We start from the raw sequence: 54,487 nt of genomic DNA, 5'->3' as shown, positions 1-54,487 counted from the left end.
ACTCGGGGCGGTGGGAACCCTCTACCCCGTCGGCTACGTGCTGCTGGCGGTCGCGTTGCTGGCCGCGAACGCCCGATACGGGTGCGACTACGGTCGGCGTGGTCGCACCGTCGCCACCGTATTCTTGGTCTCGCTGTCGAGCTATGCGGCCTCGATTATCATCGTGCTCGCGAGTCGCGTCGTCTTCGGGTCGCCGTTCGTTCCGGTCGGGGTCCTCATCGGAATCGCGTACGTTGCGACGCGCCTGTTCGGAAGCCTCTATGGGGTCGTGCTGTGGCGGCGGACGGCCGTGAACGGACTGACGGCGGCGTTGTTCGTCAGTATCGTGCCCGCTATTTTCCTCCTCGGTCCGCTCGCCGCCGTCGGCTATCCGGGCGTGTGGGTCGAATCGCCGCTCTATCTGGCGAGTATTGCCCTCGGATACGAACTCCTGACGGCAGAAAGGGAAACGGTGGAAGACGGGGGACAGGCAGGGACTCATGTCCGATAGCGATCCGGTTTCCCGACGAACGCGGTGGTCGCGCCGCGGGTATGTCGGCCTGATGGCGCTCTTTACCGCCTGCGTCCTCGTCCAGATATACGTCGCGGGAATGGCGGTCTTCATCGACCCGACGAACTGGAGGCTCCACACGGGATTCGTCCACGTCTTCGAGTTCATCCCCGTTCCGTTGCTCGTCGTCGCGTATTTGGGAGGACTACCACGGCCACTCAAATGGACGCCGGTCGTCCTCTATCTACTCGTCGGGATTCAGTACGCGACGGCCCATCAGTTCGGTACGTACGTTGCCGCGATTCATCCGGTGAACGCGGTGGTGATATTCGGCGTGGCGGCGAGTGCGACGAAACGAGCGTGGTCGTGGACGGAGTCCTAAAAACGATACCGTGACCGATGGGGTTCGAACGCCGTCCAAAATCAGTCGATGGCGATGTACGTTTTCGTGTCTACGACGCCGTCGAGGCCTTGAATGGCGGAGGAAGAGGTCTGGAGGACTTCGTACACCTCGTCCGTGTCCACCTCGACGACGATGTCGTAGTCCCCGGCGACGATGTGCGCTTCCCCCACGTTCTCCAGGCCACGCACCGATTCGAGCAACCCTTGGGACTTTCCGGCGGCCGTGTTCACCATGATAAACGCGTGTACCATTGTACCGTGTGATACTCTATCATGCGAGAAAAACCTTTGCCCGGGGCGAAATTCACGCCCCCTTGAGGCGACGACCACTCATCGTTCGGTCGCCATCTCGTGTTCCCGATTCGTCTCCCAATCACCGCGTCGAGCGTCCGCGTTCGTCCGATCCACTCCGAGTATCTCCTCGCTCGCACAGTCGAGACAGTAGTGGTTGTAGCCCTCGGTCACGGTGGTCACCGGGAGACCGGCGACGACGAACTCCTCGCGGAACCGTCGTTCGACGCCCGCGTTCACTCGCGAGTCACAGGCGACACACCGCTCCCGGCAATCCTCGTCGGAATGAATCACCCTGTCGTCCACCGACGAAACGCGACCGAACCGAGAGAGACCGTGACGACGGGCGATTTTTCGCCGAAGGGTCGGATTCACCGCCACACCGAACGTGAGAAAGAGGAATGCAACGATGGTCAGGACGACCGCAGGGGCCACATCCCCAAACTTCACGATGGAAGAGAGGGCACCGATTGCGGAGAGCGAACCGAATCCGACCATCAACCACCCCGCGATTTCGTATAGCATCTCGGAAATCGTATCCGCGACTGCCGCTGCATTGGAGGATCGCTTGGGCATTTCAATTCAACGTTTCCCGGTCGAACGTAAACGTTTTCCTGTCGTGTGGGACGGCTCCCTTCCTACCGGTTTGCCGTCGTTCGTCCCCGATGCGTGACCGAAATCAACCGGAACTCGCGTCGGAGAAAGCTTATTCAACCCCTCTATCGTACGGGGTGACATGCGATTTGTTATCATAGGTGCCGGGAGGGTCGGCCTACGAACCGCTCGCGTCCTTCGGGAGGAGGGTCACGAGGTCGTTCTGGTGGAAAACGACGCGAACAAAGCGAAGCGTGCACGCACCGACGGCTTCGAGGTGGTCGAGGGGGATGGGTCGCGCGAGTCGGTCCTCGAACAGACGGACCTCGACAGGGCGGACGCCCTCGGCGGGTTGACGGGGGATTTGAACGTCAACTTCGCGGCCTGCATGGTCGGCAAACATCACGGCTGTCGGACCATCCTCCGAATCGACAACGACTACCGGGAGGACATCTACCGCAAGTTCGCGAGCGACGTGGACGAGGTGGTCTACCCCGAGCGACTGGGCGCGATCGGTGCGAAGAACGCCCTCCTCGGCGGGAACATCCGCGCCATCGCCGACATCGCACAGAACCTGCAGGTGGTCGAACTCACCATCACCGAGGAGTCACCCATGCGCGGGTACTCCATCAGCGAACTGGAACTGCCGGCCGACGCGCGGATTCTCGCGTTCGGGAAGCGCGGCGACAGAATCGGCATCCCGCTGCCCGACGACTCGCTCGAAGTCGGGGACAGGGTGGCCGTTCTCGCCGATTTCGCGGTGTTGGACGATGTTCGGAGAATCCTCGTCGGCGACGGCAGTCGAGCAACCGCGGGTGCGGGGGGTGTCTGAGATGGTCGCCGCATACATCATGGTCAAGGCGAACACGGGCGAAGCGGATCGATTGAAGAACACGATTCTCGACATCGACGGCGTCGAGGATGCTCACATCGTCGCGGGAGACGTGGACATCATCGTGAAGGTGAACGTCGAGAACCCCGCGGAAGTGAAGACCGTCGCCGCCGATGGGATCCAGGGAGTTCAGGGCGTCGAGGACACCCAAACGTACATCTCGATGGACTGATTTCCGACGCAAGAGGATCGCATACGACGCACCTTGTGTCTGGCACCGTTTTTCACAAGTCGATGTCGCGGGATCGATTTACCGCGCGCCGATAACTAGTCGTACGACTGGTGTGCTCGGTCCAGCATCCCGGCGGCGGGTTCGTCGTAGTCGTATCCCGGAATGAGTCCCTGCATCCACGTTCCCTCGGCGAAATCGACGATGGCCTTCGCGTCCTCCGCCGCCTTGTCGGGGTAGCCCGAAAAGGCGACTTCGAGGACGACGACGTCGTCCGACAGTTCTATCGTCGGTGGCGTCGCCTCGTCCGCCGAGACGACCGTGTGGGCGTCCTCCAACCGGAGTTCCAGCGTTTCGAACCAGCCGGATTCCACCACGTCGGCGACCGAATCGTCGGAGACGACGGCCGAAAGCGTCGGCATCCGGACGGTCACTTCGACGGGGTCCGTGAGGGACGCGCGACCGTCGAACGACGACGTGGTCACGACGAAGCCGTCATCGTTCCGCTCGAAACCGTCGTGCAGGCGAAACGCGCGTTCGACTGCGTTGGTTTGTGTCATTGATTGCCCGTAGGGCCGGCGGACGGAAGAGCGTTACGAGAAATCGCGTTTGACATCGATCTCCGGCGTCCAGTACAGGTCGTCGTCGTAGACGACTGCCGTCTCTTCGAAGCCCAGATACCGTTGTAGTTCCTCGCCGGAGACGGTGAACGTCGGCAACCGGCCGCCGAGGAGGTAGGCCATCCGTTCGTTCTCGATGTAGGGAACGGCGAACGAACCGACGGAATGGCGGTTCGTCGAGTACGTTCGGACTCCGAGTTCGTACTCGTCGTCCCCGAGCGATTCGACCATGAAAACCAGCGGCGCGCTCTCCGACTGGACGACTTGGACGCTGCCGTCGCCGACGGCGACGTACTGGTTTCCGACGAGTCGCCGTTGTTTCGCAATCGAGAGGGCCGAACGGAGTGGAAACCCTGCGTTGAGCAGTCTGGCTATGGTTCGGCCGATGACCGTCGCACCGGCGTTTCCGATTTCGCTGTAGGTGACGATGCCCCCGATACTGCCCGCTTCGACGAGGCGCTTTCCGGGTACGTAGGAGCGGCACGCGTTCAGCAGGAACATATCGACGTTGACGTTCGTCGCGTCGTCGGGGTGGAGGAGGCCGTCGTGGCAGACGAACGCCTCGCTCTCGACGTGGCCGATGTAGTGGAAGAAGTCCGTCGGCTTGCGCAGATGGTCCCGGAGTTCCGCGGTCGAACAGTCCTGATCGACCGTCACGTCGAACGGCAGGTCGTCGTGACCGTACAGCGTATCCCGATACTCCGCTCGCATCTTCGGGTCGTTGCAGACGACGGTGATTTGCGGGTCGGCCGCCGACCCGTCGCGGTCGACGCGGTGTTCGAATCCGGACTGGAGAAGCTTGTTACCGCTGACCGGTGCACCCGTGCCGAGCCACGCGTGTTCGAGGGTTTCCGTCTTCGGTGGAACGACGTACTCCTCGTTGGGAACGGGGTCCGACGGATATCGACGGTCCACCCCCGTCGACCGGGTGAACGCCGCGATATCCGTCGCTGACATAACCGTCGTACTCCGCTCGCGATCCGTCGTCGCCACGTCGATTATCGGGAGGTCCCGGATGACGTACGGAAGTTCGGCCACGTTCTCCGGCTCTGCGGTCGTTTGCACCGAGAGTCGCCATGTGGGGAGCGCCCCCTCGAAAATCGAAAAGGGAACGTCGAGATACGCGTTCAAGCGGTCGGAAATCGACGCATCGTAGAGGGTTTCGAAGTCGAGGTCGACGAGCGATTCGACCGCCTGTCGCTCGTGTAACGCCATGCGATACAGGCCTTCGGTTCGGGTGACGCAGTCGAAAAACAGCGCCTGTTTGAGCACGCGTGCCACTTCCCCCTCGAAACCGCGCTCCGGGTGAGAAAGGGAGTGAGTCCCCTGATTCGTGACGATTCGGGGTGTGTCTCCGGGGACGACCGTCGCACCGAGGTAGTACGCGAGCGAGGCGACGGGAAAGATGGATTCGAACGCGGGCGGGACTTCGATGGTCACGCCCGTTTCGGGGGGCGACAGTTCGTCCGGGACGTGCAGTTCGTCGCCGAACTCGACCGTCGGGGGATGGCCGCGAAGGGTGGGAAACGACCGTTCAGGGCTGGTCGTCTTCAACGCCGAGCCGAACGAGGAGATCGCCGCCATCACGTCCTCCGGATCGGTCGTCGTCGTTACCGTCCCCGCCGGGCGGGTGTGAGCCGAGCGAGCGCCGATTTCGACGGCCGTTTCGTCGCCGAACGAGAGCGTGAGTTCGTCCTCCCCGACGTCGAAATCGAGCGAGGAATCCACGCGAAGGTACGTCTTGACAGTCGTCGTCAGTTCGATGTAGTACTCGCCGGGCGGAATCGTGGCTTCCGTCTCGTGGTCGATGGTGACGATAAGTTCGCCCGACGTGTCGCGGACGAAGGCCGACACCATGGACGGGAACTCGATTCTGTCGGTTCGAACGCGCGCCACGGCACCGACGGGTGCGTCGAACCCATCGACGGAAACCGGACGGGGGTCCACGTTTCGGGACGTTCCGATGACGTACAGGCTCCGGTCGAGCGGGTCGATGATGGTCAGTCCCGGCCGATCCTCTCGGGGGCGAAAAAGCGGTTCCACGCTTCGGCCGACGGTGTCGGGAACGGGTACGTCACTCATGGTTTGTGAGTTTCAGAGGTCGAACCACTCGGTCGTGTGGTTCGTCTCGCGGAGATGCCAGCGTTGCTCCGGGCCGTTATCGCCCGCCCGGAGTTCGATTATCGCGTCGAATCGGTGTGCGATGGCGCGAACGTATGATGAGTCCCGGTCGATGGGAAGGACGTAATGACCCATGCCGGAAACCTCCTTGATGTGGTGGCAAAGGGTTTCGAGAAACGCGTCGACCTCGGCTTCGTCGTAGTTTTCCACCAACGGGCGGAGCGTGTCGAAGCAGAACCGAAGCTCCGCAGGTTCGAACCTGCCGCGCCCCGAATCGAGCCGCTCGATGGCGGCGGCGATTTCGTCGCGGAACGACTCGATGTCCCCGTCCACGTAGTGAACGGTCGGGTCGTTCCGCATCGCGGTGCCGTCGGCGGCGGAACGAGCGCCGGAGTGAAAGTCGACGATGTGGGCGTCCGACCCGGCCGAACCCGCCGAGGAGAGACGGTCGCGAACGGTGGAAATACTGCGGTCGTGGAGCGCAAAGAGCCGGGTCCGGTTACGGGTCGAATCGCCGAGAAGCGGGACGCTGGCGGCGTCCACGACGGAGTCGGGGACGGACCCGACGAGGAGGAGATTGCCGCCGAGTTGCTTGATCCGCGCGAGGCCGGGTTGGACGGTTATCATCCCGTCACCGCGGACGGTCACGTGGTGGCCGTAGAGCGAAAACGAGAGTCGACCCCCGCGCCGTGGAGTGCCGTCGTCGCGCGAGTTGAACAGTTTATCGAGGGCCTCGGGGTCGATGACGTCGTAGAGTTGTTCGGGGATGTCCGCCGGTTCGACACCCGCCACGTCCGCAACAGCCACCGTCACCGTCGTACTGAGTGACTGCGGGCTGGAGAGGTCGTGTTGCACGCGGTGAACGTCGCGCGTGTCAGGGGAACCATCCTCATTCATATACTTTTTAAGTTTCTGTGAGCGAGAGTGAAAAACCCATCGTCATTTATCTGACATCGGGTTCGAGCGTGCGGTATTTAGTTGGCTCCCGCGCTCGATTAGCGAACCACGAAATCGCCATCGGTATTCATTCTGTCCATTCATATGCGCGGGAGAACATCCACGGAACGCTGATGAGCAGACACCCGACACAAACCACGAGGAGAGCCAAAATCTCTCCGACGGACCAGCCCACGGACCCACCACCGCCGCTCGGTGGAGCGAGGTTTCCGGCGCTCTCCGACGTGTTCGAACTCGCCGTCGAACCGTTCGGGGCGGAGACCACGTTCGTCGTCCCGTTCTCGGTCGTCGTCTCCGTCGGCGTCGTTTCGCGTGCGGTGTCGGTCGTCACGGTGGTCGTTTCCGTCAGTGACTCCGACGCCGTGGAGGAATCCGTCTCGGTCGATACGCGGGTCGTCTCCGTCGTGGTGCTCGCTGGCGTCGTGGTGGTCGTCGATGCACGGGTCGTTCGCGTTGCTGTCGTGGACTGCGTGGTAGATGGTTGCGTTGTGGTGGGCGGCGTTGTCGTGGTAGATGGCGGTGGCGTGGTAGACGTCGAGGTCGCGGTCGTCGTGGATGTAGAAGTCGTCGTGGAAGTCGGAGGAACGGTCGTTGTCGGCGGCGGGGTTGTCGTGGTCGTCGTCGGCTGAGTCGTCGTGATCGTCGTGGTTGGCGTAGTAGTCGTCGTTGCGGTCGTTGTGGTTGACGTAATGGTCGTGGTTGGCGTAGTGGTAGTAGTTGTAATGGTCGTGGTTGTCGTCGTCGGCTGCGTCGTCGTTGTGGTCGTTCCAGTCGTCGTGGTCTCGGTGGTCGTCCCAGTCGTCGTAGTCCCGGCGGTCGTTGTCGTAGTTGTTCCCGCCGTAGTCGTTCCAGTTGTGGTCGTCCCGGTCGTCGTGGTCGAGAGCGTCGTGTCGGTAACGGTCGTGTTGGTCGTGTTCGTACTGGTCGCAGTCGAGTTCGTCGTCGGCGCGAGTGCGAGCGCCGAATCGCCGCCGCTCCCGGTTAGGGGTGTAGCGTTCCCGACGACGAGGAGCCCTGCGATGAGTAAAAGGGTGAGTACACGGGGCACCGACGTTCGCGTCTGAACCGAAACCATGGGTCGATATTCATCGATTTTCAGTACCGGGTGATTATTGTTACGATTATTCGGAATAAAGGTAAATATCGTTCAATAATTTTGTCTGATTGGTCTTATTTGTGTGGAATTTATGAGTGGACCTTGGAATGGTCAGCAACTATAGATGAGGACAGGTCTACGTATCCGACAGACGTGATAGCATTTCGCATTCCGGTATCGTCCATCTTCGTTTTATGCAACAAGTTAAGAATCCGATCGTTTTGGAGGGTCCGGGGGATGGGATTCGAACAACGCCCGAAAACCTGCGCGAAGCGCAGAACCTCGGTCTAATTCGAACCCATCCGGTCGATTCGCACGGCGCGACGGACTGTCGCGCCGACTCATGCGAGGGATGGGATTCGAACCCATGGACGTCTACACGAGCGGGTCTTAAGCCCGCCGCCGTTGGCCTAGCTTGGCAACCCTCGCGCGTCAGTCGATTGCCGCTTCCCCTGCAAGTGGGTTTCGGTTGGGGGTGGCCTCCTCGCTTATACGGCTTCGAACCGAATCCACGACCATGCTCGCCCTCTCGCGCGAGGCGTACGATACGCTCATCAGTCGCGCGCGCCGAGGTCGCCCCGACGAAATCTGCGGCATCCTCGCCGGAACTCGCGGCGACCACACGGCCGTCGAGGAGGTGTTTCACGCGGAGAACGTCGCGGCGGACACGCGAACGAACTACGAAATCGACCCGGAGGAGCAACTCGCGGTCATGGACCGAATCGAGGAAGACGGCCGTGAAGTCGTCGGCTTCTATCACTCCCATCCGATCGGGCCGGACGAACCCAGCGAAACCGACGCCGCGGACGCGACGTGGGACCGATACTCGTACGTCATCGTCTCGCTGAACGGGTCACACCCGTTCGTCGGGTCGTGGCGGTGGACCGGAGAGCGATTCGAATCGGAAGTGGTGCGGCTGGAGTAGACGAGTATTCGACAGGGACCGAACGACAATCCGGGACCGACCGAGTTCGACCCGAACGGTAGCCAACTAGGGTGTGGATTTTTCACGTCGCTTCGAACACAGGGGACATGGACGAGACGGAACCCATCGGCGGGACCGAACCAGCGGACCCGACCCATCGCGCGAAACTGGCGCTACAGCGCTGTGAAACGAGACACGCACCCGATTCACGGGTGATCGTCTTCGACGTGACTCCCGAGTCGAACGGCGACGGGATCGAACTCCGCGGGACGGTTCTCACGCCGCGTCTCGAACGGAAAGCGCGCGAGGAGGTTGCCCGCGCGACGGGACAAACGACGAGCGGTGAACTCACCGTTCTCGAACCGCTTCGAACGGAGGGGACCGTCACGCGGTCCGTCGTCCCGGTTCTGGGGGACGCGGACGACGACGCGGAGCAGGTGACACAGGTTTTGTACGGCGCGCGAGTCGCCGTCTTCGACCACGACGGCGACTGGGCGCGGGTGTCGACGCCCGACGGCTATCTCGGTTGGGTCGATGGGAGCGCCCTCGGCGAAGTGCAAGTCCAAGACATGAACGCCGTCGTCGCCCGCGATACGACGACGACCGGCGGAGAGACTGTGTACGCTGGAACTCCCTGCCGAATCGACGGCGAAAGCGAATCGACTGCCGTCTTCCGAACCGGAGAAGAGGTCTCACCGAACGAGGTGGTTCAGCGGACACCCAGGAACCCAACCGGGGAAGACGTCGTCGAAGTCGCACGGACGTTCCTCGGCACGGAGTACGACTGGGGCGGCATGACGAGGGAGGGAATCGACTGCTCGGGATTGGCGTGGATTTCCTACCGGGTCAACGGCTTCGTCCTTCCGCGCGACGCGGACCAACAGCGGGTCATGGGCGAATCGGTCGAACGCGACGAACTCCGTCCGGGCGACTTGCTCTTTTTCCCCGGACACGTCGCCATTAGCTTCGGCGGTGACGAGTACGTCCACGCCTACGGCAGTGCTGAAGCCGTCGTCATCAACAGTCTCGACCCGGAAAGCGACGCCTACATCGCCGATTTGGACGAGACGTTCGAACTCGCACGACGCCTCATCTGAGCCACGAGAACACCGCGTCGCCGATTTCGGCGACGGCGTCCGCCGCGTCGGCACCCGTGTCGGGGGTCGCTCGCCTTTCTTCGGACTCAGTGTCGCCAACCTCGTCGACGAAGATGGAGAAGACGAGCGGTCGGTTCCGACTCGGAACCGACAGGAATCCGGCATCGAGCGCCGCGGTCGGAAGCCGCCCGGTTTTGTGCGCGACGTCGGTTTCGTAGGGGAGATAGCGCGGCACCATCGACGTGTCCTTCTGTTCGGCGAGCGGAACGGTCATCCGTTCGTAGGCGGCGGGAGAGAGCGTCCTTTCGCACACGAGGTCCGCGAAGAACCGCGCACAATCGAGGGGAGTCGTCGCGTTCGTCGGTTCGTCCGTGGGGACGTGCACGTCGGATTCCTCGCACTCCGTCTCTTCGAGCGTCGTCATCATCTTTCGTGCGAGGCGGGTTCGGTCCATGCCGAGACGGGCCGCGGCGTCGTTTATCGTCGCCATTTCGAGACGGTCAATGAGCTGGTTCGTCGCGGCGTTGTCGCTCACCGAGATCATCGCTCTCGCGAGGTCCTCGACCGTCGGCGTGGCGTCGAGGAGGTGCAACAACCCGCTTCCGCCGACGCGATTTTCGGGTGAGAGCGGACAGGGCCGGTCGAGTTCCGCGAGTCGATCCTCGGTATCGTACTGCTCGTAGAGGGCGTAGAGGACGGGGAGTTTGACGGTACTCGCGCTCTGGAAGACGCGCGTTTCGTCGCGGGAACAGACGATATCGAACTCGTCCGGGCCGGACGGAAATCCGAGAAAGACGCCGAGGCGACCGTCGACGGTTTCGCCGTACTCCGCGATGACGGCCGACAGTTCGTCGCGCGTGTCGATCGCCGGCGTCTCAGGACGCATCGGTCATCGGCTCCGGTTTCGTGGCCATAGCGACACACTGGTTTCTCGTTCCTACAAATAGTTTCGTGTCGGGGAGATTTCGGAGAAATCGAGTCAGAATTCGACCTAGCATGGGAGGGTCAACCGTTATCGGCCCTTTGCGGGAAGTTCGGACATGGAACTCAGGGACCGGAAAGAGCGATTGCGCAGACACGCCGACGACCTCGTGTCGTCGTTCGGGTCGCCGCTGTACGTCTTTTTCGAGGAGGACCTGCGCACGAACTACGGGACGCTGCGGAGCGTGTTGGACGAACACTACCCCGACTCCGAGGTTCACTTCGCCGTGAAGGCGAACTACAACCTCGGCATCCTCTCGGTGCTTCGGGACGCGGGGTGCAAGGCGGAAGCCTACGCTCGCTGCGAACTGACCGCCACGCAACGCGCCGGGTTCGAGGCCGAGGACGTGCTTCTCACCGGGATGAACCGAGCGCCAGAGGACATTGAGCGGGCGCTCGACTGGGGCGTTTCCCACCTCCTCGTGGACAACGCGACGGAGCTGGAGAAGATAATCGTGGCCGCGGAGGCGACCGAAACCGTTCCCGACGTGTTGATTCGCGGCAACCCCGCGATGGAAGTGCCGACTCACCCGGAGGTAGCGACGGCGACCCGCGAGAGCAAGTTCGGCCTCGAGATCGAGAGCGGACGAGCGATGGCGGTCGCGCGGCAGGCCGTCGAATCCGACGCCGTCTCGCTCGCCGGCGTCCAGTTACACGTCGGCAGTCAGATTCGCGGCGTCGAACCCTACGGCGTCGCGGCCCGCGAGATGCTCGGCTTCGCGGCGGACGTGCGGGACGAACTCGACGTCGAAATCGAGATCCTCGACCTCGGCGGCGGGTTCCCCGTCCCCTACGACGAGGCGGTCCCGGACACGGAAACCATCGTGGCGCACATGGCCGAGACGGTTCGGGAAACGTGTGCGGAATACGACCTCGCCGAACCGCGTCTGTTCGTCGAACCGGGACGGCGTCTCGTCGGTAACGCCGGGACCTTTCTGGGAACGGTCGGCGTCGTCAAGGAGACGCCCTACGCCGATTTCGCCGTGCTCGATGGGGGCACGAACGCGGTGTCGTCGTACTGGCCGTATCCCGTCTACGCGGTGAAGGACCGCGAACCGACGCGGACGTACCACGTCGCGGGGCCGCTCTGTTACACCGGCGACGTGGTGAGCGAGGACGTTCCGCTTCCCGAACTCGGACCCGGCGACGTGGTCGCGGTGGACCGCATCGGCGCGTACTCGCTCGGAAGTGCGAGTCACACGAACGCCGAACCCAAACCCCCGGTCGTGCTGGTTCGGAGCGACGGCGCGTACGACCTCATCAGGGCTCGTGAGTCGTGCGACGACGTGCTCGGGAAGGACATCGTTCCCGAATCGTTGAACGAACCGACGCGCCCGTGAGATGTGCTGGGAGAAAGACATTTCGAACGGCGAACGCCGTGAGAAAGACCTTTGCGTGGCGGGGACCGTGACGAAGCCATGAAACCGTCAGGGACGCTGTCGCCCGACCCGGCGGGCGGCATCGAGGAGTCGGGAGGGTTCCTCGCCGGGGTGATCCCGAATCGGATCGCGCTCCGGTGTCTCTCCGTCGAACTCCGTGCACCACGAGAAATCGTCGTCGGCGAACCGAGCAGGTTCCTGTTCAGGATAGAGAACCGCTTTCCGGTGCCGTTGAGCGTTCGAGTACCGGGAGCGAAACTCTGGGGCTGGTCGGTGGACGGAATCCCGGAGGCCGACGAACGGGGGTTTGAACCGCCGGAGACGCCGCGGACGGTCCCGTTTCGACGCCGCGGTGTCAGACTGTTCGAAGGGACGTGGGACGGACAGGTCCGTCGCTCCGGAACCGACGGCGACGTGTGGAAACCGAAACCCGGAACACACACGCTCACGGCGTTTCTTGCGACGGATTACGAATATCAAAATGTGCGCGATAGCGTGCAGGTAACTGTCGTCTCCCGTTGACCCTAGTATGAGAGGGCGGCGTTATATGCCACGTCCATCTTTGCTATTAGGTATCACGAACCGGGGCTTTTGTCCCGACGACCGATACTATGACAGACAAATACGAACCCTCGTTGAACAGACGTCGATTTTTGACGGTCAGCGCGCTCGGCGGTGCGACGACACTCGCCGGCTGCGGTGGGAAAAGTACGACCGGTGACAACCCCGGTGGAGCAGGAACGACCGACTCCGACAACACGGACACCGGTGGAGACGATGGTGGCAACGACAATGCGAAGAAGGGCGGAACGTTCGTCAACACCGCTCCCGAGGACGCGACGACCCTCGACCCGCGGATGAACGAACTCGCGTGGGCGAACGGGATGTTGAATTACCTCTTCGACGCGCTCTTGGCTGTCAAACCCGACGGGAGCGAAGTCGTCCCGCATCTCGCAAAGGAGAAGCCGAAAAAGCAGGACGAGACGACCTACACCGTCCCGATTCGCCAGGGCGTCAAGTTCCACAACGGAAACGAACTCACGGCGGACGACGTGGAGTACTCGTTTAGCTGGGTACTCAACCCGGACAACAAGTCCACGAATCAGGAGAACCTCGCGTTTATCGAGAGCGTCGAGAAGTCCGGGGAGTACGAGGTGACGTTCAACCTCAAACACCCCTACGCGCTGTTCGAGTTGACGCTGGCGGGCATGAACGCCGCCATCGTCCCGAAGAAGGCCGCCGAGAAGATGGGCCAAAAGAAGTTCGCCCAGAAACCCGTCGGGAGCGGACCGTTCAAACTCAAGGACTGGCAGTCGGGGTCCGATCTCACCCTCGAACGGCACGATGAGTACTTCCTCGAAGCGCCGAACCTGAAAGGGCTCAAATACCGCATCATCCCCAAGGCGTCGGTGCAGTTCGTCGAGTTGGCGACGGGCAACGTCCACCAGGCGGGAGTCCCGAAGGATCTGCTCGGCAAGGCACAGAACCAGAACAACATCCAGATGAAGCGCATCTCGCAGTTCGATTACAACGGCCTCATCTTCAACGCGAAACACGAGCCGTTCGGGAACCGGAAGGTGCGGGAGGCGATGCAATACCTCGTCGATTACGACGAGATGCTGAAAGTGACCAAGGGCGAACTCGGCAAGCGCGTCTACGGCTTCATGCCGAAGGAGGTCAACGAGGCGTGGGACTTCCCGTGGAAGGAATGGAAGGAGAAGTACTACCCGGCGAAGGACCACGACAAGGCGAAACAGCTCCTAAATGAGGCGGGCTACGGCGGCGGCTTCGACGTGAAGATGTCCACGCACACCTCTGGGAAGTTCAAGAACATGGCCATCATGCTCCAGAACGAGATGGACAAGGTGGGTATCAACGCCGAGGTGCAGGAAGTGTCCATCGGCGAGTGGCTCGACCAACTCGACACGGGCGAGTACGACGTCACATTCTACGGTTGGTCGGGAGGGCAGGACCCGGACGGGTTCTACTACTACCTGTTCCGCAACCCGCGCAACGACGACAGCCCGGTCCCGGACGACTACGTCGGCAACGCGTCCGCCGGAATGCTGTACGAAGCGTATCCGAACAGCGAGAAGCTCCAGAAAGCCGACGAGAAGATCCGCAAAGCGCGGGAACTCCAGAGCCGCGACGAGCGCCGACAGCTGTACATCGACGCCGCGGAGACGTTCATGTCCGAGTACCCGCACATCCCGGTCTATTCGGAGCAGTCCGCCACCGCGTGGAGCAAGAAGGTGAACGACTACGAGCCGACCGCGTTCGTCTCACAGCCGCTGTGTAACGAGTGGTCGAATGCCTCGCTGAGCAAGTAACTCCCCACCCCTTTCCGTACACGAAATCATGAGCATGTATCGATACACCGCCCGGCGGCTCCTTCAAATGATACCGGTCCTGCTGGGGGTTTTCACGCTGACGTTCATCATGATGCACAACCTTCCGAGCAATCCGGTTCGCATCTATCTCGGGCTGAACCCGAGCAAGGAGCTCGCGGATCAACTCATCCACCAGTATGGCTTCGACCGACCGCTGTGGCAACAGTACCTCGATTACCTCGGGCGAATCCTGCACGGCAACCTCGGCACGTCGTTCATGCGAAAACGACCCGTCACCGACCTGATGATGGAGCGCATCGCCCCCACGCTGACGCTGATGGGCCTGTCCTACGTCATCGCGTTGCCGATTTCGCTCCTGCTCGGCATCTACGCCGCCTCGCGGCACAACGAACTCGGCGACCACGTCTCGCGCTTCTTGGGATTGGCCGGACTCTCGACGCCGAACTTCTGGCTTGGGCTGATGCTTATCTTCCTCCTCGCCTACGAACTGCAGTGGCTCCCGGCGTCCGGATACGTCCCGTTCGCCCAAGACCCGGTCGAGTCCGTGAAGCGACTCATCATGCCCGTCATCACGCTCGCGACGGCACAGACGGCGACGCTGATGCGGATGACGCGTTCGAGCATGGTCGAGGAGCTATCACAGGATTACGTCCAAACGGCACGCGCCTACGGACTTCCCGAGCGGCGAATCCTGCTCAAACACGCCTTCAGGAACGCCCTGTTGCCGCTCGTGACCATCATCGGACTGCAGTTGTCGTTCCTGTTGGACGGGAGCGTCATCGCCGAGAAAATCTTCGCCATTCCGGGCATCGGCCGGTTGTTCTTCAACGGCATGACGCACAACGATTACGGCGTCATCATGGGCCTCACCCTGATATTCGCGTTCCTGTTCCTGATGGGTGTCCTGTTGACGGATTTGGCCTACGCATACATCGACCCGCGAATCAGATACGACTGATATGAGTACGAATCAACCAATTACGGAAGCCGAAATCGACACGGAGAGTCGCCTACGAGGGACGATTCGAGAGCTACGACACAGTCCGACAGCCGTCGCCGGAGGAATCATGGTCGGCATCCTCGTCGTGCTGGCCGTCTTTTCGACCATCGACCTCGTAGTGTTCGACAAACAGCTCATCACCGCCATCCACGCGGACCCACACCAGATGGACACGATGAACGCCTACTCGGCACCGTCGCTTTCTCACCCCATGGGGACCGACAATTTCGGGCGTGACGTGCTGTCGCGGGTTATCTACGGGAGCAGAATCGCGCTCGCCATCGGCGTCATCGCCGTCGGAATCAGCTTCCTCGGCGGCGTCGCCTGCGGCGCGACGGCGGCCTACTTCGGGGGCAGAGTCGACGACGTCATCATGCGAACGCTGGAGGTGTTGTACTCGATTCCCGGCCTCATCCTCGCAATGACGCTAATGGCCATCATGGGACCGAGCGTGTACAACCTCTTTCTCGCCTACGGGGTCATCGGCATTCCGGCGTACGCCCGCGTGATGCGTTCGGAAGTCCTCTCCCTTCGGGAGGCGGAGTACGTCGAAGCGGCGCGCGCCGCCGGACTCCCGACCCGGACCATCCTGTTCCGCGAAATCGTTCCGAACGGACTGACCGCAGTTATCGTTCAGGCGACGCTCTCGATGGGCGGCGTCATTATCGGCGCGGCGGCGCTGTCGTTCCTCGGGTTCGGCGTCCAGCCGCCCACGGCCTCGTGGGGACGAATGTTGAACGATGCACAGCAATCCATGATCATCGCGCCGTGGGCCGCCGTGTTCCCCGGCCTGATGATATTCCTCACCGTGATGGGGTTCAACATGCTCGGCGACGGCCTCCGCGACGCGATGGACCCGCGGACAACGCTGTGGAAACCCGACTGGGACGAACTCGGCGACGACTTCCTGCCCGGCGACGATCGACAGAGAGAGGAACCCGACGCGGTGACTGACGGCGCGGCGACGGACGGCGGAACGACCGCGCATAAACGACCCGACGAAGACGGAGGAAAGCGATGAGCCTCCTCGAAGTCGAGAACCTACGGACGTACTTCTACACCGAGAGCGGCATCGTGCAGGCGGTTGACGGCGTGAGCTTCGAGGTCGATAGGGGCGAGACGCTCGGTCTGGTCGGCGAGAGCGGGGCCGGAAAGAGCGTCACGGTGAAGAGCCTGCTCGGCCTCGTCAACTCGCCCGGAAAAGTGGTCGACGGCTCGGTTCGGTTCGACGGGCGCGACTTGACCGAGTGTTCCGAGCGAGAACTCCGGCGGGAGGTCCGCGGGAGCGAAATCTCGTTCGTCTTTCAGGACCCGATGACGGCGCTGAACCCCGTCTTCACCGTCGGGAACCAGATCGCCGAAATCGTCGAGTACCACACCGACGCCACCGAAAAGGAAGCCTACCGGCGAGCCATCGAGCTGCTGGACGACGTGGGAATCCCGGACCCGGAACAGCGGGTGGACCAGTACCCGCACGAGTTCTCGGGGGGGATGCGCCAGCGCGTCCTCATCGCCATGGCGCTGTCGTGTAACCCGAAGCTCATCATCGCGGACGAACCGACGACGGCGCTCGACGTGACGATTCAGGCCCAAATCCTCGACCTCTTCGACGAGATTCAGGAGAAGTACGACACCGCAGTCGTCTACGTCACCCACGACCTCGGGGTCGTCCGCGAGACGTGCGACCGGGTGGCCGTGATGTACCTCGGGAAAGTGGTCGAGCAGGCACCCTACGAGGAACTGTATCGCGACCCGAAACACCCGTACACGCAGTCGCTGCTGCGGTCGGTCGTCCGACCGGACGAACGCGTGGAGAACCTCGACCCCATCGAGGGGACGATGCCGAGCGCCATCGACCCGCCGTCGGGGTGTCGATTCCGCACGCGGTGTCCCGTGGCGGTCGAGGACTGTTCGAGAATCGAACCGCCGCGACTCGACGTGGGACCGAACCACGATGCGGCGTGCATCCTCTACGAGGAGGAGTACGGCGGTGAGGTACCGCGACTGCACGAACGAGCGAAACGAGGAAAACCATGAGTCAACAGGCGACGCGGCCTCCGGAAGAGCAGACCGAACCGCTCCTCAGGGTGGAGAACCTGACGAAACACTTCCCGGTGAACACCGGGTTCATCAGTTCGCTCCGGTGGAACGCCGACGGCGGCTTTCCGCTGACGCTGGACGACAAGCAGGTCAGAGCGGTCGACGGCGTGAGCTTCGACCTGCAACCCGGCGAAACGCTCGGCGTCGTCGGCGAGTCGGGGTGTGGTAAATCGACGCTCGCCCGAACCCTCCTCGGGTTGACGGAACCGACCGGCGGAGCGGTGGAGTTCCACGGGGTTCGGACGACGACGTTCGATTCGGACGCGGAACGGACGTTCCGCCGGAACGCCCAGATGGTGTTTCAGGACCCGCAATCGAGCCTCAATCCGCGCCGTAAGGTGGGAACCATCATCGCGGACCCGCTCGAAGCGGCCGGATGGGACGAAGAGCGGCGACAGGAGCGCGTCGTCGAACTGCTCGGACAGGTCGGGTTGAAGGAGGAACACTACGGACGCTATCCGCACGAGTTCTCGGGCGGGCAACGCCAGCGCATCAATCTGGCACGGGCGCTCTCGATCAACCCGGACCTCGTTGTCGCCGACGAACCCGTGAGCGGGTTGGACATGAGCGTGCAGGCACAGATTCTCTCGCTCATGCAGGACATACAGGACGAGTACGACCTGACGTACCTGTTCATCACACACGACTTGAGCGTCGTCAGAAACGTCGCCGACCGCGTGGCGGTCATGTACCTCGGCGACTTCGTGGAGACGGGTCCGGCCGAGCGCATCTTCACCGAACCGCACCATCCCTACACCCGTGCGCTCCTCGATGCCGTCCCGAACCCCGACCCCGACACCCGCGGCGTGGAATCGAAACTCGTCGGCGACGTACCGAGTCCCAGCGACCCGCCGTCGGGCTGCAAGTTCCATACCCGGTGTCCGAACGTCATCGTCCCCGACCCGTTCACACGCGAGGCGTACCGCGAATATATGGACCTCAAGGAGGACGTCCGAGCGGCGTCCCTCAAAACGGACGCCGAACCCGCCGCCGTTCGGTCGGGCTACTTCACCGACAGCCTCCCGGTTGCGGTCGACGAGACGGTCGAAAAAGCCGTCGCGGCCGCTTCGAGCGGAGATTGGAACGGCGCACGGGAAGCGCTCGAAGCGTACCAATCCCCGTGTGAAACCGACGTGCCGGAACTCGAATCGGTCGCCGACGGACAGCGCTCGGCTTGCCACCTCGACGCCGACGAACGGGAACCGTTCACGTGGTAAGCGGAATGGACTCCGACGTTTCCATCCTCGACTCGGATTCGTTCGCCACGAGCGTACTGGCCCGCGAGCTCGGCGGGTCCGTCATCGCGGCACAGAACCCGGACGTGCCGCTCCCGCCCGCGTCGAACACGAAACTGCTCACCGCCGCCCTCGCGCTCCACCATCTCGGCCCGGACTATCGCCTCGAGACGCGCGTCTCGCGGGCGGGAGATTCGCTCGTGCTGTCGGGACGAGGGAACCCGTCACTGTCGACGACGGACCTGTCGCAACTCGCCGAATCCGTTCGGGACGCCGGAATCGACGGTGTGAGCGACATCATCGCGGAGACGGGGTGGTTCGACGGCCAGATGCGCGGACCGGGCTGGACGTGGGAGGACGGACGGCACGGCTACGGTGCGGAGAGCACCGCGCTGGCACTCGTGGGAAACACGGTTTCGGTAACGGTGTCCGGCACCGACGTCGAGGTTACGCCGGACACCGACGTTATCGAACTCCGCACGGAATTCGACGAAACCGCAGAAGAGTTGCAGGTGTTCCGCGACTGTCCCGAGAATACGATTCGAGTGGAAGGAAAGCCCCCCGAAGAACCCCACACCGAAATCGCCCCGGTCGGCGACCCCGTTCGTCACTGTCTGCTCGCGTTCCGTGACGCGCTCGAAGCGAAGGGCGTGAACCACACCGGCGGCGTTCGCGTCACGGACGAGAGCGAACCGGGCGAGACGGTCACGACGGTGAAATCCCCGCCCGTCGCCGAACTGGTCCGCGAGATGAACGTCCCCTCGGACAACTTCCTCGCGGAGCAACTGGCCCGAACCGTCGCCCGCGAGGTCCGCGGCGATGGCTCGTGGGACGCGTGGGAACGCGTCGTCGGTGACTTCCTCAACGCCCGCGATGCGGGACCCGTCCGAATCAGGGACGGGTCCGGCCTCTCACGCTACAACCTGATTTCGGCGCGGGGGCTGGTGCGGACGCTCGAATGGGTCGGAGAACGGCCGTGGTCCGAGACGTTTTTCGGCTCGCTTCCCGCGTCCGGCGAGGGAACGCTGGCGGAACGGTTCGCCAACGTTCCGGGTGTTCGGGCGAAGACCGGGACGCTCACCGGCAGCAGGACGCTCTCGGGAATCGTCCACAGGGAGGACGGAACCGACGTCGTGTTCTCCGTCCTCCTCGGCGGACTGGTCGGCGACGACGAGGAGCGGGCGCGGGAGCGAATCGACGCGTTCGTGTCGGAACTGGCCGACTGAGCGCAAAGGTTTTTCAACGAAAACGGGAGCAGTTCGCTCCATGGACCGATCCCTCGAATCCATCGGAGAGAGAGCCGTCGAGCGGTTGGTTCGAGTGCTATTCCGTTGCTCGATGTTGTTCTCGTCGCGCCCGTGGAGGTGTCACGGGGAGGAGCAAACGGTCACGAGTCACGCGCTCGCGGACCCACACGATCGGCACGGGAGAGAAGCGTCGACCATCGTCGATGCGGGACCGCCTACCCGTAGAACTCGTTTCTCCCCGCGCCGCCGCCGTGCAACATCGCCACGGACGCCTCGAACGCCGCGACGTACGAGTCCGCTTCGATGCGGGTCGTCCGACCAGCGACGCGTTCGACCGACGGAATCTCCGCCGCGCGGGCGGCCTGATTCGTCGCCGCCCAGTCGGCCTCGATGATCACCGGTTCGTCCGGCGTCGGTTGCGCGAAGTCGGACGCTCGACGGACCGCCTGCTCCGCGCCCTCTCGAATCCGGTTTCGGGCTTGCTCGGGGGGAAGACAGTTCGCCGTGAACCGGTCGATTCCCTCCTTGACGACGGCAGTTTCGACGTCCTCCAGATGGTCGAGCGCCTCCGTTTGGGTCGCGTCGTCGCCCGTGACGAGACCGACCGGAACGCCGAGCGAGGCCGCGAGTCCAGCGTTCCAGCCGAGTTCGCCGACCTCCGTTCCGTTCACGCGGAGCGAGAGGAGGACCTGCCCGTAGTAGGTGTGGTTCAACACGGCCTCCGGCGTTCCGGCCTTGGCGTGGTAGCCCACGAAGAGGGCGACGTCGTGGTCCTCGCTCAGTCCCTGCATCATCGACCACGGTTTCGTGCCACCGCGAATCAGGTGGGCCGATTCGTGCAGCGGCTCGCGGGGCAGGTTCGTCATCGAGGAGTGCGAATCGTTGACCAGTACCTCCTCGGCACCGCCGGCAAGCGCGCCCTCGACGGCCGCGTTCACGTCGGCGACCATCGCGTCCCGTCCGGCGGGATAGTCGGCCTCGCCCTTCACCACGTCGCTCGGGTCGGCGATTCCCGTGATTCCCTCCATGTCGGCGGAGATGAAGACGTTCATCGTTCGTCCTCCAACACCCGTTCGACCTTCCTGAAGGTTCGCCTCCACGTCGCCCGCTTCGAGAAGACGTGGTTCTCGCCGGGATAGTGGTCGGCGTCGAACTCCTTTTCGAGGTCGGTGAGCGCTTCGACCACCACGTCGAGTTGCTCGAAGTTGACGTACCGATCACCCGTCCCGTGGAAGTTGTAGAGCGGAACCTCGTAGTTCGCCATGTGCGTCGCCGGGGAGGCCTCGTCCCATCGTTCCGGGACCTCCCACGGTTCGCCGCCCATCCGCAACGCTTCGGCGGAGACGGCCGCCGGGTATTTCGTCTCCTCGGCCCACCCGCGGTACAGTTCCATGTCCGCCAGTCCGGCGAGGTTGATGCCGACCGAGAAGACGTCGGGATGCGTCCCGAGGACCTGCAACGTCGCGTAACCGCCGTAGGAGAGCCCCCACACGGCGACCGAATCGGCGTCCACGTAGTCCAACGATTTCAGGTACTCGCCCGCCCGCGCCACGTCCTCGATTTCGTCCTTCCCGCGTGACCCCGCGATGGCCTGTCTAAACTCCCGCCCGTAGCCGATGCCGCCGCGATAGTTGACGAAGAGGCAGGCGTACCCCTTTGCGGCGAGGTACTGGTGATAGGTGTAGAACAGGCCATACGCGCGCGACGGGTGCCAGCCGTCGCGCATTTGGCGCATCGGCCCGCCGTGGACGCAGACGACGGCGGGGAGGTCCGTCGCATCGTCCACGGCGTCGGACTGCCGCGGGTCGAGCAGATAGCCGTCGATACACCGTCCCGCGCTCTCGAACTCGACCCGTTCGGGTTCGACCGGTGGCGTCGGCCACTCCTCCACGGACGAGCGCGTGAGTCTCCTCGTCCTCGGTTCGCCGTCAGCCACACTCGAAACGCGGAGTTCCGGCGAGCGCGTTCGGTCGGCGTGGACATACGCGAGGGTTTCGCCGTCCGGCGCTGGCCGGGGGTGGACGTTCGTTCCGGGCGTCTCCACGAGCGGCGTCGTTTCGCAGTCGATGGAAACGGAGAACAGGTGTCGCTGGCCGGGGTCGTTCCGGTTGGAAGCGAAGACGAGCGTTTCGTCGTCGAGCCATCGCGGCGTCGCGTCGGCGACGCCCTTGTCCTCGAACAACCCCTCGGTGAGTTGCGTTCGCTCCTCGGTTTCCGCGTCGACGACGTGGACGTGGTCCCACCCGTCCATCGGGAGCGAGAGAGCGATTTTCGTCCCGTCGGGGGACACCGTCGGGGCACCGCTCGAAACGATACCGCGTTCGCGGTCGATTTCCCTGACGAGAACGCTTTCCTCGCCCGTTTCGGTGTCAGCGGCGATCGTTCTCCTGACCCGTCCGCCCTCGCCGCGCCGGTCGAAAACGACGCGACCGTCGGCCAGCCACGCGGGACAGGAACTCGCCATCTCGCCGCGCGTCCGCCAGACGAGTTCGTCGGTGTCACCGCTGGCGGAGTTCACATCGATGACGCCCACGTGCGTCGTGTCGTCCTCGACGAACCGATACGCGAGGAGCGCGTCGTCCGACCACGCGAACATCCGTTCCTCGTCGAGAAACGGCCCGCGTTCGGGAACGTCGAAACTTCGCTCCGCGCCGGTCGTCGCGTCGCGGACGACGGGACGGCCGTCGCGGTAGAACGAAAAGCGCGTCCCGTCGTTCGACCACGTGTACGACGCCGTAGCCTCCGGACCGGAGCGAATCAGGTCGGTCGTTCGTTCGTCCGGGTCGGCGAGGAACAACTCGCCCGCGTCGGTCGCGACGAGGAGTTCGGGGGTCGTCGTCGACCACGCGAACTCGGTGACGTGGCCCTCTTCGGGGACAAATTTCCACGGGGAGTCGCCGGCCGGGTCGGTCACGAACAGGGAGTTTCCGTCGTCTTCGTAGGTCGTCGCCGCGAGGAAGTCGCCGTCCGCGGACCACGCCGGGGGACCGGGATACTTCACGTCAAGTACGTCGGAAATCGTGGGGGAAAGTGGCATAAAAATCGATTCGGGTCAACCCTCAAAGCGGTTCCTGATGCGGCTATCGTGACAACGCGCTCAGTAGTTTCGCTTGGCGAGTTTCGAGAGGAAGGCGTTGAGGACCTTCTGTTCGCCCTTTCGGAGGTGTTCGAGGAACGTCGGCCCGCTGATGCCGAAGTCGGCGGCGATGTCGTTCGCCGTCACGTCCCGCGGCCAGTTGTAGTACCCCGCTTCGTGCGCCGAGAAGAGACACTCCGTCTGGCGGGCCGAAAGCGAGTCGTAGATCCGGTCACTGGTGTTGGCGAACTCCACGTTGTCGTTCGGGTCCACCTCGTGAATCGACTCCAACTGCACGTCGTACTCGTCTTCGAGTCTGGTGAACACAGATTCGAGTTGGTCCGAGCGGACGAGGACGGTCCAGTACTCGCACCCGCCGGTGATGTGGACGGGTTCGATGGGCATGAACTCGGAGTTGACGATTTCGGGGACGATGCTGGACGAGCGAGCGTAGGTGACGACGATACGGGCGCGGTCGCCGCTGTGTTTCAGGATGGCCGTGCTCTCGACGACGCGGTGGGAGTCGATGGCCTCCACGAACGCTCCGATGTCGTGGTCGCCGTTGGTGACGATGATGAAGTCGCCTTTGACCGTCTCATCGGTCGGGTAGAGCGACTTTTCGAGGATGTGCGTGTCATCGTATTCGTCGGTGACTTCGAGAGTCCAACACCCCGGATGCCAGAGTTTGAGTTCCACTTGTCGATGTGTCGTTCCGTTCTGATTCTCCGAGACGTGGATGACGCTCATTCAGTGTGTGTCATTCTCCCACATCATGAAAAATTTGTGTATATCGGATGGTACAGTTTTACGGGAACTAGTCGAGACGATAAAATAGTGGACGATTCGATATCGGACTGGTCGCGACGCTGAAGCCCGGTCCCGTACCGTCCTCCGAACTACACTCGCTTTTGGGCCGACCAGACCGCCGTCCCGCCGAGTAGCAGGGCCGGAATGAGCGGCAGGATGAGGTAGGCGAACTTGAACGGGAGGTACGGCGGGTCGAGGTAGATGAGGAGCGGCGAAACGATGAACGCCAGTACGATCACGCCGACCAGAATCCACCCGCTCCGTCCGAACTCCCGCTGTTCGCTGTCCTCGGTCATCATAGCTCGCTATCGGGTTTTACCACCACTTTACCAAAGCCTTCCCGGTTTTCGAGCATCTCGTGGGCACGGGCCGTCTCGCTCATCGGGAGAACCTCCCGAATCGCCGGTTCGAAGGTGCCGTCCCACACCAGTTCCATCACGTCGTCCACCTCGCCGAGACTGGCCATCGTGGATCCGATGACCGAAAGCTGGTTCCAGAAGATGCGGTTGATGTCGGTCTCCGGTTGGCCGCCCGTCGTCGCGCCGCAGGTGACGATTTTGCCGCCTTTGGCGAGGCTCTTGAGCGAGTCCTGCCACGTGGCCTTGCCGATGTGGTCCACGACGACGTCCACCCCGCGGCCGCCGGTCAACTCGCGGATTTGCGAGGCGAAATCCTCGGCCTCGTAGTCGATGACGTGGTCGGCACCGAGTTCGCGGGCGTGTTCGAGTTTCTCCTCGCTGCTCCCCGTGGCATACACCGTCGCCCCGGCGTAGTCGGCGATTTGAACCGCCGCGTGGCCGACGCCGCCGGACGCACCGAGGACGAGGACGTCGTCGCCTGACGTGAGGTCTGCGCGCGTGATGAGCATCCGCCACGCGGTCTGGAAGACGAGCGGGGCCGCCGCCGCCGTCTCCCACGCGACGTCCTCGGGCACCGGTATCAAGTTGTCCTCGGGAACGGCGGCGAGTTCGCTGTGGACGCCGCGGACGTGCTCGCCGATGATGTGGTAGTTCACGCACATCGAGTGTTGGCCGTGGCGGCAGAATTCGCACTTGCCGCAACTGACGCCCGCCGAGAGGGCGACGCGGTCGCCGGGTTCGAAGCGGGTCACGTCCTCGCCGACCGCTACGACTTCGCCCGCCCCGTCGCTCCCGGGAATGTGGGGCATATCGAGGGTGAGACCAGGGAGACCGCGGCGGGTCCACACGTCCAAGTGGTTCAGCGCGCCCGCCTTCACGTCGATGAGGACTTCATCGCGTTCGGGTTCCGGGTCGGGGAAATCGCCGTATTCGATGACCTCGGTTCCGCCGTGTTCCGTGAACTGGACGGCTTTCATACGTGCACCCTCAGCGGCGAAGACTAAAACTGTGTGCAAATAGGGGGTTCGTGTGGACTTTTGGGGCGCGCCGCCCAACGGTTGAACATGACGAACCACGACGGCGGCGACGATGGCGGACACGACGATGACGGGCACGACAGTCACGACCACGGGCACGGCGATGACGACCGTGACCACGGCCACGACGAACGGGGGAACCACGACCACGACGAACACGACCATCCCGACCACCACGCCCACGACGTGAGCGAACTCGGATTCGCGGTCGTCACGGTCTCCTCCTCGCGGTCGGTGGACGACGACCCGGCGGGCGACGCCATCACCGGACTCGTCGAGGAAGCGGGTCACGAAGTCGTCACGAGGGAACTCGTCGCCGACGATCACGACCGGGTACAGAAGACGGTGAACAACATCGTCGGCCGCGACGACGTGAACGTCATCGTCACGACCGGGGGCACGGGCGTCACGCCGGACGACGTGACGATAGAGGCCGTGTGCCCGCTCCTCGACAAGGAACTGCCCGGATTCGGCGAACTGTTCCGCCGACTCTCATACGACGACATCGGGACGAAAATCGTCGGAACGCGGGCGACGGCTGGCGTCGCGGACGGCACCGCGGTCTGTTGTCTGCCCGGCAGCGAGAACGCGGTCCGCCTCGGCGTGTCCGAAATCGTCCTCGAAGAGGCGGGCCACCTCGTCGGCCTCGCTCGGCGCGAGTAGTTCAGAAGTGAAGCGGTTCCGCGACCTCCCACCGCGAGGAGAACTGGCTGTTGACGTTCGCGGCGAATTCGGGGTCCTTCAGGTCTATCATGGCGAACGCCTCACCGGGTGAAAGCGGGTTCGCCACCTCGATACACACCTCGATGTCGTCGATGAGGTTGAACGTGCCGTCCAGTTCGGGCGTCGTTCGGACCGAAAACTTCGGATGGTCGGAGAGGGTCGAAGCGTAGCGTCGTCCGACACTCTCGGGGAGCGTGTCGACGAGTTTCGGCGACATGAGAACCGACACCTTCACGTCGCGGGACAGCGCCCGTTCGATGTGCTCGGTGACGGTGTCGCCGATGTCGCCGATGTCGAACGTCGGCGAGACGCGCCCGGCGACCATGACGATTCGACGTTCCGCCGCGTCCAATCGCTCGATGAGCAGTTCGAGCGACTCCTCCGGACCGACCGCCGCCGTCCAGAAACCCTCCTCGATGGGGGGTTCGACGGTGTCGAGTTCCGTACTCAACTCGTCGACGATGTTCTCGTACTGGTCCGCTTTCGCGTTCAATTCGTCCATTTTGTCTTCGAGCAACCGGTCAAGCGCGGTGCTCGGTTCGACCGCGACGTACTTTTTCGGACGGCTCGCGCTCTGGCTGCGGACGAGGTTGTGCGTTTCGAGACTGTTGAGAACGTCGTAAATCCGTCCCATCGGGACCTCGCTCACGCGGGAGAGGTCCTTCGCCGTCGTCGGACCCGTATTCAACAGCGCCCGATAGGCGCGGGTTTCGTATTCCGAGAGCCCCAAATCGCGAAGACTTGCCATAACTGTTGACATTAGGCCGACAGTATAAAAACGCTACGTGCGTTCCCGACGATCCGACCGAACGTACGATTATCTTCGGGCGAGATCTTCAGAAAAAACTCGATGCCAGTTCACTCAGTTCGGCGGGAGACGCGGCCGGTTCGGAGACCGTCTCCCCGTCGACGAGGCGAGCCGTTCCTCGTTCGTACTCGCCGTCGGGGTCGAGGACGACGACCTTCTCGTGGTCGGCGAGGCGGAGCGCGGCACGGTGAAGGTTCGAACCGGGTTCGGTGGCGACGACGACTCGCAAGGGCGGACGGCACAATCGGGACGCGGCGGTCGCGTAGACGGCGACCTGTACGCCGATTCTGTCGGCCGCACCGGCGAAGGCACCGACGGCGTCGCGCGCCGCGATTTCGTAGGACTCCTCGCCGGTCAGAATCGCCAAATCGACCAGCGCGTCCGCAATCGTCGCGTTGTCGTCCACAGGACGAAGCGACCGGTCGAGAAGGCCGGGACCCTCCTCCGGGCCGTCGACGAACGCGCCGTCGTCCGTTTGGAGCGTGTCGATGGTGTGGTCGGCGACGGCGCGAGCGGTGTCGAGGTAGTCCCTCTCGTTCCCGAGGACCTGCGCGGCGGTGACGAACGCTCGAATCACGGCGGCTTGGTCGGCGAGGAGGCCGCGTTCCCCCTCCTCGTCGCCGTCGCGGTAGTGGACGACGGCGCCGTCCTCGACGTACGACGAGAGGAAATCGAGGGTTCGCTCGGCGTAGCGGCGGGCGTGTTCGTCGTCCGTGTAGGCGACGTAGGTGAGCAACGCGTCGGCGACGAGCGCGTTCCGGTCGGCGAAGGCGGTGAAATCGACCGCCGGAGCCCCCTCGCTCTCGCGGTCGCTCGCGTCGCCCTCGTAGTAGCCGTCGCCGGGTCGCTGACTTCCGCCGAAGGCGTCGCCCTCCCAGAGCGTCGTCGTGAGGTACTCGACCGTCTTTGCGGCGGGGTCGTGGTAGCGTTCCTCGCCGGTGTACAGGTAGGCGTTCGCGTAGGTGCGCAGGAGCGCGGCGTTCACGTCGAGCATCTTCTCGCGGTGAACGTCGTTCCATTCGCGGGTCCCAGCGTAGCGGAAGAAACCGCCCTCGTAGTCGTCGTAGAGGTTCGCCGTAATGGACGAGAGCGTGGCGAGCGCCCGCTCCCGGTCGCGTTTGAGCGCGAACTCGACGGTTCGAGGAAGCGGGAACTTGGCGTCGTCGCCCCACCCGCCGTTCGTCGGGTCGAACCGGTCTTCCAGTTGGCCGACCAGCAGGCGCTCGATTTCGTCCGTCACCTCGCCCGACGGCGGGTTCTGGTCGCGGACGTTTCGCGGGACTTGCGACGCGTCGCGGCCCTTGTGCTCCCAGAGGTCCCGCACCTGCCCGACGACTTGACGCATGGTGTTCGCGTCGAGGAACGTCGCGCCGGTCAGGTGTTCGCCCTCCGGCGTGAGGAACACCGTCGTCGGGAAGCCGCCCATGTTGTAGCGCTCCCTGACGCGCGGGTGGCGGTCGATATCCGCCCGAATCGGGACGAACGAATCGTTGACGTTCGCCGCCAGCGTCGGCACGGCGTACGTCTTCTCGTCCATCTCGTGACACCACGAACACCACCGGGCGGAGAGCGAGAGCAGGATCGGTTTGTCGGCGTCCCGTGCCTCCTCGAACGCCGCGTCACCCCACTCGCGCCACTCGATCTTCGTCCGTTCCGCAGACTGGTCCATGGCGGACCATCGGTGCGAACGATGGAAGTGGTTTCGGAATCCACGCGGGAGGAAGGGTCAACCGCCGGGAACCGCCCCGTCCGGGCAACGGGACGCGCGGTGAACGCGATTCGCGCAGTACGCGCGAATCGGGGAACGCCCGGGGTGGAAGGGGGACGCCGAGGGCGGGACGCGACGTGCGCGTCCCGCCCGCACGCGGTGCGGTTTGCCTGGTCGTTGTTGCCTGGTCGCTGGAATCGAGCGTGCGATATCCGAATCCGATTCGAGACCGTATCACCGCGACCGAGAAGAGATACGCACGGATATTTTCCAGCGCATCCAACCGACCGTCGAATCAGCACTCCCCGACGTTCAGATGGCGTCGCGCTCCGCTTCGATTCGCTCGGCGTACGCCGTCGCGACGGTGTCGAGGATCTCCTCGCCGGCCTCCGCGGTTCCCTCGCGCGGGTCGCCGAGAACGCCGTTCTCGGTGATGGACCTGAACCCTTCGCTCAGGAGTCGGGAGACGGAAATCTCCTCCTCGTGGCCGAGTTCGAGTTCGTCGGTCCCGACGAGACCCTCGTCTATCGCCAGCACGATCGCGGTTTCCGCGGCCCCCGCGTGAATCACGTCCTCTTGGTACTCCACGCCGCCCTTCCGAAGCCCCTCGTTCTGGAGTTCCATGAGATCCCCGAGGTCCGCGAGTGCGATGACGTTCGCGTCGATGTCGCGGGCGATTTCGGGTGCAATGGTGTTGACAGGCGCGAAGTTGCCGCCGTGGGTCGGGACGAGGACGACGTGTTCGAAGCCGTGTTCGTCCAGCGACTCACAGTAGGCGGAAATTAGGTCCATGAGGACCGTCGCCGGAATCGTTATCGTCCCCGGAAACTCCATGTGGTGTCCCGAACAACCGGGCCGAATCGTCGGCGCGGCGAGCGCGTCGCCGAGTTTTTCGGCGATTCGTTTCGCCAGTTCGTCGCCCGCCAGCGTATCCATTAGCAACGGCAGATGCGGGCCGTGTTGTTCGACCGACCCAACCGCTACGATGGCGGTTCGCGTCCCGTCGTCGAGCGCGGTTTTGACGTCCGGCCAACTGTACTCCGCGAGTTCGAAGTTCGAGTTCGTCGTCATGTGTATCACTGTGTAACTGGTGGCGATGAACGGACGGGCAAAAATCACCCAGCCTGATGGAAAACCGGACCGCAGAAAGGACGTTCGCGTCCGCGTTCAGTCGTGAATCTCGACGGATTCGAGGACGACGTCGTCGAGCGGTTTGTCCTGCGGGTTCGTGTCGACGTTGCCGATCTCCTCGACGACGTCCATACCGTCGATGACCTCACCGAACACGGCGTGGCGGTTGTCGAGGTGCGGTTGGGCGTCGAGCGTGATGAAGAACTGCGACCCGTTGGTGTTCGGGCCGGAGTTGGCCATCGAGAGGATGCCCGGGCCGTCGTGGGAGAGTTCGGGGTGGAACTCGTCGTCGAACTGGTAGCCCGGACCGCCGCGGCCGGTCCCCGTCGGGTCGCCGCCCTGGATCATGAAATCGTCGATGACGCGGTGGAAGAGCACGTCGTCGTAGAGCGGTTGGTCGGTCATCCGGTCGCCCGACTGCGGGTCGGTCCATTCCCGCTCGCCGGTCGCCAGACCGACGAAGTTCCCGACGGTGCGGGGCGCTCGCTCGTCGAACAGTCGAACCTCGATGTCGCCGTGATTCGTGTGAAGCGTGGCCGTTAGGTCGTCTGCCATATCGGAACGGTCGGCCTCCAAGGAAAAAAGACGTTCTATCTACTGACCGGCCGTCGTGTACAACAGCGGCGCGACGACCAACAACACGACGCCGAGGTAGGCGTACGTCGGCGGCGCACCCATCGAGACGATGAGAAGGAACAGGACGCCGAACAGAATCGAGTTCAGCGACAGAACCTTCCGGGATTTCAGCGGAATCGAAGCCAACAGCGAAAGCGCGAACAGGGCGAAAACCGCGTCACCGACGTTGATCTTGAGAAGGAAGTCGTCGACGAGTGGCAGTGGGACGAACTCGAACATTCCTGCCCGACAGTCGGGGTGAGTTCTCCTTTAAACTTCCGCTATGCCCCGCCCGACCCCGTCAACTCCAGCGGTCTGACCCAGACGTACCAGATGACGATGGCGGCCGTGAGATAGCCGGAGTAGAAGATGAGGGTCCCCAGGAGTCCGTAGCCGTTCTGCGTCAGGACGTATTTCACCATCCCCGGCACGATGACGCCGAGCGCCATCGCCAGGCCGAACCGAACCTTCCCCGCGGCGTTCTGTGTGCTCATGTCAGCGCGTTCGTCCTCCACCCGCCTGAATCGCACGGTTTGTACCGAGCGGCGGACCAAGTGACAGAGCACAAAGCATTTAGTCCAAAACCACACGAATCGGACATGAAACGTGAACGGATACTTGCGGGCGGCATCGCCCTCCTCGTCGTGGTGAGCCTGCTCGCTGCCGCCGTGATTCCCGGCGCACTCGCGGCGGGGTCACGGGAGGAGAAACGCCCCAGCGGTCTTCGAATCGAAGACGTGTCCATCGCGCCCGGTCACGTGTCGGGCGGGACGGCGACCTTGGCGGTCGAAACGCGACTCGAACACCGAGGCAGCGTGGCGGAGAACGTCTCCGTCCTCGTCCGAGCGGTCCACTCGGACTCGGGATTGGTCGAGACGACGACGCAGTCGCGCGTCCCGACCATCGACGGCGAACGGGAGGAGAGCGTCACGCAGAACCTCTCGGTAGAACGTCGCGGCGACTACAGGATCGAAACAGTCGTGTTCAGCGACGGGAAGCGAATCGCAGAGGGCGGCACGGACGTGCGCGGCGTCGGCGCGCTCCGACCCGACTACGCCCGAACGGGCGTCGATTTCCACTGGAACGACGGAACGAGCGCGTTCCCACCCATCGACTACTCGATTGCTACCGTGAGCGACGACCGGGTGTCGCTCGACGTTTCGACCTATCTGACGAACGAGGGCGACGACCCCTCCGAGGACGTTCGCATCGTCTTCATCGCGCGGCAGGCGGACTCGAACATCGTCACCGACAGAACGACCGTTCCCGTCGGAACCATCGACGCGGGGCGAACCGCGAACCCGTCGGCGACCGTGACGGTGCCGGACGGCTACAACTACTATCTCGACGCGGTCCTCTGGAAGGACGGCGTCGTCATCGGCACCGCGCGAAGCGCCGCGAACTTGGACCCCTCGAAGACGCTCTCGGTCAACGAGACGGAATCGGACGTCGAACTGTCCGTCTCGGATTTCGAGGGCAGCAACACGAAGGGATCGAAGTCGAAGACGACGACGGCGAACGACGCCGGACAACCGGGCTTCACCGTCGTCGCGGGAATCGTCGCCCTGCTCGGGGCGGGACTGGTTGCACGAACCAATCGGAGGAAACATGACTGAAAGCGAATCCACGACGAGTGCGGACGAATCGGCCTCGACGACCGCGACGACGACCGACGGTGGACGAACCGCGACGACCGACGGCGGACGAACGACGATCAACGACGAACGAGCAACGCCGCCGGAACCCGAACGGGCGAACCGAAACGATGACCGCCTGCGGAACACGGCCGACGAACTCGACGTTCGGACCTACCTGTATCGGGGTGCGCTCGTCGTCCTCGTCCTCCTCGCCGTCGTGGCGCTCTTCCAGTTCTACATGAGCGCGCTGAACGTGATCCGAACCTTCGTCGCCTCGCAGTATCGGTCGCTGTTCAACGCGATATTCAACCTCGTCGTCCTCCTCGCGGCCGGCATCGGCATCTCGTTCGTCATCCGCGAAATGGACTGAGGGGCGAACGGCGACCATCCTACCGCGCTCGAACCGTCACCTCGACCGGGTTTTCGGGGTGCAAAGTGACGAGGGGGACGAGCGACAACGGCGCAGACGACACGAGGTCGAACGCGAATCGCTTCCCGAGGGTCGCCAGCACGAGTTTCGCCTCGCGCATGGCGAACCCGTCGCCGATACATTTGCGCGGGCCGCCGCCGAACGGGAAGTAGGCGAACGGCGGGAGTTCGCGGCGGAATTCGTCCGTCCAGCGTTCGGGTCGAAACTCCCACGGGTCATCGAAGTAGCGCTCGTCGTGGTGGACGACCCACTGTGGCGTGGAGACGATGGTGTCGGCGGGAACGTGGAACCCGGCGAGTTCGTCCGCCGCCACCGTCTGTCGGTAGACGACGTAGGCGGGCGGATACAGCCGCATCGCCTCGGTCACGATTTTGTCGAGATAGTCGAGGTGCGCGAGGTCGGCGACGGTCGGCGTCCCGTCCACCACCGAATCGAGTTCGTCGTGGAACCGCGCTGCGACCTCGAGGTGCTTCGACAGGAGATACCACGCGTACGTGAGCGTCAGGGCCGTCGTGTCGTGGCCCGCGAGCAACATCGTCATCATCTCGTTGCGAACGCTCTCCGCGTCGAGGTCTCCCACCTCCTCCCGGTCGAACAGTACGCCGAGCAGGTCGTCCTCGTCGCCGGTGTAGTCGTGTTGTCGGCGGATTTCGCGGAGGATTCGGTCGAGTTTCTCGACGGCGCGCCGATACCGCACGTTTCGCGGCGTCGGCACCTCTTCGGGGACGAACCCCTGCGGGCCGGGTTGGAAGCGCTCGCCGACTTCGACCAGCGCATCGCGGATGGCGCGTTCCATCCCGTCGATTCGCACGCCGAGAAGACTCTCGACGACGATTTTGAGCGTGAGTTCCGACATTTCGGCGTGGATGTCGGTGTGTTCGCCGTCCACGAACGAGTCGGCCAATTCGATCGTATCGCGGACGATGATATTCCCGTACTCGTCCAGTTTCGCGCCGTAGAACGACGGTTGCATAGTCTTGCGCTGGCGTTGCCAGTGGTGGCCGTCGCTCGTCAGCAATCCGTCGCCGAGGAGACCACCCAGGCCCTCGTCGCCGCCCAGATTCGGCTTGCGGTAGTTCGCGGCGTTCGTCACGAGGACGCGCCGGATGGCTTCCGGGTCGGTCACTTGGTAGACCTCCGTTCCGTACACGTCGATACGGGCCACGTCGCCGTACTCGCGTGCGACGCGCTCCATGAACCCTAACGGGTCGTCCGCGTACTGCAGACTGGACCCCAAAATCGGTACCCCCTCCGGTCCCGATGGCACGCGGTTTGCCATGCTTGGGATTGGGTTGCACACGGTAAGAACTTGCTCCCTAACGAGTGACAATCTTTTTATGAATGGTGGTGAAGAAACGCTCTATGGGCAGTCTTCTGGACGAATTGTTGAACGAGGCTCCCGCGATACTCGTCTTCGTCATCCTCGGTACGGGGATTCTCGGCCTCTTCTTAGGGATCAGTTGGGCGTGGATGATCTTCGCGATCGGATTCGTCGTCGTGCTCCCGCTGGTCGCCATCCTCTCCGACGCGGTCAAACGGGCGACGGGAACGCCCGACTGGTACGAGGGGGAGGGACGGGACGGAACGGAGGAGGGGAAAGACCCCCAGCAGGACGCCCTCGATACCCTCCGTGACAGGTACGCCCGCGGGGAAATCGACGAAGAGGAGTTCGAACGTCGGGTGAACCTGCTCTTGGAGAACGAGACGGTTGCGGACGTGAAAGCGCGGCGGGAGCGGGAACGCGAACGCAACTGACCGAGGAATCTCCGATTTTCGAGAGACGATTTCCGAACGCCACAACCGACTTCAGGGACTCGCCCGACGGAACCCCATGGAGAAACAAGGTACGAAAACCGACTATCCGAACTGGCGCGGACTGGCGAAACACCTGCTGACGGGGCTGGCAATCATCTCGTTCGTCTGGGTGGTACGGAAAGTACAGACGGATGGAAGCGGTGGCTAAGGAATCGTAGTACCGAAAACACAACGCCCAGAGAAAACTCTCGAAGGTGTTGTGAACCGTAAGATTAGGTGGCTGGGGAGTTTGTCCTCGGCCCCCGTTGAAGGTGGGCCAACGCGGATTTGAACCGCGGACCTCCCGGTTATCAGCCGAGCGCTCAACCTAACTGAGCTATTGGCCCCGGTTGGCGCATTTACTCGTTGCCGGTTGTGAGTTTTAAGGGTTTCCTTTCTCCTCGGAATCGTCGTCGAACTCTATGTCGTAGGCGTCCGAATCCACCCGATAGGTGTCGCCGTCCGAACCGTTCGAGGAGGAGGTTCCCGAGTCCCCGGTTCCGGTGAGGTTGCCGCCGCCGGGGAAGCCGAAGGTGTAGACGTTGCCCGTGGCGAACCCGCCGGTCTGCTTGTCGATGTACGGCGTGATGATCCACTTCTTGGCCACCGTACGGAACACCGCACGCGTGGGCGGGAGCGCGAAGAGGAACCCGAGCGTGTCCGTGATGAGGCCGGGGGTGAGGAGGAAGGCACCCGCGACGAGCAGGAACCCGCCGTCGATGATGCGGTTCGTCGGGGCGTTCCCGCGTGCGAGGTCGGACTGAATCTCCCTGATGGTGTGTCTCCCCTCGGCGCGAACTAGCAACATTCCGAGCAGGGCGGTCAGCACGACGAGCACGACGGTGATCTGCCAGCCGATCTGGCTGGCGACGAAGACGAGGAACAACCCGTCGAGTAACGGAATCAACAGCAACAGCGCCAGCAACCGTTTCCACATGATTCGACGTAGTGGTTCAGGCTGTAAAACCCTTTACCTGCTGATGTAACTCCGACGAGCGGAACTGAAAGACGAACGGCGACACTCGGTTAGGTCCGCCCGTGTCGTCCACGCTACGGACGGACTATCCGACGCGCGTGCGTGGTGCGAAGTCGTGTCGCGCCGCGCGCGACGCTATCGGTCGCGGAAGTGGCGGAAAAATTTGCGTCCGGAGCGTACGAGCGACCTATCGAACCGGCCGATGTCCGAACTCACTTTCGGTCGAAAACGACGGCCGTCACTATGCCTTCGTTCAGTTCTTCCCCCCGTCTCGTCGCTTCCGTTCCGGAATCGTCGGGAAACTCCCGAAAGACCCAAATCCACGAGTTCGTTTCCGAAATTCGAAATTCAGTTTCGTACCTCGTAATGATTCGTGGGGCTTATTACGATGTACGAACTTCACACCGATAACAGCCATGAGTAAGGACACCGAGAACAGGACGATTTTGCTCATCGGAAGTGGACCCATCCAAATAGGGCAGGCAGCGGAGTTCGACTACTCCGGCGCGCAGGCTTGCCGCGCACTACAGGAGGAGGGGGCGCGAGTCGTTCTCGTGAACTCCAATCCGGCGACCATCATGACCGACCCCGAGATGGCCGACGAAGTATACATCGAACCCATCACGACGGACGCCATCGCCGAAATCATCCGGAAGGAGCGCCCGGACGGCGTCATCGCCGGTCTCGGCGGACAGACGGGACTGAACGTCACCGCGGAACTCAGCGAGGAGGGCATCCTCGAAGAGTACGACGTGGATATCATGGGGACGCCCCTCGATACCATCTACGCCACCGAGGACCGCGACCTGTTCCGCCAGCGGATGCAGGAACTCGACCAACCGATGCCGTACTCGACGACCATCACGCTCGACGAGGGCGAATCGGCCACCGAGATGGACGAGGAGGCGCTGGGAAAGCGCGTCGAGGACGCCGTCGAAACCGTCGGCGGACTACCCGTCATCTCGCGCACGACCTACACCCTCGGCGGGTCGGGGTCCGGCGTCGTTCACGATATGGACGAACTGAAAGAGCGCGTGCGGAAAGGACTGCGCCTCTCGCGCAACAGCGAGGTGCTCATCACCGAATCCATCGCCGGATGGGTCGAACTGGAGTACGAGGTGATGCGCGACGCCGACGACTCGTGTATCATCATCTGCAACATGGAGAACTTGGACCCGATGGGGATTCACACGGGCGAGTCCACCGTCGTCACGCCCTCGCAAGTCATCCCCGACGAGGGCCATCAGGAGATGCGCGATGCGGCCCTCGAAGTCATCCGCGACTTGGGGATTCAGGGCGGATGTAACATCCAGTTCGCGTGGCACGACGACGGCACGCCCGGCGGCGAATACCGCGTCGTGGAAGTGAATCCGCGCGTCTCGCGGTCCTCCGCGCTCGCTTCCAAGGCGACAGGCTACCCCATCGCCCGCGTCACGGCGAAGGTCGCCCTCGGCAAACGCCTGCACGAAATCGAGAACGAGATTACGGGCGAGACCACGGCCGCGTTCGAACCCGCAATCGACTACGTGGTGACGAAGGTGCCGCGCTGGCCCAAGGACAAGTTCGACGACGTGGATTTCGAACTCGGCACCGCGATGAAATCCACCGGCGAGGCGATGGCCATCGGGCGGACGTTCGAGGAGAGCCTCCTCAAGGCACTCCGCAGTTCGGAGTACGAACCCGACGCGGAGTGGGATGAAATCGGCGACGACGAACTCGAATCCTACTATCTCGAAAGACCCTCCCCCGACCGCCCGTACGCCATGTTCGAGGCGTTCGAACGCGGCTACACAGCGGAACAGGTCGCGGACCTGACCGGCATCGAATCGTGGTACGTCGAGCGCTACGGCCGCATCGCGGAATCGGTCGAGGCTGCACAGGACGGCGAGTTCGCCCCGGCGGCCGAGAAGGGATTCACGAATCAGGAGGTCGCGGCGATGGCGGGCGCTGACGTCGGGTCGGTCGAGACGGCCGCACCCGAGCGCTCGTTCAAGCAGGTCGACACCTGTGCGGGCGAGTTCGCCGCCTCGACGCCGTACTACTACTCCGCGCGGTCCGCCCGCGAGACGAACGTGTTCGGCAACGACGAACTGCAGGTGAACCCCGACGTCGAGAGCGTCGTGGTCGTGGGCGGCGGCCCGATTCGCATCGGGCAAGGAGTCGAATTCGACTACTGTTCGGTCCACGCGGTCCGTGCGCTCCGCGAGATGGGTATCGAGGCCCACGTCGTGAACAACAACCCGGAGACGGTTTCGACGGACTACGACACCTCCGACGGCCTGTTCTTCGAACCGATAACCGCCGAAGAAGTCGCGGACGTCATCGAGGCGACGAACGCCGACGGCGTGATGGTCCAGTTCGGCGGTCAGACGTCGGTCGATATCGGCCACCCGCTGGAGGAGGAGCTCGAACGCCGTGACCTCGATTGCACGGTCCTCGGCACCACGGTAGACGCGATGGACCTCGCGGAGGACCGCGACCGCTTCAACCGCCTGATGGACGACCTGGGAATCGAACAGCCGACCGGCGGCAGCGCGACCAGCGAGGAGGAGGCCCTCGAACTCGCACACGATATCGGCTATCCCGTCCTCGTGCGCCCGTCCTACGTCCTCGGCGGCCGCGCGATGGACATCGTGTACGACGACGAGGAACTGACGGAATACATCGAGGAGGCCGTTCGTGTCTCGCCGGACAAACCCATCCTCGTCGACGAGTTCCTCGCCGACGCCGTGGAACTGGACGTGGACGCCGTGTCCGACGGCGAGAACATCGTCATCGGCGGCATCATGGAGCACGTCGAAACCGCGGGCGTTCACTCGGGCGACTCGGCCTGCATGATTCCGCCGCGCTCGCTGGACGAGGAGACGCTCTCCCGCGTCCGTGACGTGACGGAAGACATCGCTCGCGCGCTCGACACGGTCGGCCTGCTGAACGTCCAACTGGCTGTGCAGGACGGAACCGTGTACGTCCTCGAAGCCAACCCGCGCTCCTCGCGGACGGTTCCGTTCGTCTCGAAGGCGACCGACGTTCCGATAGCGAAACTCGCGGCGAAGGCGATGGCCGGGAAGACGCTGCCCGAACTCGACGCGGTCGAACGGATACCCGAGCAGACGAGCGTGAAGGAGGTCGTTCTCCCGTTCGACCGCCTGTCCGGTTCCGACCCGCGCCTCGGCCCGGAGATGAAATCGACCGGCGAAGTGATGGGCACCGCCGACTCGTTCGGCAAGGCCTACGAAAAGGCACAATCCGCCGCCTCGAACGCGCTTCCGGCGGAGGGCGTCGCGGCCATCGAACTGGACGTGGACGGCTTCGGCGACTACTACGAGCTCGCCGAGTTCGACGACACCGCGAAAGCGGTCCGGGAGGGGAAGATAGACTTCCTCGTGAGCGACGACCGTGCGGCGCTGGAGATGGCCGTCGAGGAGGACCTCCCGTACTTCACGACCGCTGCCAGCGCGACGGCGGCGCTTGAAGCGCTCGCCGCGCGCGACGAACCGCTGTGCGTGCAGTCGGTCGGCGACAGGCCGAAAGTCGAACGCGAGTGGGGTCGTTAGTCGGGGTCGATTCCCGTCTCACCGGGAGTCACGGGTTCAGGTAGAACTCGTTCTCCGAGGAGAGGTCGTAGCTATCGGTGCCGTTCGAGAAGTTCGCTTTCACTTCGTTTCCGGAGAGCATTCGGCTGCCCATCGACGAGTCGTAGTGGTTCATCGACGCGGCGCTCGACGGTTGGAAGCCGATGAAGTTCGTCCGGGTGTCGTCGTCCCCGTCGGCGTTGACCTTCAACTGCCACTGGTTATACTCGTTGTACGCCGAGGATTCGTCCACGACTTCGACGTTCGGTTGGGAGTACGACCAACTGATGCCCGCCGAAACCTGTGCCGTCATCCAGCCGACGGTCACACTGAGTGAGTAGCTAGTTGAGGAGGAACCGCCCTGGGTTCCGTACGGATTCCACTGACCGTAATCCACGTCGGCGTTCCCCATCTCGCTCTGGTCCCAGTGGTGATACACCCGTCCCCATTCGTTCTTGTAGTCGCTTCCGAACGCGGACGTTCCGGGCTCGAACCCGGCCGGGGAGTGGAGCGAGAACACGTCGCCTTCGGTGCTATCGAGCGTATCCATGAACACGTAGAACGTGGCACCGACGACACCGTAGGGGTCGTCCGCGTATTCGAGTTTTTGCGAGTACACCTGCTCCATGTTGTCCGTGCCGGAAACCGTTCCGCCGGCCATCGTGGTGACCTGTTCGGACGCTTGGATGGTCGAGGAAAGATCGGCGACGTGGCGGTCGAACCGGTCGTGAATCAGGGCTTCGGCGCGACCCGAACGGGACTGCGGTTCCGACACGTCCTCGGCCGCGACGCCGACGTAGGAGCGACCGATACCGTTCGCGTCGAACCCGTACGCGTACGCCACGACCTCGCCGGAACTCGTTTTCTGCTTGCTTGCGGGGACGACCGCAGGGGAACGGTCGTTCTTGCGCTCGAAATCACGGACGGCGCGCCGTCGAACCTCGCGCCGCTGTGTTTCGGAAATCGACGCTCCGCGGGACGCTTTTACGGTGTGGACGTCGCTTCCCCGCGGGGATTTCCCGTCCGGTGCCGCGCTGACAAAGCCGCTCCCGCCGACGATGCTCGTCAGTCCGAGCGCGCCGGTTTTGAGGACTGCTCGCCTGTTCGATCGTGCTCTATCTCCGTCCGCGTCGTGGTTTTGTTTCATGGCTACCTCTTTGATAATGAAATAAGAGAATAAATAATTAATCTAGTTTTGAATAAATTTATATCTGAATTTTATTTTTATCATCTAGTTTGGATAAGGGATGTACGCATCGCTCGCCAGCTCCGAGGACGTACCACGACGCCGTTGGCCGCGAAACCTTTCCCCGCTCTACACGAAGACATCGACACGATGTCGAACGAAATCGAGCGCGTACTCGTCGCAGGTGCGAGCGGTGACACGGGCCGCGAACTCCTCCGAGGGCTCCGTGGAACGAACCTCACGGTCAGGGCGATGACTCGTTCGCGACAGAAGGAACGGGAACTGTCAGCAGACGGCGCGGACGAGGTCATCGTCGGCGATTTGCTGGACCCGGGCGACGCCTCCCGCGCCGTCGCCGACTGCGATGCCGTCCTCTGTGCCGTCGGGTCGTCGCCGGGCCTCGACGTGCTGCTGGGCGGGGACCTCGCCGACGGTGCGGGCGTCGAAAACCTCGTCCACGCGGCACTGGCCGCAAACATCGAACACTTCGTCTTCGAGAGCGCCATCGGCGTCGGCGATTCCCGCGAGAAGATGCCCGTGCCGCTCCGACTCCTCCTCTGGCACGTCCTCAACCAGAAAAATCACGCGGAGGCCGTGCTTCGAACGTCGGGCGTCCCATACACCATCGTTCGTCCCGGTGAGCTGACGAACGCGCCCGCGACGGGCGACGTGTTGGTCGGGGAGGGCGGCGAAACGGTCTCGGGAAGCGTTCCGCGAGCGGACGTCGCCCGACTGATGATCGGCGCGCTGTTCACGCCCGAGGCAGAGAACCGAACGTTCGAGGTGGTCAGTCGCGACGGCCAACGCGGAACGTCGCGGGGGCTGGTCGAACTCGACTGGCAGGTTCCCGGCGAGGAAGAGATCGGAATCGAAATCGAAGAGTGAAAGATCGGTGATCGGTGACCGCGCTACCGTCGGTCCGACGGATGGTAGCGTTCGAACCCGTTAGTCGGCAACGACGAGTCGTTTTCGGGGTGCCAGCGAAAGCACGTCGTCGAAGAATCCGAGGGTGTCGTTCGGTCCGGGGTTGGCTTCGGGGTGGTACTGGCGCGTGAGAACGTCCAGTTCGTCGTTTTCCAACCCCTCCGGCGTGTCGTCGTTGACGTTGATCTGCGTGACTTCGAGGTCGCCGGGGTCGGCGACGGTATAGCCGTGATTCTGCGTGGTCATGACGACCTGTCCCGATTCGAGATCGCGAACGGGCTGGTTGACGCCGCGGTGGCCGAAGTCCATCTTCTCCGTCGTGCCACCGAGCGCGCGAGCGATTATCTGCTGACCGAGACAGATGCCCGCGAGCGGGAGTTCGCCCGCGAACGTCTCGACCAGTTCCTGTGCGGCTTCGAAGTTCGCAGGGTCGCCCGGACCGTTGGAGATGAACAGGATGTCGGCCTCGATGGCTTCCACCTCGTCCGCGGACACATCGTGCGGGAGGACGTGGACGTCCGCCCCGCGCTCGACGAGCGAGTCGATGATGCTCCCCTTCGCACCACAGTCCACGAGCGCGACCGTCTTGCCGTCCTCGTCGCCGTCGCCGAGGTGAATCTCGGTTTCGGAGACGCTGACCTGCTCGCCGATGTCGTGGTGGTCGCTCATACCCGGACAGCGTTCGAGTTCCGCGAGCGCGTCCTCGGGCGTTGCGTTTTCGCCGACCGCGATTCCACACTTCATCGCGCCCTGTTCTCGAATCCCGCCGACGAGATCGCGGGTGTCGAGGTGGTCCACCGCGGGGACGCCCTCGGCTTCGAGCCACTCCGCGACGTCCTCGGTGAGTTCACGCGCGACGACGGCGCGCGGATGTACTCGGTCGCTCTCGAAGCGTTCCTCTCGGACGCCGTAGTTCCCGATGAGGGGATACGAGAACGTGAGTATCTGTTCTTCGTAGGACGGGTCGGTGAGGCTCTCCTCGTAACCCGTGTATGCTGTTGTAAAAACCAGTTCACCGCAAGCCGTTCCCGGAGCACGACCACGGGCTTCCACCACATGGCCACCCTCCAGCGCGACGTAGGCACCCGGCATTACGATATTCATATGCAACAAAGCATAATAAACCTTGCTTTCGTAACATCGTTACGAAATTCGTAATCGTCAAGTAGCGGGCAACACTATCTGCATATCTCCATGGACGCACTCGACCGACAGATACTGAATCTCCTCCGGCGAGACGCCCGAACTCCGTACACAGAGATAGCTGAATCGGTCGGTACGTCGGAAGGCACCGTTCGAAATCGTGTCGAACGGATGACCGAGGACGGCGTTATCGAGCGGTTCACCGTCACGACCCACACCGGAAACGTGAAGGCGATGATAGAGATCGGCGTGGACGTGGCCGTCGACACGACGAGGATGTCCGACACGCTCGCGGAATGGGAGCAGGTCGATTTCGTCTGGCAGGTCAGCGGCGAGGACGACATCGTCCTCGTCGTGGACGCCTCGGACACGCAAGGCGTGAACCAACTCATCACCCGCGCGCGGGAGATGGAAGAAGTGGTGAGTACGAAGACTCGATTGATTTTGGACGAGCGGCTCGGCTAGTCTTCCGGTTGCGGCGGTTCGCCGACGCCCGGTGACTCCTCCTCGGGACGGTGGAGATTGTCCTTTCCCTCGTGTACTTCGCGATAACCGCGGCGGACGAGTTGGTCGAACGTCCCCCGCTTGACTCTCGGTTCGACGCGGCCGTCCCGTATCGCGCTGACGACGCTCTCGGGGGTCAAGACGTCCGCATCGATCATCGTGTACGCGCGCCCGACTTCGAGCGGATAATGGGCGTCACTCCCGCCAACTAGCGGCAGGTCGTAGCGGTCGGCCAGTTGCCGCGCCCACTCCTCGGTTCGCGGGTGCTTGCCGTTGATTTCGATGGCGTCGAACTCGGCGTCCACCTCGCGCACGGTGCTGTTCCGGTACGGATGGGCGACGATGGCGGCACAGCCTCGCTCGTGGGCGAGGGCGACCGTCTCTTTCGGCGTGAGCGTCCCCGGTTCGGTGCGCGTCGGCGGGTCGGGTCCGACGACGAGGACGTGTCCCTTCGTCGTGGAGACTTCGATACCCGGAATCGTCTCCACGACGCGTCCGGCGAACGGGTGGAAGTAATCGTGATTCGTCAGCGCCACGCCGTCCAATCCGCGGTAGCGCGCGCCGAGTTCGAGGAGTCGAACGCCTAACGGGTCGAACAGCGCGGCGGCGCGTTCGTGGCCGTGGAAGAATCGCGTGTGAGCGTGTAGGTCGAGGGCAAACACGTTCGTAGCTATACTGCCGATAGGTCTTTGGTTTTTCCGCCGGTCAGTCAGTGCATGAAAGCCGACGAGGAGGGTGCGGTGGACGACCTCGTGGCGAGCGAGGAGGCCGTCGAGTACGAGCGCGTCGTCGTGTTGAACCCCATCAGCGGCGATGCGAACCACCGCGAGCAGGTCAAGCGCCTCGCGACGGAGTACGATTGTACCGTCCTCGAAACCCAGAGCGAAGGGGATGCAAACGAGTTCGCACGCCACGCCGCGGAGAACGGTGCCGCCGTGGTCGCGGCCGCGGGCGGTGACGGGACGATCCACGAAGTCGTTCGCGGATTGGGCGACGCCGACGCGCTGGACGCCGTGACCTTCGCCGTGATTCCGGCCGGAACGGGGAACAACTTCGCGGGGAACATCGGCGTCACCGACATCGAACACGCCTTCGAGGTTCTCGACGCGGGCGAACGGCGTCGAATCGACCTCGGCACCGCGAACGGGCGACCCTTCGTCAACTCGTGCGTCGGGGGACTGACCGCGGACGCGAGCCACCAAACCGACCCGGAGCAGAAGGCGCGCCTCGGCGTGCTGGCCTACGTCGTGAACACCCTCCGGTTGATGACCGACTACGAGGGGCTTCCGCTCACGATAGCGGCGTCCGACGACGGCGATGTGACGTGGTCCGGCGACGCGGTGTTCGTCCTCGTCGGCAACGGGCGACGGTTCCCGGTGCAGGGCCGAACGCAGGCGAACATGGAGGACGGTCTGCTGGACGTGACCGTCATCGAAAAGACCCCCACCGCGAACCTGCTTCAGGAGGCGACGATGCAACGCCTGTTCGGCAGCGAAACGGAGAACGTGACCCACCTCAAGACGCCCACGCTGGAGATAGAGGTCGAACAGGACTCGCCCGTCGAGTTCAGTCTGGACGGCGAGAAGGGCGAATGGGACGGGTTGACGCTCGGCGTTCGCCCGCACACCATGGAACTCGCCGTCGGCGCGGAGTACGAGCGATACCCCGAGGAGTGAGACGAACAAACGGTCGGTTTCGCACATCGTAAGTCGGCTTCGCGTCTCGTAAATCGATCCGTTTCGCATATCGTAATCATCCACGTTGGCGCGCGCTGGCGGGACGACGCGGCCACTCTCGGCCGCGTCGTCCCGCTGAAGTCGTGCGAGGGACGACCGGAGGAGCGAAGCGGGGGAGGGAGTCGGTTGGGGAGGGTGTGGCTGATGCGGTACGGTTGCTGTTGCGGTTATTTTACGTCTGTAACCGGTTACGAAACCGTCGAATGGGACGAGAGAACTGCTATACCAACGGTCACATTCGCAAGGCTGACGGAATCAGACGGACGACCGACGTCTCGTAACAACGTTTACACCGCGTGCGTGCCACCGTTCACGTATGGCAATCACCGCCCGCGAGTTGATGACGACCGACGTGGAAACCGTCTCGTCCGACGACGAAATCGGCGACGTGCTGACGCGCCTGGCGCGGGTCCAGTTCAACGGCTTCCCCGTCACCGACGACGGCCGCGTCGTGGGTATCGTCACGCAACACGACCTCGTGCACCTGTTCCAACCGAGCGACCGAACGCTGTGGATTCCCATCGGATTCCCGCCGTTCCTCGAAAGCCTCGAATACGGCTTCGACCTCTCGTGGGACGAGTTGGACGCCGGTATCGACCTCGTGAGAAACGCCGGGAAGCCGGTTCGAACGGTCATGACCGAGAACGTGGTGACGGTGACGCCCGACGACGACCTCGACCACATCCTCGACCTGCTGGCCGACGCCAAGAGCGACATCAACCGCCTCCCGGTGATAGAGGACGGGCAACTCGTCGGCATCATCGCCCGGCAGGACGTGCTGCGGGCACTCCGCGACGAGCGACGAGAGGAGTGAGCCCCGTCGAAACGCCGCCACTGAACCCGGCATTCGAGGGGGGTTTTCGAAACCTACTCCCCGCCTCTTTTTACTGGGGTTTTAGCCTGAAAACACATGACAGCGCTAACCCCAATACCGCCGAAGGAAGCAGTTGAATTGTATCTCGACCAACGTCGGTCAGAGTTAGCTCAAAAGACGATACGGAGCTATCGGATGGACCTGAATCAGTTCGTGAAGTGGTGTCGTAGCAACGATGTCGATAACCTGAACGAGTTATCTGGACGCCATCTCAACCAGTACCGCCTTGAGATGGCAGACGGCCTGGCACAAACATCTCTTCAGATCAAGCTCTGTCGGTTCCGAGTGTTCTTGAAGTGGGCAACAACAATCGAAGCAGTAGATGACTCACTCCCCGAGAAGGTCATCATTCCGAAGGTAACGGACGGCGCTCGAACAGAGATGCCTAACGTCGAGACGATTCAGTCCATCATAGAGCGGTTACGCAAGTTTGATTATGCCTCTAGAAGGCACGTTATCTTCGAATTGCTGTGGCATACAGGCATTCGAACAGGCACAGTACGCTCGTTCGATGTCGAGGACTATGACTCGAAGAAACAATACATAGCAACGCACCATCGCCCTACCGAGGACACTCCATTGAAGAATGGCGTTGAGGGAGAGCGGTACATTGCTCTGAACGAAGAGATGTGCCTACTCCTCGATGACTATCTACGGATGAAGCGTACATCAGTAGAAGACGAGTATGGGCGTTCCCCTCTCTTCACGACTGACAACGGTAGGATAGCGAAACCGACCATCCGTCGAACGATATACCGACTGACCCAACCATGCTTCTATAGTGGTGAGTGTCCTCACGGGAGGGACATAGCGTCGTGTGAAGCCGCTCAGTACAAAAATGAGTCTGGTAAGTGTCCATCGTCATATAGTGGGCATCCTATGCGTAGAGCGGCAATCACGAACTTTCTAAAGAGCGATGTGCCAGATACGGTCGTTTCCGATAGGTTCGATGTGAGTCGTGATGTTCTTGATGCCCACTACGATCAGCGTACCGAGAAAGAGAAGGTAGAGCAACGTAGGGGGTATCTCGACTCTATTTGAGGTAGATTGTCCCTCTAACGATGTTCGATAGGCGTTAATTCGCCTGTTTTCAGTAGGCTCATAACAAAAAGGAGAGATTTTCGGTGGAAGGTACATCTCACCCCTCGAAATGTGGGGTAAACGTCGATGGAAGTACCTTCTCCTCAATTCATGTCGTCAGTATTATTGTTCAAGTACAATTGAAGTTAGAACATGGTAGAAATAAATACCATACTTCTCACGATGCTTGAGGTGACTGTTCTCATTGTGACCGCTCTATTGATCGTCACGGAGCTTTCTTTTGACTTCTATGAGAGACAAGAGAATAACGACACAATGGTTTTCATCTCATTAGCCTTGCTACTATTCGGTATCTCGGGAGTCTGCGCGGCTAGTTACCTCGCTATCCGACTATTCCATCAATTGCCATTCTGGACGGCAGTATGGATGATGGCGGCAATAGTCCCGTTTGCTTTCGGGATGCTCATCTTCCTTTTTTCAATGTTCCAATTCACTACCGATTTCGATAATAGAACTGGTGTTATGGAACCTTAGTCTGAGTCAAGTATCCATCAAGAAAACGAGCCGAATTTCCGTCCCTTACGCGCATGCGCTCGCAAACCCATTGCAGTGTTTGCGAGTGAGTATGTAAATCGTCTGAAATTCGGATTTGCGGCCTTACGTCTATGGGTATTTCCATCTGATTAGTCGTGAAAAAGGAAATGGAAATTTCCCCACCATGACATTCGTGGTAGATGCGTTTGGTGGCACATCGAGGAGCTTTGAACTGGGTAGCGTGAATGCTCCTCCTCGTGAGCAATAGGCTCATAAAACAAAAAGTTAATGGTTTGAGAAAGCTCACACATGGATTGACACAATATCTGACGGAATGTAGGTGCTATCCGAATCTCCTGCGCAAATATTTTGTGTTGTGTCAGTTTCTATCACCTCTGCCAAATACTAGCATGGTAGTGAATGGCATAAATGTTTTGACTGTGCGATGAGAGAGACTGCTTAGCTTCGTCAGAATATCATGATGCTTCGTTCTGCATAAGTATCTGTCAGTAATCATCATATTCTAGTAGCGTATGATAATTGCCAGAAGAAACGTAGAAACGGCAGTGTATAATACTTCTCCAATCGAAATAGGGGGCTACAGATGAAACAGTGGAAACACACCCCAATAGAGAACCATTCACATAATTCTCATCAGTTCGTTATTGACCAAGCATGAAAGGGGAAGGATAGGAATGGTATCAAGGTCCCCTAGTCGGACTGAAGGCCATGTGTGCAATTACAAGTCTTCATCCGACAACGAATATCAAGGAGAAATTGAATTAATTTTTCGACCAATCAAATATGGAGAATCGTACCTCTATAGATTCTTACTTTATATCTATCGGAACTTCAGGCTCATCAACGAACGCCTCGGGATCAATCCCATCCTCATCAAGTGGGCTGCTATAAATCTCAACCACTTCATCAGGATTTTCATCAACAGAAGCCTCATTGACACCGACCCCACCTAACTCAAGCAAATCGCTGTGCTGTCGGACAAGCCTATCGTAGGGGAGATTGAGATGGTGTTCAGTCATCTCGGTAAGTTCCGCCCATTCATGATCTCTATCATCGTCAAAGATGAGTTCCGAATCGGAAACTATCTCTTTCTCCAAATCACATTTAGCTAACTTCGATTGAACGTTGAGAGATATCACAGCGTTCACAGCAGCCTCCCACAGCCCCTTGATGGCACGATGGGTGTTTTGCGTAGGATGAGGTACATCCAGATGAAGAACTCCCTCATCGTCCAGATACTCCGCTACAATGTATCTGCCTTCGTGGTCGCTAAAGTCGAGATACTTGACGTAGTAATTCGGGTCGAAGTTGTATATGGACTCGTCTAAGAGGTTATCGAACTTGCTGTAGGCAAGCATCCTCATCAGTGGGTCAAATCCATCAAATGCATGGAAGACAGTCTTGCAGTGTATTCCTGTGGCTTGCAGTTCCCTTGCTCGCATTGCTAATCCGTCTCGGTTCTTATGCATATTACAACGCTCCGAACCATCATCGATGAAATCTTTCTCTGGCAACCGACCACAGTAACGTTGGGAACCGTAGCGAGAACGCCAATTGGTTAGAAGGGCATTACAACGCCCATCTTGCGGAGTGGCATTCCCTGCATCGGGATCATACCCATTGTCGTTCGAATCTACCTCATATCCGTCTCTATGTTCACGACTCATGGAAAGGGCGTCATCGGACTCATCGGCATTGAGCGCTCTTCAGGAGAATAGAGATATGCATTGCACGCTTCACAAATCGAATCGTGCCAAAGGCGATATCGTCCTTCAGTTGCTCGACTCACATCAGTACAACTGTATCGTTCATCGAGCGGAGAGTATCCTCCCCGTATCACATCAGCGTCCTCTCTCGCGGCATCAGCCACCGTGAGACACGATAGATAGAGTAGGCTGGCAAGAGCATCATCGTCTTTGTAGAAGTCGCTCTCGTCCACACCAGCGTCCACAACGAGCACTGTCTTCGATCGATCGATGGCGCTCTCGATTTCTCTATCTCTCAAGTCAGATGATTCTTCAGCGATATCCCGTACTGACGAGAGAAGTTTCTCATCATCGTCTATTTTCCAGTGCATGTCTGGTTATTCCAGAAGAGCGCTCAGATTCGTGATGTGGATCGAGTCTGTGGCAGACGCATGCGAATTCAGCGGATCGAAGCTGTGGCTATAACGCCAGATAAAATCATTCTGAATACGTCCACCAGAACGCTCGACCATCCAATGTTCGGGAGTATTCATCTGGTGAAGCATCCAGTACTTTTGGCGAATATCCTCAAAGTTGGGAGTGAGAATAATCTCGTCTGGTCCAAGCTCACTCGTTAGGTCGATAGAATGAGGTTCCATCCCATTAGGCGCTTCAGAAAGGGTCAGTTGAGGCGGAATGAGGTATTTCTGCTCAATGCCAATGTCACCCTCTTCAGTCGCATGGAAACGGTCCCAATAGGTATCATCGGTCGAACCAGAGGAATCATCAACAGACTTGTTGAATTGTGCCAGAGCCTCATGACGACCGATAGCTGTCCATTTGCCATCCTGAATGATTCGACCACTTAGCTCACTGTAAGCATCATACTTGAGGATATCAGACTGCTTACCGTTACCTCGGTAGTTATCGTAACTTGTCGAAGAGCAGTCAAAGCTTCGAGACGAGGGGATGGAGCTTTTCAACCACTGAAGCGCTCCCATACGCTCCTGATTACCATTTCGATCATAGATTCCCGTCATCCACATACCATCAGCGAAATGGTCGAAGATCTCCATCACGGCACGAGTCTTCTCCTGAACATCAGCACCAGATAGCGCTTCTTCAAGGGCGATTGTGTACCCGTGATTGAAGCGGAATGTTGGCAGCACATCCCCTTCTTGAGTCACAAAGTCAACTCCACCGCCGCTAACTTCGCTAATGCCACTAGGACCGTGAGGCATCTCCGTCGTATCTGGATTAAGGAAATCACGGTCAGATTCCTTCACATACTGATCCGTCAACTCCAGATTTTGAGCATTAGCAAAATCGTAGCGATAGTTCTTTCGTTCCCACCCCTCCGTCTGATACATGGCTTGATCGACGGGAGCGGCTTCTTTGTACAACTTTTCCTGATTGTAGAGTGTGCTAGACACCATATGTATTCAAAAATCCGTATTTCCGCAACTGCAATTGTACTCTCCGCGAGACTTGAACTCGCTAGAAGAGAGAGTACTATGTATTGTTTCTATTAGTGGCAAATGAGCATTGAGAATACAGACTGTATTACCAAACGTCTACTCAATTCAATGAAGATGCTCGTCTATACAGAACCATGCTCAATGCTCATGCCGAGTTACTGATTTGATTTGAGAGTAGTCTAATAGATTTCCATCCGAGAAATCATTTCTAAACTGTTCATGCCTCCCACCGAAGTTGAATCGGCTAAGGAGACTCGTTTATTTCTATTAGCAGCAGTCGGGGTGTCGGGATGACACCATCAAACTACCTCAACTATGTTTTGATTTTGATATTCTATGGACGACAACAAACATCAGCTAACAGTATAACTGCTATCACTGACAATGGGTCTTCGTTGAAATCCGTGAATTTGAGATCAATATCTCAAGGACTGTAGGGAAGGCTCATCCCTACAGCCTTTCTTGGATACCATCTGAAGTAGATAATGAGATAAAGCGGGATTGTCTCACGGATGAATCCCGCTCTCGGCGAGCCACTGGGATTGAACCAGTTAGCTCACATAGGGGGAATACCACTGGATCTGTATTTCCGTTCCAAGAAAGATCTTCATGAGAACGAAAATCACCCAGTGGTCCATATCTACTACGACCCACAACAATCGTAGAGGGAAGACAGATGGGTTCAAATGTGCTGAAAAGAAGAACTACAAAACACACACCCATCTGACTCCCTATCTCTCAAATATTGTGGGAATAGAATTAGTCTGCTAAGATTCCACAAAACTGTTCTTGAGCATCATAGACATTGGACAAAGGAATCTGCCACGTTCTCATTAGTGAAGTAAAGACACTGATTTCAGAACCGTGTGTATCAGTCGTAGTGGGGCCTACAGAGCCATCATACTTCGATGGGTCTCTTTCTACCCACCAACCTTTCCTCGCAGCTATGACCATCACAGCGCCTAGAATCGCCTGCTCATACTTCACGAAGATTGTCAAGTTACCACGGAACTGTTCGAGCAAGTGCAATAGAGATTCAGTATCACTCTTGGAGAATTCCATCCTCGAAGCAACCATCTGTGCTTGCTTCTTGCAATGATACATAGTCTCGTCGCGATGATTATTCCGATGTTTGAACTCGTCATTGTACTTCTTAAGACGCTTCCAGCTGATGAATGGATTCGAATGGTCGCAATCCTTTAATCTGAACGTAGTCGCCGTTCCAGCCATATCATCGACATCTCTGCCGAGTGGCATTCCTTGGCGGTCAGTTGTATCGTCAAATTCCCGCTGATCACACGGCTCATACTTCTTCTCAAATTCCTCTGCTGCTTCAGAAGAAAATTGAAGATCTTTGCTCTGCTCAAGATTTCTATAATCTCGAAAGTATCTCTGCTCTTGTTGTGGATTTGTAGTAGACATGAATCAAAGAAAAATAGGAGAATGAGGGTCCTGTCTAAGTTCCCTTTTGTTATATGATCCTATAGCCGAGTGTTATATTTAAATGAGCTTTCTTCAGCTAGTAATACAATAGCCGTGATAAAAAGCATTGTGGAATTATATATAATTAGGTTCTATAATCGCCATACGAAAATCCATTGTCTCACTAGATGGATTCATCATTATGTCGCGATAATCAGCAAAAGCATACCCTTCATATCTCTACTTTATTACGGGAAGAACTTAAATGATATATCGATATTCCCGATCTATCATCTCAAGACAATCAGTGAAATAGCCTATGAATTTCAATTTGAGATGGTACTGTCTACCCATCCAAATCACGTCGAAATCAGTTCTGTGGTCAATCAGAGTCAATGTGAGGACGATATGAGCCGACTGATCCAACCACATGGCCCACTGTCCTCCAATGGATCTGGGAGCGAATGAGAACGATTGTGAGCCGTCTCACAGCGTTCTGATGGGACACTAGATCTATCACAGTTGGCTAGATAGAACACCGATTTCGCTGAGTGGCCCTGTGACGCTCGTGAGGAGATTTTATTCAGAAAGATGATCCATACCATTCAGACAACTCAAATTCTCTTCAGAATCAAAGCTAACCACCTCAGAATTGAAATATGTACTATACCAAAACCTCGATTCAACAAATCTACTGAATTAGTCGGGATTTATAATTATTCTCCATGAGTGGAAGTAGCAAATGTATGGGATTGGACGGGAAGAAAACTTGTGCTACGCATTGAAAGATGGGTGCTGTAGCTGTATGTATATCTTCTTAAAAATGGGTCTTAAAAATGGGTCTTACCGCTACAACAATGGGGCTACCGCTGGCGGTGAGTACAACTTTGTGCTCCTATTCAACTCCCTAGTCGTCATCAAGAAAAACAGGTTTTTCTTTCTTCCTTTGTAGGCAGTTGAATGCGGTGCTCAAGTCGCACATCACCGCCTGCGGAGTTATCTTTTATCTCAAAGGGAAACTTACTACTGCTACGGCAAACTCGTTAGGAGACTATTTGTTTAGTTCTCCTTTATCGATAGAGGAAACTGGTAGTGATATAGCGAAATTCAGCAACGAGAGACGTTGAAACACGAGATTCATTGTTGTTAGCTATGTCTCTCTTCTCAATGTCGATCTTCAAATCTCGGTGAGTGTCGTGGTGATCACTGACATGGCTCCATTGATGCAATCTCGAATGTTGAATAGTCTGTGATTTTGCGTATCTGATTTAAAACCTTCAGATAGACCCATATTATTCCAGCTCACTTATTTGGAGTATAACTTAGAAATAAGTTACTTCTAAGGGATAGACTTATTATCGTGGACGGTGATAGGTCTAGTAGAGGGAGTAGTTCCGTGACATTCAGAACGCTCTTACCAGACCCATTCTCCCTCATTCACGCATTGAACTACCAGATTAAATACCCCACAAAACAATGAGCATACAGAAAGAAACTGAGTTGATCGAACTAGAGTACGGCGACGTAAACCCCCTCATGCAAGCTCACATTGATGAGGTGGCCCTAGATCTCGTTCGAAAGGGTGAATTGAGTGGATACGATGCATTCGGGCGAGAAGCCTATCGTACTGTCATCAAGAGTATGTTCGATGATGCAACTACTCTCCCTACGGAAGTGATTGCACGATTCATCGATGATCGAGCAACAGAACTCTTCTACGCCACTCCGAACGAGATTTCGCTAACGGAGTGGTGATTATGATGATGAAATGCTTTCGATGCCACTCAGTAGGCTACGATGGGGATGGATGTGACCCGCGTCGATTCATCTTCTTTATGGGCGATGAGGAGTGGATTGAATCCCCTATTCCGTACGGCGAAGAACCCATGGCATTTGATAAAAATTATGATGGGATCGATATGAGTAGCGATGTCTGTGGAGGTTGTGGTGTGAAGAAGGGCGAAATCCATCACGGTGGATGCTCGTATGAGTGTTGTCCCAATTGCGGTGGTCTATACACCTTTTGTGACTGTTGCTCTCGATTGGACATGTACGAGAAAGATAATGGAGAGGAGATTCCCTACGAACCACAATACAACATGATCCCAATCAAGCCGTGGGAGCTACCAGATTAAAATAGCACCAATGTCGATGAAATCAAACGACGATATAAAGTTCAGTGTTAGCCCGTCAAGTGAGCCTGTCACGTCGATCAGTGAGGCGCTTCAGACCGTTGATGACGCGATTAACACGCTACTACGAATAGCGCGACTCACCGATGAAAAATTCGTCTGTCCGTGCAATGAGTGCCAATACAGTGGAGATTTGGTACAGCTTCGGGGTCACATATCGACTCATGACGATTGGGAGATTGATAGTCGGTTAAACTTTGAGAGGTACATAATAGCGACGTGTGAGAGGGCATCAGATACTTCTCACGAGCAGACGACTATCAATGACCATGACCATGCAGATGGAGGGAAAGACGAAGGAGAAGGAGTTTCGTTTGATATGAGTCTCGGTCAGTGAGATGTCGGATTGAGCGCCTTTTTAGATGCTAAATGAGATATTTGAACCATAGTCCGTATCGATAATCTTGCAGAAACCGAATGACTCTCATGACGTATAAAGGAGTAACTGTAGATAGAAGTTGGAAGGTAAATCCAAGCACTAAGATACCGATTCCGCCTCTTCTCATTCGGCTCTCTAACTCACTAATTCTCCGAGTAAGATGTTTCGAGAAATCACCATTAAAATACTGAGTGGGTACACGAGTTGGGTTTCGATCCAATTGTTCCTGTGTACTCATGGATATGTCGGTCCATTTTATCATCCCTATATTGGTTTCAACACTCACTGACTTGGGAGAGCCAATCGTTATATCTGAGACTTCATATTCATCAGTGAACGCATTTATATCATCGTCTTCTTTATTTAGTACCTCAAGAACGTTACCTCGATAATCATCATATTCATGTACGTGGTTTTCTGAATTAATAACACTGTTCACTAGTTCTAACGTACTGCTGTAGAACTTGCTGTGAAGAAAAGGCAGATCAGGAATAGCGAGGGCCACAGCTCCAAGGATATCTAGCAGGATTCCAGTTGCAATCAAGGGCTTAGGAAAGTCAATGATAACTAGGATACCGCAGACTACGATCCCTATACCGAACGCGAGTAGAGTCACAAATCTGGCTTTAGGAAACTCGCGTTTGCCCATCGTATATGTGGCAATCCGATGAAGATATATATGCGTTAACATATTCATTCAACCGCATAGCCATCAAGCCTGATGTTACTCTAGAGGACAGATCGATCT

General features: G+C 60.1%; 57 protein-coding genes and 2 tRNA genes (1 of these 59 only partly in view). 30 read left to right on the top strand and 29 right to left on the bottom strand.

Annotated features, from left to right (window positions below):
* Positions 1 to 490, top strand: partial view of a hypothetical protein gene (locus ACGYLY_RS00575; RefSeq protein WP_395283603.1) — the 3' portion only. Its footprint begins 149 nt before the window's first position; 490 of the gene's 639 nt are visible here — the last part of the coding sequence; its start codon lies off the left edge, out of view; its stop codon occupies positions 488 to 490.
* Positions 480 to 872, top strand: a complete 393-nt coding sequence (locus ACGYLY_RS00570) for a DUF6220 domain-containing protein (protein WP_395283602.1) — start codon at positions 480 to 482, stop codon at positions 870 to 872. Before ACGYLY_RS00575 ends, ACGYLY_RS00570 begins: the two co-directional genes overlap by 11 nt.
* 41 nt (positions 873 to 913) lie before the next feature.
* On the opposite strand, the gene ACGYLY_RS00565 is transcribed toward ACGYLY_RS00570, so the two are convergent.
* Complete coding sequence (locus ACGYLY_RS00565; RefSeq protein ID WP_231185403.1) at positions 914 to 1,144, bottom strand: Lrp/AsnC ligand binding domain-containing protein; 231 nt, start codon at positions 1,142 to 1,144, stop codon at positions 914 to 916.
* 78 nt (positions 1,145 to 1,222) lie between these two features.
* Positions 1,223 to 1,759 (bottom strand): hypothetical protein, encoded by a 537-nt coding sequence (locus ACGYLY_RS00560; protein ID WP_395283601.1) that lies wholly within the window; start codon positions 1,757 to 1,759, stop codon positions 1,223 to 1,225.
* Positions 1,760 to 1,919: 160 nt separating this feature from the next.
* On the opposite strand from ACGYLY_RS00560, the gene ACGYLY_RS00555 reads away from it, so the two are divergent.
* Both ACGYLY_RS00555 and ACGYLY_RS00550 read left to right on the top strand, forming a co-directional pair.
* On the top strand, positions 1,920 to 2,609 hold the full coding sequence (locus tag ACGYLY_RS00555) for a potassium channel family protein (RefSeq protein ID WP_395283600.1): 690 nt from the start codon (positions 1,920 to 1,922) through the stop codon (positions 2,607 to 2,609).
* A 1-nt stretch (position 2,610) separates the two neighbouring features.
* Positions 2,611 to 2,841: an Lrp/AsnC family transcriptional regulator gene (locus ACGYLY_RS00550; RefSeq protein ID WP_231185405.1), complete on the top strand. Its 231-nt coding sequence runs from the start codon at positions 2,611 to 2,613 to the stop codon at positions 2,839 to 2,841.
* Positions 2,842 to 2,936: 95 nt separating this feature from the next.
* On the opposite strand, the gene ACGYLY_RS00545 is transcribed toward ACGYLY_RS00550, so the two are convergent.
* From ACGYLY_RS00545 to ACGYLY_RS00535, 3 genes are read right to left on the bottom strand one after another with little or no spacing between them, the layout of a single operon-like run.
* Positions 2,937 to 3,398, bottom strand: coding sequence for a DUF5813 family protein (locus ACGYLY_RS00545; RefSeq protein ID WP_395283599.1), 462 nt, complete (start codon positions 3,396 to 3,398; stop codon positions 2,937 to 2,939).
* A gap of 33 nt (positions 3,399 to 3,431) precedes the next feature.
* A complete protein-coding gene (locus ACGYLY_RS00540) occupies positions 3,432 to 5,540 on the bottom strand; it encodes a hypothetical protein (RefSeq protein WP_395283598.1) in 2,109 nt (702 codons plus the stop codon).
* Positions 5,541 to 5,552: 12 nt separating this feature from the next.
* Positions 5,553 to 6,476: a HalOD1 output domain-containing protein gene (locus ACGYLY_RS00535; RefSeq protein ID WP_395283597.1), complete on the bottom strand. Its 924-nt coding sequence runs from the start codon at positions 6,474 to 6,476 to the stop codon at positions 5,553 to 5,555.
* A gap of 173 nt (positions 6,477 to 6,649) precedes the next feature.
* Between ACGYLY_RS00535 and ACGYLY_RS00530 the strand changes: the two genes are divergently transcribed.
* On the top strand, positions 6,650 to 7,165 hold the full coding sequence (locus tag ACGYLY_RS00530; protein ID WP_395283596.1) for a hypothetical protein: 516 nt from the start codon (positions 6,650 to 6,652) through the stop codon (positions 7,163 to 7,165).
* A gap of 6 nt (positions 7,166 to 7,171) precedes the next feature.
* On the top strand, positions 7,172 to 7,600 hold the full coding sequence (locus tag ACGYLY_RS00525; protein ID WP_395283595.1) for a hypothetical protein: 429 nt from the start codon (positions 7,172 to 7,174) through the stop codon (positions 7,598 to 7,600).
* Positions 7,601 to 7,976: 376 nt separating this feature from the next.
* Here ACGYLY_RS00525 and ACGYLY_RS00520 read toward each other — a convergent pair.
* Positions 7,977 to 8,061: transfer RNA gene (locus ACGYLY_RS00520), tRNA-Leu, on the bottom strand.
* 88 nt (positions 8,062 to 8,149) lie between these two features.
* Here ACGYLY_RS00520 and ACGYLY_RS00515 point away from each other — a divergent pair.
* Both ACGYLY_RS00515 and ACGYLY_RS00510 read left to right on the top strand, forming a co-directional pair.
* Entirely contained in the window at positions 8,150 to 8,557 is a 408-nt protein-coding gene (locus tag ACGYLY_RS00515) for a desampylase (protein WP_395284180.1), read from the top strand.
* Positions 8,558 to 8,664: 107 nt separating this feature from the next.
* Positions 8,665 to 9,654, top strand: coding sequence for a C40 family peptidase (locus ACGYLY_RS00510; RefSeq protein ID WP_395283594.1), 990 nt, complete (start codon positions 8,665 to 8,667; stop codon positions 9,652 to 9,654).
* On the opposite strand, the gene ACGYLY_RS00505 is transcribed toward ACGYLY_RS00510, so the two are convergent.
* On the bottom strand, positions 9,647 to 10,540 hold the full coding sequence (locus ACGYLY_RS00505; RefSeq protein WP_395283593.1) for a serine hydrolase: 894 nt from the start codon (positions 10,538 to 10,540) through the stop codon (positions 9,647 to 9,649). The two genes, ACGYLY_RS00510 and ACGYLY_RS00505, sit on opposite strands and share 8 nt — an antisense overlap.
* A 154-nt stretch (positions 10,541 to 10,694) precedes the next feature.
* On the opposite strand from ACGYLY_RS00505, the gene lysA reads away from it, so the two are divergent.
* From lysA to dacB, 8 genes are all read left to right on the top strand, one after another.
* Positions 10,695 to 11,975 carry a diaminopimelate decarboxylase gene (lysA, locus tag ACGYLY_RS00500; RefSeq protein WP_395283592.1) on the top strand — a complete coding sequence of 427 codons (1,281 nt, stop codon included), beginning with the start codon at positions 10,695 to 10,697 and terminating at the stop codon, positions 11,973 to 11,975.
* Between the two features lie 78 nt (positions 11,976 to 12,053).
* The gene (locus tag ACGYLY_RS00495) at positions 12,054 to 12,536 is read left to right on the top strand and encodes a hypothetical protein (RefSeq protein WP_395283591.1); all 483 of its coding nucleotides are present in this window, start codon (positions 12,054 to 12,056) and stop codon (positions 12,534 to 12,536) included.
* Between the two features lie 89 nt (positions 12,537 to 12,625).
* The gene (locus ACGYLY_RS00490) at positions 12,626 to 14,344 is read left to right on the top strand and encodes an ABC transporter substrate-binding protein (RefSeq protein WP_395283590.1); all 1,719 of its coding nucleotides are present in this window, start codon (positions 12,626 to 12,628) and stop codon (positions 14,342 to 14,344) included.
* Between the two features lie 28 nt (positions 14,345 to 14,372).
* Entirely contained in the window at positions 14,373 to 15,323 is a 951-nt protein-coding gene (locus tag ACGYLY_RS00485; RefSeq protein WP_395283589.1) for an ABC transporter permease, read from the top strand.
* A gap of 1 nt (position 15,324) precedes the next feature.
* A complete protein-coding gene (locus tag ACGYLY_RS00480; RefSeq protein WP_395283588.1) occupies positions 15,325 to 16,386 on the top strand; it encodes an ABC transporter permease in 1,062 nt (353 codons plus the stop codon).
* Entirely contained in the window at positions 16,383 to 17,402 is a 1,020-nt protein-coding gene (locus tag ACGYLY_RS00475; RefSeq protein WP_395283587.1) for an ABC transporter ATP-binding protein, read from the top strand. Before ACGYLY_RS00480 ends, ACGYLY_RS00475 begins: the two co-directional genes overlap by 4 nt.
* The gene (locus ACGYLY_RS00470) at positions 17,399 to 18,682 is read left to right on the top strand and encodes an ABC transporter ATP-binding protein (protein WP_395283586.1); all 1,284 of its coding nucleotides are present in this window, start codon (positions 17,399 to 17,401) and stop codon (positions 18,680 to 18,682) included. Before ACGYLY_RS00475 ends, ACGYLY_RS00470 begins: the two co-directional genes overlap by 4 nt.
* A gap of 5 nt (positions 18,683 to 18,687) precedes the next feature.
* On the top strand, positions 18,688 to 19,926 hold the full coding sequence (dacB, locus tag ACGYLY_RS00465) for a D-alanyl-D-alanine carboxypeptidase/D-alanyl-D-alanine-endopeptidase (RefSeq protein ID WP_395283585.1): 1,239 nt from the start codon (positions 18,688 to 18,690) through the stop codon (positions 19,924 to 19,926).
* Positions 19,927 to 20,162: 236 nt separating this feature from the next.
* On the opposite strand, the gene ACGYLY_RS00460 is transcribed toward dacB, so the two are convergent.
* From ACGYLY_RS00460 to ACGYLY_RS00440, 5 genes are all read right to left on the bottom strand, one after another.
* The gene (locus ACGYLY_RS00460) at positions 20,163 to 20,999 is read right to left on the bottom strand and encodes a M55 family metallopeptidase (protein ID WP_395283584.1); all 837 of its coding nucleotides are present in this window, start codon (positions 20,997 to 20,999) and stop codon (positions 20,163 to 20,165) included.
* Positions 20,996 to 22,984, bottom strand: coding sequence for a prolyl oligopeptidase family serine peptidase (locus ACGYLY_RS00455; RefSeq protein WP_395283583.1), 1,989 nt, complete (start codon positions 22,982 to 22,984; stop codon positions 20,996 to 20,998). The genes ACGYLY_RS00460 and ACGYLY_RS00455 overlap by 4 nt, the downstream gene beginning before the upstream one ends.
* A 60-nt stretch (positions 22,985 to 23,044) precedes the next feature.
* Positions 23,045 to 23,770 (bottom strand): helix-turn-helix domain-containing protein, encoded by a 726-nt coding sequence (locus tag ACGYLY_RS00450; protein WP_395283582.1) that lies wholly within the window; start codon positions 23,768 to 23,770, stop codon positions 23,045 to 23,047.
* A 149-nt stretch (positions 23,771 to 23,919) separates the two neighbouring features.
* Positions 23,920 to 24,126, bottom strand: coding sequence for a hypothetical protein (locus ACGYLY_RS00445; RefSeq protein WP_231185426.1), 207 nt, complete (start codon positions 24,124 to 24,126; stop codon positions 23,920 to 23,922).
* On the bottom strand, positions 24,126 to 25,166 hold the full coding sequence (locus ACGYLY_RS00440; RefSeq protein WP_395283581.1) for a zinc-binding dehydrogenase: 1,041 nt from the start codon (positions 25,164 to 25,166) through the stop codon (positions 24,126 to 24,128). Before ACGYLY_RS00440 ends, ACGYLY_RS00445 begins: the two co-directional genes overlap by 1 nt.
* An 87-nt stretch (positions 25,167 to 25,253) precedes the next feature.
* On the opposite strand from ACGYLY_RS00440, the gene ACGYLY_RS00435 reads away from it, so the two are divergent.
* Complete coding sequence (locus ACGYLY_RS00435; protein WP_395283580.1) at positions 25,254 to 25,889, top strand: molybdenum cofactor biosynthesis protein B; 636 nt, start codon at positions 25,254 to 25,256, stop codon at positions 25,887 to 25,889.
* A 1-nt stretch (position 25,890) separates the two neighbouring features.
* Here ACGYLY_RS00435 and ACGYLY_RS00430 read toward each other — a convergent pair whose 3' ends face one another.
* From ACGYLY_RS00430 to ACGYLY_RS00405, 6 genes are all read right to left on the bottom strand, one after another.
* On the bottom strand, positions 25,891 to 26,697 hold the full coding sequence (locus tag ACGYLY_RS00430; RefSeq protein ID WP_395283579.1) for a TrmB family transcriptional regulator: 807 nt from the start codon (positions 26,695 to 26,697) through the stop codon (positions 25,891 to 25,893).
* Positions 26,698 to 26,785: 88 nt separating this feature from the next.
* Positions 26,786 to 28,426 (bottom strand): DUF255 domain-containing protein, encoded by a 1,641-nt coding sequence (locus ACGYLY_RS00425; RefSeq protein WP_395283578.1) that lies wholly within the window; start codon positions 28,424 to 28,426, stop codon positions 26,786 to 26,788.
* Positions 28,427 to 28,777: 351 nt separating this feature from the next.
* Positions 28,778 to 29,536, bottom strand: coding sequence for a creatininase family protein (locus tag ACGYLY_RS00420; RefSeq protein WP_395283576.1), 759 nt, complete (start codon positions 29,534 to 29,536; stop codon positions 28,778 to 28,780).
* A gap of 96 nt (positions 29,537 to 29,632) precedes the next feature.
* Complete coding sequence (locus ACGYLY_RS00415) at positions 29,633 to 30,151, bottom strand: peptidylprolyl isomerase (RefSeq protein ID WP_231185432.1); 519 nt, start codon at positions 30,149 to 30,151, stop codon at positions 29,633 to 29,635.
* A gap of 39 nt (positions 30,152 to 30,190) precedes the next feature.
* Positions 30,191 to 30,451: a hypothetical protein gene (locus tag ACGYLY_RS00410; RefSeq protein ID WP_395283575.1), complete on the bottom strand. Its 261-nt coding sequence runs from the start codon at positions 30,449 to 30,451 to the stop codon at positions 30,191 to 30,193.
* Positions 30,452 to 30,492: 41 nt separating this feature from the next.
* Entirely contained in the window at positions 30,493 to 30,705 is a 213-nt protein-coding gene (locus ACGYLY_RS00405) for a hypothetical protein (RefSeq protein WP_231185434.1), read from the bottom strand.
* Between the two features lie 105 nt (positions 30,706 to 30,810).
* Between ACGYLY_RS00405 and ACGYLY_RS00400 the strand changes: the two genes are divergently transcribed.
* Both ACGYLY_RS00400 and ACGYLY_RS00395 read left to right on the top strand, forming a co-directional pair.
* Positions 30,811 to 31,827 carry a PGF-CTERM sorting domain-containing protein gene (locus ACGYLY_RS00400; protein WP_395283574.1) on the top strand — a complete coding sequence of 339 codons (1,017 nt, stop codon included), beginning with the start codon at positions 30,811 to 30,813 and terminating at the stop codon, positions 31,825 to 31,827.
* Positions 31,820 to 32,218 carry a hypothetical protein gene (locus tag ACGYLY_RS00395; protein WP_395283573.1) on the top strand — a complete coding sequence of 133 codons (399 nt, stop codon included), beginning with the start codon at positions 31,820 to 31,822 and terminating at the stop codon, positions 32,216 to 32,218. The genes ACGYLY_RS00400 and ACGYLY_RS00395 overlap by 8 nt, the downstream gene beginning before the upstream one ends.
* Positions 32,219 to 32,237: 19 nt before the next feature.
* Here the strand turns inward: ACGYLY_RS00395 and ACGYLY_RS00390 are convergent, their stop codons facing one another.
* The gene (locus ACGYLY_RS00390; protein WP_395283572.1) at positions 32,238 to 33,557 is read right to left on the bottom strand and encodes a cytochrome P450; all 1,320 of its coding nucleotides are present in this window, start codon (positions 33,555 to 33,557) and stop codon (positions 32,238 to 32,240) included.
* An 83-nt stretch (positions 33,558 to 33,640) separates the two neighbouring features.
* Here ACGYLY_RS00390 and ACGYLY_RS00385 point away from each other — a divergent pair, with 83 nt between their 5' ends.
* Together ACGYLY_RS00385 and ACGYLY_RS00380 are read left to right on the top strand one after the other, a co-directional pair.
* Positions 33,641 to 34,033, top strand: coding sequence for an SHOCT domain-containing protein (locus tag ACGYLY_RS00385; RefSeq protein ID WP_395283571.1), 393 nt, complete (start codon positions 33,641 to 33,643; stop codon positions 34,031 to 34,033).
* A 76-nt stretch (positions 34,034 to 34,109) separates the two neighbouring features.
* Positions 34,110 to 34,241 (top strand): hypothetical protein, encoded by a 132-nt coding sequence (locus tag ACGYLY_RS00380; protein ID WP_395283570.1) that lies wholly within the window; start codon positions 34,110 to 34,112, stop codon positions 34,239 to 34,241.
* Between the two features lie 104 nt (positions 34,242 to 34,345).
* Here the strand turns inward: ACGYLY_RS00380 and ACGYLY_RS00375 are convergent.
* Together ACGYLY_RS00375 and ACGYLY_RS00370 are read right to left on the bottom strand one after the other, a co-directional pair.
* Positions 34,346 to 34,419, bottom strand: a tRNA-Ile gene (locus ACGYLY_RS00375).
* A 35-nt stretch (positions 34,420 to 34,454) separates the two neighbouring features.
* A complete protein-coding gene (locus ACGYLY_RS00370) occupies positions 34,455 to 35,009 on the bottom strand; it encodes an FxsA family protein (RefSeq protein WP_395283569.1) in 555 nt (184 codons plus the stop codon).
* 455 nt (positions 35,010 to 35,464) lie between these two features.
* On the opposite strand from ACGYLY_RS00370, the gene carB reads away from it, so the two are divergent.
* Positions 35,465 to 38,602, top strand: coding sequence for a carbamoyl-phosphate synthase large subunit (carB, locus tag ACGYLY_RS00365; protein WP_395283568.1), 3,138 nt, complete (start codon positions 35,465 to 35,467; stop codon positions 38,600 to 38,602).
* 28 nt (positions 38,603 to 38,630) lie between these two features.
* On the opposite strand, the gene ACGYLY_RS00360 is transcribed toward carB, so the two are convergent.
* Positions 38,631 to 39,767, bottom strand: a complete 1,137-nt coding sequence (locus tag ACGYLY_RS00360; protein ID WP_395283567.1) for a hypothetical protein — start codon at positions 39,765 to 39,767, stop codon at positions 38,631 to 38,633.
* A 189-nt stretch (positions 39,768 to 39,956) separates the two neighbouring features.
* Here ACGYLY_RS00360 and ACGYLY_RS00355 point away from each other — a divergent pair, with 189 nt between their 5' ends.
* Positions 39,957 to 40,691, top strand: coding sequence for an SDR family oxidoreductase (locus ACGYLY_RS00355; RefSeq protein WP_395283566.1), 735 nt, complete (start codon positions 39,957 to 39,959; stop codon positions 40,689 to 40,691).
* Positions 40,692 to 40,751: 60 nt separating this feature from the next.
* Here ACGYLY_RS00355 and carA read toward each other — a convergent pair whose 3' ends face one another.
* Positions 40,752 to 41,822 carry a glutamine-hydrolyzing carbamoyl-phosphate synthase small subunit gene (carA, locus tag ACGYLY_RS00350; RefSeq protein ID WP_395283565.1) on the bottom strand — a complete coding sequence of 357 codons (1,071 nt, stop codon included), beginning with the start codon at positions 41,820 to 41,822 and terminating at the stop codon, positions 40,752 to 40,754.
* A 102-nt stretch (positions 41,823 to 41,924) separates the two neighbouring features.
* Here carA and ACGYLY_RS00345 point away from each other — a divergent pair, with 102 nt between their 5' ends.
* The gene (locus ACGYLY_RS00345; RefSeq protein ID WP_231185444.1) at positions 41,925 to 42,338 is read left to right on the top strand and encodes an Lrp/AsnC family transcriptional regulator; all 414 of its coding nucleotides are present in this window, start codon (positions 41,925 to 41,927) and stop codon (positions 42,336 to 42,338) included.
* On the opposite strand, the gene ACGYLY_RS00340 is transcribed toward ACGYLY_RS00345, so the two are convergent.
* Positions 42,335 to 43,039: a PHP-associated domain-containing protein gene (locus ACGYLY_RS00340; protein WP_395283564.1), complete on the bottom strand. Its 705-nt coding sequence runs from the start codon at positions 43,037 to 43,039 to the stop codon at positions 42,335 to 42,337. The genes ACGYLY_RS00345 and ACGYLY_RS00340 overlap by 4 nt on opposite strands.
* Positions 43,040 to 43,093: 54 nt before the next feature.
* Here ACGYLY_RS00340 and ACGYLY_RS00335 point away from each other — a divergent pair, with 54 nt between their 5' ends.
* The 4 genes from ACGYLY_RS00335 (at position 43,094) to ACGYLY_RS00320 (ending at position 46,562) form a co-directional block, all read left to right on the top strand.
* The gene (locus tag ACGYLY_RS00335) at positions 43,094 to 44,053 is read left to right on the top strand and encodes a diacylglycerol/lipid kinase family protein (protein WP_395283563.1); all 960 of its coding nucleotides are present in this window, start codon (positions 43,094 to 43,096) and stop codon (positions 44,051 to 44,053) included.
* A gap of 376 nt (positions 44,054 to 44,429) precedes the next feature.
* Positions 44,430 to 44,927, top strand: a complete 498-nt coding sequence (locus ACGYLY_RS00330) for a CBS domain-containing protein (RefSeq protein WP_395283562.1) — start codon at positions 44,430 to 44,432, stop codon at positions 44,925 to 44,927.
* A 96-nt stretch (positions 44,928 to 45,023) separates the two neighbouring features.
* On the top strand, positions 45,024 to 46,028 hold the full coding sequence (locus ACGYLY_RS00325) for a tyrosine-type recombinase/integrase (protein WP_395283561.1): 1,005 nt from the start codon (positions 45,024 to 45,026) through the stop codon (positions 46,026 to 46,028).
* Between the two features lie 192 nt (positions 46,029 to 46,220).
* Entirely contained in the window at positions 46,221 to 46,562 is a 342-nt protein-coding gene (locus ACGYLY_RS00320) for a hypothetical protein (RefSeq protein WP_395283560.1), read from the top strand.
* Between the two features lie 830 nt (positions 46,563 to 47,392).
* Here the strand turns inward: ACGYLY_RS00320 and ACGYLY_RS00315 are convergent.
* The 4 genes from ACGYLY_RS00315 to ACGYLY_RS00300 all read right to left on the bottom strand — a co-directional run bounded on the left by ACGYLY_RS00315 (position 47,393) and on the right by ACGYLY_RS00300 (position 51,168).
* Entirely contained in the window at positions 47,393 to 48,025 is a 633-nt protein-coding gene (locus ACGYLY_RS00315) for a hypothetical protein (protein ID WP_395283559.1), read from the bottom strand.
* Positions 48,026 to 48,246: 221 nt separating this feature from the next.
* The gene (locus ACGYLY_RS00310; RefSeq protein ID WP_395283558.1) at positions 48,247 to 48,660 is read right to left on the bottom strand and encodes a hypothetical protein; all 414 of its coding nucleotides are present in this window, start codon (positions 48,658 to 48,660) and stop codon (positions 48,247 to 48,249) included.
* Positions 48,661 to 48,666: 6 nt separating this feature from the next.
* Positions 48,667 to 49,671, bottom strand: a complete 1,005-nt coding sequence (locus tag ACGYLY_RS00305) for a hypothetical protein (protein ID WP_395291127.1) — start codon at positions 49,669 to 49,671, stop codon at positions 48,667 to 48,669.
* An 834-nt stretch (positions 49,672 to 50,505) separates the two neighbouring features.
* Complete coding sequence (locus tag ACGYLY_RS00300) at positions 50,506 to 51,168, bottom strand: hypothetical protein (RefSeq protein ID WP_395283556.1); 663 nt, start codon at positions 51,166 to 51,168, stop codon at positions 50,506 to 50,508.
* 1,476 nt (positions 51,169 to 52,644) lie between these two features.
* Here ACGYLY_RS00300 and ACGYLY_RS00295 point away from each other — a divergent pair.
* Both ACGYLY_RS00295 and ACGYLY_RS00290 read left to right on the top strand, forming a co-directional pair.
* On the top strand, positions 52,645 to 52,923 hold the full coding sequence (locus ACGYLY_RS00295; RefSeq protein WP_395283555.1) for a hypothetical protein: 279 nt from the start codon (positions 52,645 to 52,647) through the stop codon (positions 52,921 to 52,923).
* 80 nt (positions 52,924 to 53,003) lie between these two features.
* On the top strand, positions 53,004 to 53,303 hold the full coding sequence (locus ACGYLY_RS00290; RefSeq protein WP_395283554.1) for a hypothetical protein: 300 nt from the start codon (positions 53,004 to 53,006) through the stop codon (positions 53,301 to 53,303).
* A 422-nt stretch (positions 53,304 to 53,725) separates the two neighbouring features.
* On the opposite strand, the gene ACGYLY_RS00285 is transcribed toward ACGYLY_RS00290, so the two are convergent.
* Positions 53,726 to 54,388, bottom strand: a complete 663-nt coding sequence (locus ACGYLY_RS00285) for a hypothetical protein (protein WP_395283553.1) — start codon at positions 54,386 to 54,388, stop codon at positions 53,726 to 53,728.
* Positions 54,389 to 54,487 lie beyond the last annotated feature (99 nt).

The sequence above is a fragment of the Haladaptatus sp. CMAA 1909 genome (genome assembly GCF_043952005.1).
Classification (GTDB): Archaea; Halobacteriota; Halobacteria; order Halobacteriales; family Haladaptataceae; genus Haladaptatus.
This window is presented reverse-complemented; position numbering and strand designations above follow the sequence as displayed.

What these genes read in the sequence shown, in the direction of transcription:
- ACGYLY_RS00570 (WP_395283602.1), top strand. Translation starts at nt 480, where the DNA reads ATGTCCGATAGCGATCCGGTTTCCCGACGAACGCGGTGGTCGCGCCGC.
- ACGYLY_RS00565 (WP_231185403.1), bottom strand. Translation starts at nt 1,144, where the DNA reads ATGGTACACGCGTTTATCATGGTGAACACGGCCGCCGGAAAGTCCCAA.
- ACGYLY_RS00560 (WP_395283601.1), bottom strand. Translation starts at nt 1,759, where the DNA reads ATGCCCAAGCGATCCTCCAATGCAGCGGCAGTCGCGGATACGATTTCC.
- ACGYLY_RS00555 (WP_395283600.1), top strand. Translation starts at nt 1,920, where the DNA reads ATGCGATTTGTTATCATAGGTGCCGGGAGGGTCGGCCTACGAACCGCT.
- ACGYLY_RS00550 (WP_231185405.1), top strand. Translation starts at nt 2,611, where the DNA reads ATGGTCGCCGCATACATCATGGTCAAGGCGAACACGGGCGAAGCGGAT.
- ACGYLY_RS00545 (WP_395283599.1), bottom strand. Translation starts at nt 3,398, where the DNA reads ATGACACAAACCAACGCAGTCGAACGCGCGTTTCGCCTGCACGACGGT.
- ACGYLY_RS00540 (WP_395283598.1), bottom strand. Translation starts at nt 5,540, where the DNA reads ATGAGTGACGTACCCGTTCCCGACACCGTCGGCCGAAGCGTGGAACCG.
- ACGYLY_RS00535 (WP_395283597.1), bottom strand. Translation starts at nt 6,476, where the DNA reads ATGAATGAGGATGGTTCCCCTGACACGCGCGACGTTCACCGCGTGCAA.
- ACGYLY_RS00530 (WP_395283596.1), top strand. Translation starts at nt 6,650, where the DNA reads ATGAGCAGACACCCGACACAAACCACGAGGAGAGCCAAAATCTCTCCG.
- ACGYLY_RS00515 (WP_395284180.1), top strand. Translation starts at nt 8,150, where the DNA reads ATGCTCGCCCTCTCGCGCGAGGCGTACGATACGCTCATCAGTCGCGCG.
- ACGYLY_RS00510 (WP_395283594.1), top strand. Translation starts at nt 8,665, where the DNA reads ATGGACGAGACGGAACCCATCGGCGGGACCGAACCAGCGGACCCGACC.
- ACGYLY_RS00505 (WP_395283593.1), bottom strand. Translation starts at nt 10,540, where the DNA reads ATGCGTCCTGAGACGCCGGCGATCGACACGCGCGACGAACTGTCGGCC.
- lysA (WP_395283592.1), top strand. Translation starts at nt 10,695, where the DNA reads ATGGAACTCAGGGACCGGAAAGAGCGATTGCGCAGACACGCCGACGAC.
- ACGYLY_RS00495 (WP_395283591.1), top strand. Translation starts at nt 12,054, where the DNA reads ATGAAACCGTCAGGGACGCTGTCGCCCGACCCGGCGGGCGGCATCGAG.
- ACGYLY_RS00490 (WP_395283590.1), top strand. Translation starts at nt 12,626, where the DNA reads ATGACAGACAAATACGAACCCTCGTTGAACAGACGTCGATTTTTGACG.
- ACGYLY_RS00485 (WP_395283589.1), top strand. Translation starts at nt 14,373, where the DNA reads ATGAGCATGTATCGATACACCGCCCGGCGGCTCCTTCAAATGATACCG.
- ACGYLY_RS00480 (WP_395283588.1), top strand. Translation starts at nt 15,325, where the DNA reads ATGAGTACGAATCAACCAATTACGGAAGCCGAAATCGACACGGAGAGT.
- ACGYLY_RS00475 (WP_395283587.1), top strand. Translation starts at nt 16,383, where the DNA reads ATGAGCCTCCTCGAAGTCGAGAACCTACGGACGTACTTCTACACCGAG.
- ACGYLY_RS00470 (WP_395283586.1), top strand. Translation starts at nt 17,399, where the DNA reads ATGAGTCAACAGGCGACGCGGCCTCCGGAAGAGCAGACCGAACCGCTC.
- dacB (WP_395283585.1), top strand. Translation starts at nt 18,688, where the DNA reads ATGGACTCCGACGTTTCCATCCTCGACTCGGATTCGTTCGCCACGAGC.
- ACGYLY_RS00460 (WP_395283584.1), bottom strand. Translation starts at nt 20,999, where the DNA reads ATGAACGTCTTCATCTCCGCCGACATGGAGGGAATCACGGGAATCGCC.
- ACGYLY_RS00455 (WP_395283583.1), bottom strand. Translation starts at nt 22,984, where the DNA reads ATGCCACTTTCCCCCACGATTTCCGACGTACTTGACGTGAAGTATCCC.
- ACGYLY_RS00450 (WP_395283582.1), bottom strand. Translation starts at nt 23,770, where the DNA reads ATGAGCGTCATCCACGTCTCGGAGAATCAGAACGGAACGACACATCGA.
- ACGYLY_RS00445 (WP_231185426.1), bottom strand. Translation starts at nt 24,126, where the DNA reads ATGACCGAGGACAGCGAACAGCGGGAGTTCGGACGGAGCGGGTGGATT.
- ACGYLY_RS00440 (WP_395283581.1), bottom strand. Translation starts at nt 25,166, where the DNA reads ATGAAAGCCGTCCAGTTCACGGAACACGGCGGAACCGAGGTCATCGAA.
- ACGYLY_RS00435 (WP_395283580.1), top strand. Translation starts at nt 25,254, where the DNA reads ATGACGAACCACGACGGCGGCGACGATGGCGGACACGACGATGACGGG.
- ACGYLY_RS00430 (WP_395283579.1), bottom strand. Translation starts at nt 26,697, where the DNA reads ATGGCAAGTCTTCGCGATTTGGGGCTCTCGGAATACGAAACCCGCGCC.
- ACGYLY_RS00425 (WP_395283578.1), bottom strand. Translation starts at nt 28,426, where the DNA reads ATGGACCAGTCTGCGGAACGGACGAAGATCGAGTGGCGCGAGTGGGGT.
- ACGYLY_RS00420 (WP_395283576.1), bottom strand. Translation starts at nt 29,536, where the DNA reads ATGACGACGAACTCGAACTTCGAACTCGCGGAGTACAGTTGGCCGGAC.
- ACGYLY_RS00415 (WP_231185432.1), bottom strand. Translation starts at nt 30,151, where the DNA reads ATGGCAGACGACCTAACGGCCACGCTTCACACGAATCACGGCGACATC.
- ACGYLY_RS00410 (WP_395283575.1), bottom strand. Translation starts at nt 30,451, where the DNA reads ATGTTCGAGTTCGTCCCACTGCCACTCGTCGACGACTTCCTTCTCAAG.
- ACGYLY_RS00405 (WP_231185434.1), bottom strand. Translation starts at nt 30,705, where the DNA reads ATGAGCACACAGAACGCCGCGGGGAAGGTTCGGTTCGGCCTGGCGATG.
- ACGYLY_RS00400 (WP_395283574.1), top strand. Translation starts at nt 30,811, where the DNA reads ATGAAACGTGAACGGATACTTGCGGGCGGCATCGCCCTCCTCGTCGTG.
- ACGYLY_RS00395 (WP_395283573.1), top strand. Translation starts at nt 31,820, where the DNA reads ATGACTGAAAGCGAATCCACGACGAGTGCGGACGAATCGGCCTCGACG.
- ACGYLY_RS00390 (WP_395283572.1), bottom strand. Translation starts at nt 33,557, where the DNA reads ATGGCAAACCGCGTGCCATCGGGACCGGAGGGGGTACCGATTTTGGGG.
- ACGYLY_RS00385 (WP_395283571.1), top strand. Translation starts at nt 33,641, where the DNA reads ATGGGCAGTCTTCTGGACGAATTGTTGAACGAGGCTCCCGCGATACTC.
- ACGYLY_RS00380 (WP_395283570.1), top strand. Translation starts at nt 34,110, where the DNA reads ATGGAGAAACAAGGTACGAAAACCGACTATCCGAACTGGCGCGGACTG.
- ACGYLY_RS00370 (WP_395283569.1), bottom strand. Translation starts at nt 35,009, where the DNA reads ATGTGGAAACGGTTGCTGGCGCTGTTGCTGTTGATTCCGTTACTCGAC.
- carB (WP_395283568.1), top strand. Translation starts at nt 35,465, where the DNA reads ATGAGTAAGGACACCGAGAACAGGACGATTTTGCTCATCGGAAGTGGA.
- ACGYLY_RS00360 (WP_395283567.1), bottom strand. Translation starts at nt 39,767, where the DNA reads ATGAAACAAAACCACGACGCGGACGGAGATAGAGCACGATCGAACAGG.
- ACGYLY_RS00355 (WP_395283566.1), top strand. Translation starts at nt 39,957, where the DNA reads ATGTCGAACGAAATCGAGCGCGTACTCGTCGCAGGTGCGAGCGGTGAC.
- carA (WP_395283565.1), bottom strand. Translation starts at nt 41,822, where the DNA reads ATGCCGGGTGCCTACGTCGCGCTGGAGGGTGGCCATGTGGTGGAAGCC.
- ACGYLY_RS00345 (WP_231185444.1), top strand. Translation starts at nt 41,925, where the DNA reads ATGGACGCACTCGACCGACAGATACTGAATCTCCTCCGGCGAGACGCC.
- ACGYLY_RS00335 (WP_395283563.1), top strand. Translation starts at nt 43,094, where the DNA reads ATGAAAGCCGACGAGGAGGGTGCGGTGGACGACCTCGTGGCGAGCGAG.
- ACGYLY_RS00330 (WP_395283562.1), top strand. Translation starts at nt 44,430, where the DNA reads ATGGCAATCACCGCCCGCGAGTTGATGACGACCGACGTGGAAACCGTC.
- ACGYLY_RS00325 (WP_395283561.1), top strand. Translation starts at nt 45,024, where the DNA reads ATGACAGCGCTAACCCCAATACCGCCGAAGGAAGCAGTTGAATTGTAT.
- ACGYLY_RS00320 (WP_395283560.1), top strand. Translation starts at nt 46,221, where the DNA reads ATGGTAGAAATAAATACCATACTTCTCACGATGCTTGAGGTGACTGTT.
- ACGYLY_RS00315 (WP_395283559.1), bottom strand. Translation starts at nt 48,025, where the DNA reads ATGCGAGCAAGGGAACTGCAAGCCACAGGAATACACTGCAAGACTGTC.
- ACGYLY_RS00310 (WP_395283558.1), bottom strand. Translation starts at nt 48,660, where the DNA reads ATGCACTGGAAAATAGACGATGATGAGAAACTTCTCTCGTCAGTACGG.
- ACGYLY_RS00300 (WP_395283556.1), bottom strand. Translation starts at nt 51,168, where the DNA reads ATGTCTACTACAAATCCACAACAAGAGCAGAGATACTTTCGAGATTAT.
- ACGYLY_RS00295 (WP_395283555.1), top strand. Translation starts at nt 52,645, where the DNA reads ATGAGCATACAGAAAGAAACTGAGTTGATCGAACTAGAGTACGGCGAC.
- ACGYLY_RS00290 (WP_395283554.1), top strand. Translation starts at nt 53,004, where the DNA reads ATGGGCGATGAGGAGTGGATTGAATCCCCTATTCCGTACGGCGAAGAA.
- ACGYLY_RS00285 (WP_395283553.1), bottom strand. Translation starts at nt 54,388, where the DNA reads ATGGGCAAACGCGAGTTTCCTAAAGCCAGATTTGTGACTCTACTCGCG.